General features: G+C 70.6%; 40 protein-coding genes and 1 tRNA gene. 25 read left to right on the top strand and 16 right to left on the bottom strand.

Going from position 1 to position 43,276, the window contains the following annotated elements; translation table 11 throughout:
- From VFH10_RS11665 to VFH10_RS11675, 3 genes are all read left to right on the top strand, one after another.
- Positions 1-457 (top strand): acyl-CoA dehydrogenase family protein (locus VFH10_RS11665; protein ID WP_325128671.1); only part of this gene is annotated, 457 nt, incomplete at its 5' end.
- Positions 454-1,680, top strand: coding sequence for an acyl-CoA dehydrogenase family protein (locus VFH10_RS11670; RefSeq protein WP_325128673.1), 1,227 nt, complete (start codon positions 454-456; stop codon positions 1,678-1,680). The genes VFH10_RS11665 and VFH10_RS11670, both read left to right, overlap by 4 nt.
- Positions 1,681-1,733: 53 nt before the next feature.
- Positions 1,734-1,934 carry a hypothetical protein gene (locus tag VFH10_RS11675; RefSeq protein WP_325128675.1) on the top strand — a complete coding sequence of 67 codons (201 nt, stop codon included), beginning with the start codon at positions 1,734-1,736 and terminating at the stop codon, positions 1,932-1,934.
- Between the two features lie 9 nt (positions 1,935-1,943).
- Here the strand turns inward: VFH10_RS11675 and VFH10_RS11680 are convergent, their stop codons facing one another.
- The gene (locus tag VFH10_RS11680; RefSeq protein ID WP_325128677.1) at positions 1,944-2,771 is read right to left on the bottom strand and encodes a DUF427 domain-containing protein; all 828 of its coding nucleotides are present in this window, start codon (positions 2,769-2,771) and stop codon (positions 1,944-1,946) included.
- Positions 2,772-2,826: 55 nt separating this feature from the next.
- On the opposite strand from VFH10_RS11680, the gene VFH10_RS11685 reads away from it, so the two are divergent.
- Both VFH10_RS11685 and VFH10_RS11690 read left to right on the top strand, forming a co-directional pair.
- The gene (locus VFH10_RS11685) at positions 2,827-3,435 is read left to right on the top strand and encodes a hypothetical protein (protein ID WP_325128678.1); all 609 of its coding nucleotides are present in this window, start codon (positions 2,827-2,829) and stop codon (positions 3,433-3,435) included.
- 10 nt (positions 3,436-3,445) lie between these two features.
- Positions 3,446-4,768, top strand: coding sequence for a DUF2252 domain-containing protein (locus VFH10_RS11690; RefSeq protein ID WP_325128680.1), 1,323 nt, complete (start codon positions 3,446-3,448; stop codon positions 4,766-4,768).
- Between the two features lie 18 nt (positions 4,769-4,786).
- Here VFH10_RS11690 and VFH10_RS11695 read toward each other — a convergent pair whose 3' ends face one another.
- Complete coding sequence (locus VFH10_RS11695) at positions 4,787-5,341, bottom strand: 2'-5' RNA ligase family protein (RefSeq protein WP_325128682.1); 555 nt, start codon at positions 5,339-5,341, stop codon at positions 4,787-4,789.
- Complete coding sequence (galK, locus tag VFH10_RS11700; RefSeq protein WP_325128684.1) at positions 5,338-6,525, bottom strand: galactokinase; 1,188 nt, start codon at positions 6,523-6,525, stop codon at positions 5,338-5,340. Before galK ends, VFH10_RS11695 begins: the two co-directional genes overlap by 4 nt.
- Positions 6,526-6,646: 121 nt before the next feature.
- Here galK and VFH10_RS11705 point away from each other — a divergent pair, with 121 nt between their 5' ends.
- The 4 genes from VFH10_RS11705 to VFH10_RS11720 all read left to right on the top strand — a co-directional run bounded on the left by VFH10_RS11705 (position 6,647) and on the right by VFH10_RS11720 (position 12,453).
- A complete protein-coding gene (locus VFH10_RS11705) occupies positions 6,647-8,128 on the top strand; it encodes a S8 family peptidase (RefSeq protein WP_325128686.1) in 1,482 nt (493 codons plus the stop codon).
- A 142-nt stretch (positions 8,129-8,270) separates the two neighbouring features.
- Positions 8,271-9,899 carry a sulfatase gene (locus VFH10_RS11710; RefSeq protein ID WP_325128688.1) on the top strand — a complete coding sequence of 543 codons (1,629 nt, stop codon included), beginning with the start codon at positions 8,271-8,273 and terminating at the stop codon, positions 9,897-9,899.
- Positions 9,900-9,921: 22 nt separating this feature from the next.
- Complete coding sequence (locus VFH10_RS11715; protein ID WP_325128690.1) at positions 9,922-11,361, top strand: GuaB1 family IMP dehydrogenase-related protein; 1,440 nt, start codon at positions 9,922-9,924, stop codon at positions 11,359-11,361.
- Between the two features lie 99 nt (positions 11,362-11,460).
- The gene (locus VFH10_RS11720) at positions 11,461-12,453 is read left to right on the top strand and encodes an Acg family FMN-binding oxidoreductase (protein WP_325128692.1); all 993 of its coding nucleotides are present in this window, start codon (positions 11,461-11,463) and stop codon (positions 12,451-12,453) included.
- A 19-nt stretch (positions 12,454-12,472) separates the two neighbouring features.
- On the opposite strand, the gene VFH10_RS11725 is transcribed toward VFH10_RS11720, so the two are convergent.
- Positions 12,473-13,744: an APC family permease gene (locus VFH10_RS11725; RefSeq protein WP_325128694.1), complete on the bottom strand. Its 1,272-nt coding sequence runs from the start codon at positions 13,742-13,744 to the stop codon at positions 12,473-12,475.
- 58 nt (positions 13,745-13,802) lie between these two features.
- Between VFH10_RS11725 and VFH10_RS11730 the strand changes: the two genes are divergently transcribed.
- Both VFH10_RS11730 and VFH10_RS11735 read left to right on the top strand, forming a co-directional pair.
- Positions 13,803-14,582, top strand: coding sequence for an ArsR family transcriptional regulator (locus tag VFH10_RS11730; RefSeq protein ID WP_325128696.1), 780 nt, complete (start codon positions 13,803-13,805; stop codon positions 14,580-14,582).
- The gene (locus tag VFH10_RS11735) at positions 14,579-14,968 is read left to right on the top strand and encodes a VOC family protein (RefSeq protein WP_325128698.1); all 390 of its coding nucleotides are present in this window, start codon (positions 14,579-14,581) and stop codon (positions 14,966-14,968) included. Before VFH10_RS11730 ends, VFH10_RS11735 begins: the two co-directional genes overlap by 4 nt.
- A gap of 63 nt (positions 14,969-15,031) precedes the next feature.
- Here the strand turns inward: VFH10_RS11735 and VFH10_RS11740 are convergent, their stop codons facing one another.
- From VFH10_RS11740 to VFH10_RS11750, 3 genes are all read right to left on the bottom strand, one after another.
- The gene (locus tag VFH10_RS11740) at positions 15,032-16,810 is read right to left on the bottom strand and encodes a BCCT family transporter (RefSeq protein ID WP_325128700.1); all 1,779 of its coding nucleotides are present in this window, start codon (positions 16,808-16,810) and stop codon (positions 15,032-15,034) included.
- A 176-nt stretch (positions 16,811-16,986) separates the two neighbouring features.
- On the bottom strand, positions 16,987-17,667 hold the full coding sequence (locus VFH10_RS11745; protein ID WP_325128702.1) for a LysR substrate-binding domain-containing protein: 681 nt from the start codon (positions 17,665-17,667) through the stop codon (positions 16,987-16,989).
- A gap of 33 nt (positions 17,668-17,700) precedes the next feature.
- On the bottom strand, positions 17,701-18,210 hold the full coding sequence (locus VFH10_RS11750; protein WP_325128704.1) for a mycothiol transferase: 510 nt from the start codon (positions 18,208-18,210) through the stop codon (positions 17,701-17,703).
- A 148-nt stretch (positions 18,211-18,358) separates the two neighbouring features.
- Between VFH10_RS11750 and VFH10_RS11755 the strand changes: the two genes are divergently transcribed.
- Positions 18,359-19,954, top strand: coding sequence for an MFS transporter (locus VFH10_RS11755; RefSeq protein WP_325128706.1), 1,596 nt, complete (start codon positions 18,359-18,361; stop codon positions 19,952-19,954).
- Positions 19,955-19,975: 21 nt separating this feature from the next.
- Here VFH10_RS11755 and VFH10_RS11760 read toward each other — a convergent pair whose 3' ends face one another.
- Together VFH10_RS11760 and VFH10_RS11765 are read right to left on the bottom strand one after the other, a co-directional pair.
- A complete protein-coding gene (locus VFH10_RS11760) occupies positions 19,976-20,290 on the bottom strand; it encodes an SHOCT domain-containing protein (RefSeq protein ID WP_325128708.1) in 315 nt (104 codons plus the stop codon).
- An 8-nt stretch (positions 20,291-20,298) separates the two neighbouring features.
- Positions 20,299-20,757: a DUF6325 family protein gene (locus VFH10_RS11765; RefSeq protein ID WP_325128710.1), complete on the bottom strand. Its 459-nt coding sequence runs from the start codon at positions 20,755-20,757 to the stop codon at positions 20,299-20,301.
- Positions 20,758-21,060: 303 nt separating this feature from the next.
- Here VFH10_RS11765 and VFH10_RS11770 point away from each other — a divergent pair, with 303 nt between their 5' ends.
- The 9 genes from VFH10_RS11770 to VFH10_RS11810 all read left to right on the top strand — a co-directional run bounded on the left by VFH10_RS11770 (position 21,061) and on the right by VFH10_RS11810 (position 31,772).
- Positions 21,061-23,838, top strand: a complete 2,778-nt coding sequence (locus tag VFH10_RS11770; protein ID WP_325128712.1) for a cation-transporting P-type ATPase — start codon at positions 21,061-21,063, stop codon at positions 23,836-23,838.
- Positions 23,839-23,872: 34 nt separating this feature from the next.
- Positions 23,873-24,874, top strand: coding sequence for an ornithine carbamoyltransferase (gene argF, locus VFH10_RS11775; RefSeq protein ID WP_325128714.1), 1,002 nt, complete (start codon positions 23,873-23,875; stop codon positions 24,872-24,874).
- Positions 24,875-24,885: 11 nt separating this feature from the next.
- Positions 24,886-25,800 carry a carbamate kinase gene (gene arcC, locus VFH10_RS11780; RefSeq protein WP_325128717.1) on the top strand — a complete coding sequence of 305 codons (915 nt, stop codon included), beginning with the start codon at positions 24,886-24,888 and terminating at the stop codon, positions 25,798-25,800.
- 28 nt (positions 25,801-25,828) lie between these two features.
- The gene (locus VFH10_RS11785; protein WP_325128719.1) at positions 25,829-27,091 is read left to right on the top strand and encodes an arginine deiminase; all 1,263 of its coding nucleotides are present in this window, start codon (positions 25,829-25,831) and stop codon (positions 27,089-27,091) included.
- A gap of 16 nt (positions 27,092-27,107) precedes the next feature.
- Positions 27,108-27,260, top strand: coding sequence for a hypothetical protein (locus VFH10_RS11790; RefSeq protein ID WP_325128721.1), 153 nt, complete (start codon positions 27,108-27,110; stop codon positions 27,258-27,260).
- A gap of 7 nt (positions 27,261-27,267) precedes the next feature.
- Positions 27,268-28,830 (top strand): Na+/H+ antiporter NhaC family protein, encoded by a 1,563-nt coding sequence (locus tag VFH10_RS11795; RefSeq protein WP_325128722.1) that lies wholly within the window; start codon positions 27,268-27,270, stop codon positions 28,828-28,830.
- Positions 28,827-30,335 (top strand): YfcC family protein, encoded by a 1,509-nt coding sequence (locus tag VFH10_RS11800; protein ID WP_325128724.1) that lies wholly within the window; start codon positions 28,827-28,829, stop codon positions 30,333-30,335. The genes VFH10_RS11795 and VFH10_RS11800 overlap by 4 nt, the downstream gene beginning before the upstream one ends.
- Before the next feature lie 103 nt (positions 30,336-30,438).
- On the top strand, positions 30,439-30,924 hold the full coding sequence (locus VFH10_RS11805; RefSeq protein WP_325128726.1) for a DUF1269 domain-containing protein: 486 nt from the start codon (positions 30,439-30,441) through the stop codon (positions 30,922-30,924).
- Entirely contained in the window at positions 30,921-31,772 is an 852-nt protein-coding gene (locus tag VFH10_RS11810) for a hypothetical protein (RefSeq protein ID WP_325128728.1), read from the top strand. Before VFH10_RS11805 ends, VFH10_RS11810 begins: the two co-directional genes overlap by 4 nt.
- On the opposite strand, the gene VFH10_RS11815 is transcribed toward VFH10_RS11810, so the two are convergent.
- The 3 genes from VFH10_RS11815 to VFH10_RS11825 form a co-directional block, all read right to left on the bottom strand.
- Entirely contained in the window at positions 31,754-32,797 is a 1,044-nt protein-coding gene (locus VFH10_RS11815; protein WP_325128730.1) for a lysylphosphatidylglycerol synthase transmembrane domain-containing protein, read from the bottom strand. The genes VFH10_RS11810 and VFH10_RS11815 overlap by 19 nt on opposite strands.
- 34 nt (positions 32,798-32,831) lie before the next feature.
- Complete coding sequence (locus tag VFH10_RS11820) at positions 32,832-33,320, bottom strand: DUF1269 domain-containing protein (RefSeq protein WP_325128732.1); 489 nt, start codon at positions 33,318-33,320, stop codon at positions 32,832-32,834.
- Between the two features lie 88 nt (positions 33,321-33,408).
- A complete protein-coding gene (locus VFH10_RS11825) occupies positions 33,409-33,609 on the bottom strand; it encodes a hypothetical protein (RefSeq protein WP_325128734.1) in 201 nt (66 codons plus the stop codon).
- A 281-nt stretch (positions 33,610-33,890) separates the two neighbouring features.
- Here VFH10_RS11825 and VFH10_RS11830 point away from each other — a divergent pair, with 281 nt between their 5' ends.
- Together VFH10_RS11830 and VFH10_RS11835 are read left to right on the top strand one after the other, a co-directional pair.
- The gene (locus VFH10_RS11830) at positions 33,891-34,424 is read left to right on the top strand and encodes a DUF1269 domain-containing protein (RefSeq protein ID WP_325128736.1); all 534 of its coding nucleotides are present in this window, start codon (positions 33,891-33,893) and stop codon (positions 34,422-34,424) included.
- 168 nt (positions 34,425-34,592) lie between these two features.
- Positions 34,593-37,319, top strand: a complete 2,727-nt coding sequence (locus VFH10_RS11835; RefSeq protein ID WP_325128738.1) for a LuxR C-terminal-related transcriptional regulator — start codon at positions 34,593-34,595, stop codon at positions 37,317-37,319.
- A 24-nt stretch (positions 37,320-37,343) separates the two neighbouring features.
- On the opposite strand, the gene VFH10_RS11840 is transcribed toward VFH10_RS11835, so the two are convergent.
- Positions 37,344-38,420 carry a hypothetical protein gene (locus VFH10_RS11840; RefSeq protein ID WP_325128740.1) on the bottom strand — a complete coding sequence of 359 codons (1,077 nt, stop codon included), beginning with the start codon at positions 38,418-38,420 and terminating at the stop codon, positions 37,344-37,346.
- Between the two features lie 116 nt (positions 38,421-38,536).
- A tRNA-Leu gene (locus VFH10_RS11845) sits at positions 38,537-38,622 on the bottom strand.
- A 122-nt stretch (positions 38,623-38,744) separates the two neighbouring features.
- On the opposite strand from VFH10_RS11845, the gene VFH10_RS11850 reads away from it, so the two are divergent.
- On the top strand, positions 38,745-40,088 hold the full coding sequence (locus VFH10_RS11850; RefSeq protein ID WP_325128742.1) for a M20/M25/M40 family metallo-hydrolase: 1,344 nt from the start codon (positions 38,745-38,747) through the stop codon (positions 40,086-40,088).
- Positions 40,089-40,322: 234 nt separating this feature from the next.
- On the top strand, positions 40,323-41,624 hold the full coding sequence (locus tag VFH10_RS11855) for an alpha/beta hydrolase (RefSeq protein ID WP_325128744.1): 1,302 nt from the start codon (positions 40,323-40,325) through the stop codon (positions 41,622-41,624).
- On the opposite strand, the gene VFH10_RS11860 is transcribed toward VFH10_RS11855, so the two are convergent.
- Together VFH10_RS11860 and VFH10_RS11865 are read right to left on the bottom strand one after the other, a co-directional pair.
- A complete protein-coding gene (locus VFH10_RS11860) occupies positions 41,611-42,333 on the bottom strand; it encodes a hypothetical protein (protein ID WP_325128746.1) in 723 nt (240 codons plus the stop codon). The two genes, VFH10_RS11855 and VFH10_RS11860, sit on opposite strands and share 14 nt — an antisense overlap.
- 337 nt (positions 42,334-42,670) lie before the next feature.
- Positions 42,671-43,276, bottom strand: a 606-nt coding sequence (locus VFH10_RS11865) for an HNH endonuclease signature motif containing protein (RefSeq protein WP_325128748.1), incomplete at its 5' end; no start/stop codon positions are given.

The raw sequence follows: 43,276 nt of genomic DNA on the forward strand, positions 1-43,276 counted from the left end.
GGACGTGCGCGTCCCGACCCACGCTGTGCTCGGGAGCGACGACGGCGCGACGTACGCCGAGTGCGTGCGGCTCTCACGCCTCGCCTGGTGTGCGCTGGCCGTCGGCACGGGTCAGGCGGTGCTCGACCACGTGACGCCGTACGTCAAGGAGCGCGAGGCGTTCGGCGAGCCAGTCGCTCACCGCCAGTCGGTGGCGTTCATGGTCGCCGACATGGCGATCGAGCTGCAGGCCATGCGGCTGCTCACGTACAAGGCCGCGGCGCGGGTCGCCGCCGGCAAGGACGCCTCCCGGGAGATCGGGCTGGCGCGCCACCTCTGCGCGAGCAAGGGCATGAAGATCGGCCTCGACGGGGTGCAGCTGCTCGGTGGCCACGGCTTCGTGAAGGAGCACCCGGTGGAGCGGTGGTACCGCGACCTCAGAGCGATCGGCGTGATGGAAGGCGGTGTCCTCGTATGACCATCAACCTGGACGACCCGAAGAAGCTCGTGCAGCTGCGCGACCAGGCCCACCAGGTCGCGATGAACATGCTGCGGCCGATCAGCCGCAAGTACGACGCCGCCGAGCACGAGTACCCCAAGGAGCTCGACATGCTCGCCGCGATGATCGACGGGCTGTCGGAGTCCGGCCAGGCGAGCGGCGCCGGCGCGTCGGGCGTACGACGCGACGAGAGCAGCTCGACCACGGAGGGCGATGGCTCGACCGTCAACGGCACCCACCTGGCGTCGGTCCTGTCGGTCATGGAGATGTGCTGGGGCGACGTCGGCCTGTTGCTGTCCATGCCCCGGCAGGGGCTCGGCAACTCCGCGATCGCCTCGGTGGCCGACGACGAGCAGGCCGAGAGGTTCAAGGGGGTGTGGGCGTCGATGGCGATCACCGAGCCGGGCACCGGCTCGGACTCCGCGAACATCTCGACGACCGCCCGGCTGGACGGCGACCACTACGTCCTCGACGGGGAGAAGATCTTCGTCACCTCGGGCGAGCGCTCGGACCACGTGGTGGTCTGGGCGACCCTCGACAAGGGTCTCGGCCGGGCCGCGATCAAGTCGTTCGTGGTGCCGAAGGGCACGCCCGGGATGACCGTGGAGCGGCTCGAGCACAAGCTCGGGATCCGCGCCTCCGACACCGCGACGATCCGGTTCGAGGGCTGCCGAGTGCCCAGGGAGAACCTCCTCGGCACTCCGGAGGTCGACGACAAGCAGGGCTTCGCGGGCGCGATGGCGACCTTCGACAACACCCGGCCCCTCGTCGCGGCGATGGCGGTCGGGTGCGCGCGAGCGTCGCTGGAGCTCACCCGTGAGCTGCTCGGGCAGGCCGGCGTCGACATCGACTACGACCGGCCGGCGCTGACCCAGTCGGCCGCCGCCGCGACGTACCTCCAGCTCGAGGCGGACTGGGAGGCGGCGTACCTGCTCACCCTCCAGGCTGCCTGGATGGCCGACAACCGCAAGCCCAACTCGCTCGAGGCGTCGATGGCGAAGGCCAAGGCCGGCCGGGCCGGCAACGAGATCACGCTGCGCTGCGTCGAGCTCGCCGGGAGCGTCGGCTACAGCGAGCACGACCTGCTGGAGAAGTGGGCCCGCGACTCCAAGATCCTCGACATCTTCGAGGGCACCCAGCAGATCCAGCAGCTGATCGTGGCCCGTCGCCTGCTCGGGAAGACGTCCGCGGAGCTGAAATAGGCGCGTGCGTTTGCGCCGGAGACCGGCGGGGAACGTCGCGGCAGGAGGTGCACATGCGCATCGGAGGCATCATCGTCGTCATCTGGCTCCTGATCGGGGCCGTGGCCGGGTACCAGCGCGGCTACTACTCCGGCGACCCGACCGACTGCGGCGAGGCGGGCACGATCGCGCTGACCGTTGTGGCGGGACCGCTCAACTACGTAGGGCTCAACCCGAAGGTCGAGGACTGCGAGACGCCGCAGCCGTCGGAGTAGGGCACCAGGTCAGAACCGCGCCTGGTCCTGCGGTGACGACCACGGTGTGACCGGGCGGGGGACCGTCTTACCGTCGAGGGTCAGGTCGGTGCGCTCGCTGTAGAAGCAGATCCGGTCCTTGACCCACAACGCGTCGTGCAGCGGGTCCCGGTAGGTCCAGGCGATGTCACGCCCGCCGCGCCGGCCGTCGGCAAGCGACCAGTACGACGCCTGCCCCTTGTAGGCGCACACCGTCGTCGTCGGTGAGGGGACGAGGTGCTCCATGCGCACGTCCGATGCGGACACGTACCACCGGACCGGGATGAGCGTCTCGTGCAGCGCGTAGGCGTCGCGGGTGTCGGCGAGCACCACCCCGTCGAGGGACACCACGACGTGTCGGCCGCTGGGCAGCACGTCGATCCGCTTGAAGGCGTCGTGTGGATGTCCCATCACCGGGTGGTCCTCCTCCGTCCACTCGAACGGGTGCCAGTCGAGCACGACCAGGCCGGCCAGGTCGGGGTCGTCGGGCCGGTACGCCGCGCCCTCGAGCACGGTGCTGCCCACCACCACGTCGAGGCTGGTGCCGGGGTCGAGGTGCAGCCCGAAGTTGACCGGTCCGAGGATCGGCGGGAGGTCGTCGGGCACGGGTGCAGGCTCGGTGGGCACGAGCCGCGCGACGACATCCACCTCCGGTACGGCGTACATGGGGACGACGCGCCGCGGCTCCCACACCAGCGCCGCGCCGGTGGTGTCGCACACCGTCACGCCGTCGAGATGGCAGCGGATCCGGCGCGTCACCGGCTCGTAGAGCATCCGGTCGTGCAGGGACATCAGGTGGGTGCCGAGCCGCAGGGCCATGCGCCCGATGGTGCTCCGACGCGTGATCCGCGGTCAACAGGGGACGATGCTGCCCATGAAGCTCTACGCGGACGCCCCCGGGCGACAGGCCCGGCAGGTGCTGGGCGACCTGCTCCTCGTGCTGTGGGCGGCACTCTGGGTGAAGCTGGCCCTGGTCGTGCGCGACGCGACCCTGGCGCTGGCGACGCCGGGGGAGCAGATCGAGGCGGCCGGCACCGGGCTGGCGGGCCGCCTGCGCGACGCGGGCAGCTCGGTCGGCGACCTGCCCCTGGTCGGCGACGAGGCGCGGGTGCCCTTCGACGGCGCCGGCGACGCCGCGGACCAGATCGCCGCCGCCGGCGCGGCCCAGGTCGAGGCGGTGCAGACCCTCGCCTTCTGGCTCGCCCTGTGCGTGGGGGCGGTGCCGATCCTGGTGGTGCTGGCGGTGTGGCTGCCGCTGCGCTGGCGGTTCGTCCGCGAGGCCACCGCTGGCAAGCGGTTCATCGACTCCACGGCCGATCTCGACCTGTTCGCGCTGCGGGCGATGAGCAACCAGCCCATGCACAGGCTCGCACGGATCAGCGACGACCCGGTGCGCGCGTGGCGCGACGGGGACGCGCCCGTCGTACGCGCACTTGCCGCCCTGGAGCTGAAGGACTCCGGTCTCGCGCTCCCGCGCGTCTAGATTTGCCGACATGGCTCGCCCCACCCGCAAGGCCCGACAGCAGCTGATCATCGACGTGCTCGAGGACGCCTTCGCCGCGCTGATGACGGCGGATCCCAAGGCGTTCCGCGGGAAGTTCCGCAAGATGGCCGCCGACCCGTTCGCGTTCTACCGGGGCTCGGCCTGCCTGTTCTACGCGGACATGACCGCGACGAAGGACGAGTGGGCCGACGAGCGCACCGGTGCCGTGTGGATCCACGGCGACCTGCACGCCGAGAACTTCGGCACCTACATGGACTCCGACGGCCGGCTGGTCTTCGACGTGAACGACTTCGACGAGGCCTACATCGGGCACTTCTCCTGGGACCTGCGCCGGTTCGTCGCGAGCCTGGCCCTGCTCGGCTGGCAGAAGGCCCTGCCGGAGGAGGCGATCCGGTCGCTGGTGGCGACATACCTGCGGGCGTACGTCGCCCAGGTGACTCACTACCTGGACCGCGAGCACGACGACGACTTCGCCCTGCACCTCGGCAACACAGAGGGACCGGTGCACGACATCCTCGTCGCGGCTCGGCTGTTCAGCAGGGTCGCTCTCCTCGACTCGGTGACACGCCTCGACGGGGCGGTGCGGGTCTTCCGCGAAGACGCCGGGGTACGACGCCTCGGCAAGGCGGAGCGCAAGAAGGTGGGTGCAGCCTTCGACTCCTACCTGGAGACCATCCCGGAGTCCAAGCGGATCGACCGTGAGCTGTTCTACGACGTGCGCGACGTGGTCGGCCGCACCGGGTTCGGGATCGGCAGCGCGGGACTCCCCGCCTACAACGTGCTGGTCGAGGGTTACACCCAGTCGCTCGACAACGATGTCGTGCTGTCGATGAAGCAGGCCAACGTGCCGGCCGTCAGCAGGTTCGTCGACAGCGCCGAGGTCGAGAAGTACTTCGAGCACGAGGGCCACCGCACGGTCGTCAGCCAGCGCGCGCTGCAGGTGCACACCGACCCGCTGCTCGGTTACACCAGCATCGACGGCGTCGGGTACGTCGTCGCCGAGATCTCGCCGTACGAGGCGGACCTCGACTGGGGTTCGCTCACAGAGCCCGACGAGATGACCGACGTGGTCAAGTCGCTCGGACGCGCCACCGCGAAGGTGCACTGCGCGAGCGACGAGGACAGCGACCAGGACCTCGTGACCTTCCAGACCGAGGAGGCGATCTGCGCCGTGCTGAAAGGTCGGCGCCGGGAGTTCGTCGCCGACCTCACCGACTTCGCGGTGGCCTACGCCGACCGGGTCCGCTCCGACCACGCGCTGTTCGTCGACGCCTTCCGCGAGGGCCGGATCGGCGGGGTCAGCGCCACCTGAGACGCCGCCCGGCCGACGTCAGGCCTCCGGTCCGAAGGGCAGCACGGCCACGGTGTGCCACGAGCCCGGTTCGTCGTTGCCGGCGATGAGCGTCGCGTGGTCGATCCGTGCGGTCAGCGGCAGCCTGCCGGTGAGCTCCGCCTCGGCAGCCCGGAGCTCTGCCGGCGATGCCGACGAGCGGTGCCCGACGGTCAGGTGCGGGACCACGTCCGGGTAGTCGCCGCCGTACGGCGGGTGGTCGGGGAAGGCGTCGACGAACGCGGCCGTCAGGTCTCGGAACGGCCGGTCGGGATCGGGCACCAGCCACAGGACGTCGTCGTCGAACCAGCCGCAGCGACCGAACGTGCAGTCGAACGCCGGGACGTCCCGGGTCAGGTCCGCGATCCGGCCGACCAGGGCGTCGTCGACCTGCCCCGGTCCGACGAACGGGTACAGCACGGTCACGTGCGCCGGCACTCCCCACGCGGCGGCGCGGTCGAGCCGCCGCCGCAGACCCGCAACGACCGGCTCGGTGGCCGGCACCGGGACGATCACCGCGGTCTCGGTGGGGCGGGCGCCCGCAGCTGCCGTCACGAGACGCGGGCGGCCGCCGCGGACGCGGGCGCCTCGAGGACGGCCGGCAGGTCCCAGCCGCGGTCCACGAACGCACGGCCCACGGCCTGCCCCACCAGCTCGACCCGGTCGGTCGGCACCAGCGCGATCGCGGAGCCGCCGAAGCCGCCGCCGGTCATCCGGGCCCCGAACGCGCCGGCGGACAGGGCGGTCTCAACGACCACGTCGAGCTCCTCGCAGGACACCTCGTAGTCGTCGCGCAGGGACACGTGCGAGGCGGTCAGCAGCGGCCCCACCGACGCGAGGTCGCCGGACTCGAGCGCCTCGACCATCGAACCCACCCGGACGTCCTCCGTGGCTACGTGCCTGGCCCGGCGGCGGAGCATCTCGTCGTCGAGCCGGTCGAGGGCGGCGTCCTCCAGGTCGATCAGGGACGGTACGCCGAGGGCACGAGCGGCGGCCTCGGACTCGCCGCGCCGGTCGCCGTACGCGCCGTCGGAGAGCGTGTGCTGGACGCGCGTGTCGATGACCAGCAGGGTCAGGTCGGCGGCGGCCGGATCCCACGGCACGTGCCGACGGCTGCCGGTGCCGAAGTCGATCAGCAGCGCGTGTCCGCGCCGGGCGAAGGCGGCGATCGCCTGGTCCATCCCGCCGGTGGGGGCGCCGACCACGTCGTTCTCGGCGCGCATGCACTCGGTGACGATCCGGTCGCGGAGCGTGTCGTCGAGGTCGAGGCCGGCGGCGTCGCAGGCTGCGATGGCCACCGCGACCTCCAGCGACGCCGAGCTGGACAGCCCGGCGCCGAGGGGCACGCGTCCGTCGACCACCAGGTCGAGACCGGGGACCGTGACGTGGTCGCCGTGCAGCGCCCACAGCACGCCCGCGACGTAGGCGGCGAAGCCCGACACCGACGAGGGCGTGACGTCCGCGACACGGCCCGCCCAGCCGTCCTCGGACTGCAGGCTGCGGACCGTGACGAGGTCGTCGGTGCGCCGTCCCGTCGCCACGAAGCAGGCGTGCGGGAGCGCGATCGGCAGGCACCGTCCGCCGTTGTAGTCGAGGTGCTCGCCGATCAGGTTGACCCGCCCGGGTGCGGCGTACACGCCGTCGGGCTGCCGGCCGTGCTCGTCGGCGAACGCGGCCGTCAAGGACTCGGCGATCTCGGCCGGGGATCCGGGTGGGACTTCGACGGGACGGGTCGGCACGCCGGCCACTCTAGGGCCTGACCGAGGCCCCGTCGGACGGCTCCCGCGTGACCAATCGGGCCCCCGGACGTTGTACCGGTCATGCCGGGCACCGACCCGGCCCGACCAGGAGGACCCCTGCATGCGCCGACTGTCGCGCACCGGTCTCGGGATCGGCCTCGCCGCCGCCCTCGCGACCGTTGTCTCGCTCCCCGCCACCGCCGCCCCCGCCCCCTCGGCCGGCCTGCTGGACGGCCTCGCGCCGGTGCAGGACTTCCTGCGCGGCGAGCTCTCCGACCTGACCCTCACCGAGCGGACCACCGTGCTGGTGCACGGCACCGACCTCGCGGCAGCCGAGCGGGCCGTCCGCGTCGCGGGGCTCACCCGCACCATGAGCTTCGACCGGATCGGTGTCGTGGTGGCGCGCGGCACCAAGGCACAGGTCGCCGCCGCCCGCGCCGTCCCCGGGGTCACCTACCTCGAGGGCAACCAGCCGATCGAGCTGGCCCAGACCACGTCCAACACCGCCACCCGCGGCGACGAGGCCTACCGCACCCTGACCGGCGCCGACGGCTCCGCGCTCAGCGGCCATGGCGTCTCCGTGGGCGTCATCGACTCCGGGGTCGACCCGACGCATCCCTACCTCACCGAGGCCGACGGCAGCTCCGCGGTCGTCTCCAACCAGAAGGTCCTCTGCGACCCGCTCGAGGCCGCCTGCCAGGTGCTCGACCTGCCGACCTCGGTCGACACCGACACGCTCGCCGTCGGCGGGCACGGCACCCACGTCGCCGGCATCGTGGCAGGCCGGCCGACCACGCTGTCCGACGGGTCGACGCTGCACGGGGCGGCGCCCGGCGCCAGGCTGGTGTCGCTCTCGACGGGCGCGGCACTGGTGATCCTCGGCGCCGACGCCGCCCTCAACTGGGTGCTGGAGAACCACGAGGCGCCGTGCGGCGATGGTGTCCCCACGGCCGAGTGCCCACCGATCAAGGTCACCAACAACTCCTACGGCCCGACCGGGGGCGGCGCCTTCGACCCGGAGTCGGCGACCGTCAAGCTGCAGCGCGCGCTGGCCGCCGAGGGCGTGGCCACCGTGTGGGCCAACGGCAACGACGGTGGCGACGGCACCGAGAGCTTCTCCAACCCGCCAGGGCAGGACCCGACCGGCGGCGTGATCTCGGTGGCGTCCTACAACGACCTCGAGTCCGGCACCCGGGACGGCGAGGTGTCCGAGTTCTCCTCGCGCGGCCGGGCCGGCGAACCGTCGACGTACCCCGACATCTCCGCTCCGGGCGACACGATCACCTCCTCGTGCCGGTTGTACCTGGCGATCTGCGCCACCGGGCTCGACCCCAGGAACGGACCCGAGGCGACCGACATCGGCACGTTCAACACGATCAGCGGTACGTCGATGGCCGCCCCGCACATCGCCGGCATCGTCGCCCAGCTCTTCCAGGACGAACCGACGGCCACGCCGGGCGAGGTCGAGGACGCGATCAAGTCGACGGCGCACAAGTACGCCTTCGGCGCGCCCTACGAGACGGCACCGCTCGGCACGACCTCGTTCGACAAGGGCTACGGCCTCGTCGACGTGGTGGCAGCCGCGGAGGCGCTCGGCGGCTGACCTCGGTCGGGGGGTGGACCCGAGGGGCCGGTCGCTTCGGCGGTCGGTCTCTCGGCGCTCTCGGTCGGGTCGGCCCCCGCCGACCGGCTTGTTGTAGTAAGTTGATCGACAATCATGTCGGTCGACCTGCTCGGGGGTAGTCATGCGTCGCGTCCTTCTCGTTCTCGCTGTCATCGGCGCCGCGCTCCTGACCCTCGGGACGACCGTCGTCAGCGAGGTCGATGCGGCCGCCTCCGGGGAGGCTGCGCCGGCGTCGCTGGCGGCGGGGCAACCCAACGTCGTCGTGATCACGCTCGACGACATGCGCGAGGACGACCTCCGGTTCATGCCGAGGACGCAGGCCCTGGTCGGTGGTCAGGGCGTGACGTTCGACAACGCGTTCTCGCCGTACCCGCTCTGCTGCCCGTCGCGGTCCTCGTTCCTCACCGGGCTCTACACCCACAACCACAAGGTGTGGTCGCACCAGGAGCCATGGGGCTTCCAGGCCCTGAGGGACCAGCAGACGCTGCCCGTGTGGCTGCAGGCGGCCGGCTACGACACGGTCTTCCTCGGGAAGTACCTCAACGGCTACGGGACGCAGCCCGCTCCCGACGGCAGCGCACCGGACTCGAAGACCTACGTCCCGCCGGGATGGACCGACTGGCGAGGGGCGATCGACGGCGGCCTCGAAGCCGGCCACCCGCAGGACGGCGGCACCTACCGGTTCTTCAACACCACGCTCAACGACGACGGGCAGTTCTACCTGGAGCCCGGCCGCTACCAGTCCGAGGTGTTCGGGGACCTCACCGCCGGGATCGTCGCCGAGCAGGCGGGCGACGACCGGCCGTTCTTCCTGTGGGCCAACTACGTGGCGCCGCACCACGGCAACCCCGACGAGCCCGACGACCCCAAGCCCATCACCCGGGACGACGGCAAGAAGACACGCTTCGTGACCACCGCGCGTCCGGCCCGGGTCAAGGGGATGTTCGACGCCCAGGTCACCGAGGCCCCCGGCGCGGCGGGCGAGGACGACGTCAGCGACAAGCCGTTCTTCGTGCGTGAGCTGCCGCCACTGAACGCTGCGGAGCTGGCCGGGCTGCTGGAGGTGACCCGGCAGCGTGCCGAGTCGCTGGCGGTGGTCGACGAGCAGGTCGAGAAGACGGTCGCCGCGCTCGCTGCGACCGGGGAGCTCGACGACACCCTGGTCATCGTCACGTCCGACAACGGCTACTTCCTCGGCGAACACCGGATCCGGCAGGGGAAGGTGCTGCCGTACGAGCCCGCCCTCGCGGTGCCACTCCTGGTCCGCGGGCCGGGGATCCCCGCCGGCGAGGTGCGAACCGACCCGTTCACGACCGTGGACGTCGCCCCCACGGTCCTCTCCGCGGCGGGCACGACCGTCGACTGGCCGCTCGACGGCAAGGACCTGCTCGGTGTCGCACGTTCGGGCGACCGGGGCTGGCGGCGGGCGGTCCTCACGGAGACCGGGCCGCGTGGCGTGGTCGCCGACCTCGACGAGTCCGGCCCGGAGCTGAAGCCGCGCGACCCCGGCCCGGACGCGAAGCGGTTCTCGCAGGGCATCCGCACGGCTCGTTACCTGTACGTCGAGCACGCCAGTGGCGAGACGGAGCTGTACGACATGGCCGTCGACCCCGACCAGCTCGACAGCGTGGCCGGCGACCCGGCGTACGCCGAGGACCAGGCAGCGCTGGCGCGGGTGCTCGACAAGATGCGCGGCTGCCGGGCGGGGGCGTGCTCCGCCCCGATGCCGAGGTCGCTGCGCGCCGGGTAGCCGCCTGTAGCATCTTGGACTCGTGCGCTTCGTCAACGAGTCCTCACCCGGTTACGACCTGACCTACAACGACGTCTTCATGGTGCCGCGCCGCTCCGCGGTCGCCTCGCGGTACGACGTCGACCTGTCGACGAGCGACGGCACCGGCACCACGCTGCCGCTCGTGGTGTCCAACATGACGGCGGTGAGCGGCCGGCGGATGGCCGAGACCGTCGCGCGCCGGGGCGCCGTCGCCGTGATCCCGCAGGACATCCCGTTCGAGGTGGTGCGCGAGGTGATCTCGTGGGTCAAGCGGCGGCACCTGGTCTTCGACACCGCGATCACCCTCGATCCACACATGACCGTCGGTGACGCGATGGCGCTGCTGCCCAAGCGCGCGCACCGGGCCGCCTTCGTGGTCTCCGAGGACGGCCGCCCCCTCGGCGTGGTCACCGAGGAGGACTGCACCGGCGTCGACCGGTTCACCCAGGTGGCCCAGGTGATGAGCGCCAACCCGTTGACACTGCCGGACACGGTCGACCCGCGTGCGGCGTTCGACCGGCTCGACGCGGCCCGTCGCCGCGTGGCACCGGTCGTCGACGGCGACGGCCGACTCGTCGGCGTGCTCACCAAGACCGCCGCGTTGCGGTCGACGCTCTACACGCCCGCGCTCGACGCCGACGGGCGGTTGCGCGTGGCCGCCGCGATCGGCGTCAACGGCGATGTCGCCGCCAAGGCCACCGACCTGCTCGCGGCCGGCGCGGACACCCTGGTCGTCGACACCGCGCACGGGCACCAGGACCGGATGGTCGAGGCGCTCCGGGCGGTCCGCTCGGTCGACCCCGCCGTGCCGGTGGTCGCCGGCAACGTCGTGTCGGCCGAGGGCGTCCGCCAGCTCGTCGAGGCCGGCGCCGACATCGTCAAGGTCGGGGTCGGTCCCGGCGCCATGTGCACCACGCGGATGATGACCGGGGTGGGCCGCCCGCAGTTCTCTGCGGTGCTGGAGTGCGCGGCAGCGGCCCGGTCGCTGGGCAAGCACGTGTGGGCCGACGGCGGCGTGCGCTACCCCCGCGACGTGGCGCTTGCGCTCGCCGCCGGCGCCTCCCAGGTGATGATCGGGTCCTGGTTCGCGGGGACCCACGAGTCGCCCGGCGACCTGCACGTCGACGCCGACGGTCGCGCCTACAAGGAGAGCTTCGGGATGGCCTCGGCGCGCGCGGTGGCCAACCGGACCAGCACGGACACCGCGTTCGACCGGGCCAGGAAGGGCTTGTACGAGGAGGGCATCTCCTCGAGCCGGATGTTCCTCGAGCGGGACCGGCCCGGCGTGGAGGACCTGATCGACCAGATCTGCGCCGGCGTCCGTTCGGCCTGCACCTACGCGGGCGCGCGCAGCCTCGAGGAGCTGCACGAGTACGCCGTGGTGGGCATCCAGTCGGCGGCCGGGTTCCACGAGGGTCGTCCGCTCCCCGGCGGCTGGTGACTACCTCCGGGTAGGGGTCGAACTCCTCGACGGCCCGGGCCGTTGGTCCCTGTCGTCGCGGTTCCGGCCTTGTCAGGGTCGGTCGCAGGAGGTCGTCCCATGAACATCACCACGCCGCCCACCCGCACCCTGCACCGGCTCGTCGAGCTCGCGTGCCGGGCCCCGTCCGTGCACAACAGCCAGCCCTGGCGATGGCGGGTCGAGGACGACCGGATCACGCTGCTCGCCGACCGGGCGCGGCAGCTGATGCGCATCGACCCCGACGGCCGCGACCTGTTGCTCAGCTGCGGCGCGGCGCTGCACCACCTGCGGGTGGCGGCCCTGGCCGAGGGGTACCGGTGCCGGGTGCGTCGTGACCCCTACGGCTCGTCGGACAACGTGCTCGCCATCGTCGAGCTCGTCGCCGCCGACGTCCCAACCGAGGCGGTCGCCGCCGCCGCCCTGATCGACCAGCGGCGCACCGACCGCCGCCGCTTCTCCTCCTGGGCGGTCCCGGAGCATCGGCTGGACGAGCTGGCCGACGCCGCTGCGGGGGAGGGGGTCCGGGCGGTGCCGGTCACCGGCCAGGGCATGCGCAGGCGGCTGGTGGAGATCCTGTCGCGGGCGTCGCGCGAGCAGCAGTTCGACTGGAGCGCCGTGGACGAGACGGCTGCCTGGACGGGTCCGCGCACCACGGACGGCGTACCGCCTGAGAACGTGCCGCGGCGCGTCGACGCGGAGCGGCACGCCGACCCGGTCGGCACCCGCTACCCGAGCGGAACGCTCGTGGACGACAGCGACGACCACGCGGACCCTGGGTACGACGCGAGCCGGTTGCTCGTGCTCTGCACGGACGGCGACGAGACGACCGAGCGGCTGCGGGCCGGGGAGGCGCTGAGCGCGGTGCTGCTCGCCGCGACCGGGCAGGGCCTCGCCACCGTGCCGCTGAGCCAGGCGACGGAGGTGCACGCCACCCGTGAGCTGCTGAAGCGCGAGATCCTGCTCGGCGTCGCCATCCCGCAGGTCGTGGTGCGCGTCGGGTGGCGGCCGGTGTCCTACGAGCCGGTGCCGGCCACGCCACGCCGACCACTGGTCGAGGTGCTCGAGGTCTGAGCGACGGGTGTCGCCCCGGTCATCGCGCAGCCCGGGCACTTCTCCTGGACCGGACCACCCGGTAGGCCACGCCCACCGCGAACACGGCGATGCCGCTGACGACCGATGACAGCGGGAGGGTGAGGACGAGGACCGCGCAGCCCGCGGCACCCAGCGTCTGCAGCAGCCGTGGGAAGCGGCGGTGGCCGGGGTCCTGGGTGCGCGCGGCGAGGTTCGCCACCAGGTAGTACACCAGCACCCCGAACGACGAGAACCCGATCGCGCCGCGAAGGTCCACGGTCAGCACCAGCAGGCACACGGCGCCGGCGAGGGCCGTCTCCGCGTGATGGGGCACCCGGAAACGCGGGTGCACAGCGGCCAGCCACCGGGGGAGGTCGCCGTGGCGGGCCATCGCCAGGCTGGTGCGACCGACGCCGGCGATCAGGGCCAGCAGCGCACCGAGCGCCGCCGCGGCGGCGCCTACACGCACCACCGGCCCGGCCCAGGACCAGGAACCCTCGAGCACCACGTCCAGCAACGGTGCGCCGCTGGCGGCGACCCCGTCGGCGCCCAGGACGGTGAGGATCGTGACCCCGATGACGGCGTACACGAAGACGGTGATGCCCAGCGCCAGCTGGATCGCCCGCGGGATCGTCCGTTCGGGCGTCTTGACCTCCTCGCCCATGGTGGCGATGCGCGCGTAGCCGGCGAACGCGAAGAACAGCAGGCCCGCCGACTGCAGCACGCCGTACCACCCGAGCCCGGGGTCGATAGCCGTGCCGAACCGGTCCGGGTCCGGCCCGGCACCGAGCAGGCCGACCGCCACGACGACGGCCAGGGACGCGAGCACGATGCTGACGATCACGCGCGTCAGGGCTGCCGTGCGGGTGACCCCGCGGTAGTTGACGGCGGCGAGCGCCACCACGGCCGCGACGGCGGTCGGCCGTTGCCAGTCCGCCGGTACGGCGTACGCGGCGAAGGTCAGCGCCATCGCGGCGCAGCTCGCGGTCTTGCCGACCACGAACCCCCAACCGGCCAGGAAGCCCCACCAGTCACCCAGACGCTCGCGCCCGTAGACGTAGGTCCCACCGGACGTGGGGTACTGCGCCGCCAGCTGTGCGGAGGAGGTGGCGTTGCAGTAGGCGACGACGGCGGCGATCGCGAGGCCGAGCAGCAAGGCGGCGCCGGCCGACCTGGCAGCCGGTCCGAAGGCGGCGAACACCCCGGCGCCGAGCATGGAGCCCAGACCGATCAGGACGGCATCGGTCGTGCCCAGCGTCCTCGCCAGAGCGGGCGGTCGAGCCTCGGACACGGGGGTCCTCCCTCCGCTCCATCGAGCCCATCAAACTGATTTGATGTATCATCTCGCCATGGGCCGGACCGGTCAACCAACGCCCCCGTCGTTCGTCGGGTTGGCAGCCCACCCCGTGCGCTGGCGGTTGATGACCGAGCTGGCCACCAGCGACCTGCGCGTCCGCGAGCTCGTCCAGCGGGTCGACCAACCGCAGAACCTGGTCTCGTACCACTTGCGCCTGCTGCGCACCGGGGGCCTCGTGACTGCCGGCCGCAGCAGCTTCGACGCGCGGGACAGCTACTACCACCTGGACCTCGACCGCTGCGCACAGGCGCTCACCGCAGCCGGGCTCGGGCTGCATCCCGCGCTGGGCTCCGGCGCCTCAGCGGTGCCCGTGCCCGAGCTGGACCGGCCGGCACCCTCCGTGCTCTTCGTGTGCACCGGCAACAGCTCCCGGTCCCCGATCGCCGAGGCGCTTCTGCGTCGCCGCACCGAAGGCCGCGTGGAGGTGATCAGCGCCGGCAGCAACCCGAAGCCCCACATCCACCCCGACGCGGTGCGGGTGCTGCGCGACGACTACGGCATCGACATCGCGGCGCAGCGCACGCGTCACCTCGATACGCTGGCCGGCCACAGGTTCGACCATGTGGTCACCCTGTGCGACAAGGCCCGGGAGGTCTGCCCAGAGTTCCCGGACCGGCCGCGCCTGGTCCACTGGAGCATTCCCGACCCGGCCACCGCGGAGGACGCCGGCGCGCCCGGCCGTCCGGCGTTCCGGCGTACGGCTGCCGAAATCGACGCCCGTGCCCGGCACCTGATTCCCGTCCTCGCCAGAGCTCAGGAGGCTCAGCCATGACGACGCCCGACCAGTACGCAAGCGTCAGATACGTCGTCGACGACGTGCAGGCCGCCGTCGACTTCTACACCGGTCACTTCGGTTTCGAGCTCCGGATGAGCGCCGCGCCGGCCTTCGCCGACGTGGTGCGCGGCCCGCTGAGGCTGCTGCTGTCCGGGCCTGCCAGCTCGGGCGCCCGCGCGACGCCGGAGGACGCTGCGACGGCCGGCCGCAACCGGGTGCACCTGGGCGTGGCCGACCTCGACACCGAGATCGAGAGGTTGCGTGCGGCCGGGGTGCCGTTCCGCAGCGACGTCGTGCAGGGTCCCGGCGGGCGACAGATCCTCGTCGCCGACCCGGCCGGCAACCTCATCGAGCTGTTCCAGCCCGCCGAGTCGCAGCACTGACGCGGGGCCGCGACCGCCCTTGCAGACGGCCTCGGCCCCGCATCATCGGGTGCGACGAGACGCTCAGCCTCTCGGGTGCGGCTCCGCGGTGTCCTCGCGTGTCGTTGCGCTGTCGGAGTACTCGGTGAGTAGCGGTTCGTCGGACTGCTCGATGGTGAGCGCGAAGTCGTCGCCGTGCCGCGTAGCTCCGGTCACGACCGCCTTCTCCACCGCTGCCGCGGCGTAGTGGCGGCGCACCATCAGCGGGTCGCTGCGCAGGTCCTTGACCAGGGCCGCGGCCAGCCCGACCATGACGATCGCGAACGGCAGGGCCGCCACGATCGTGAGGTTCTGCAACCCGGTCAGAGCCGAGTCTCCGCCGACGAGCAGCATCACCGCCGCCACTGCGCCGGTGACCACGCCCCAGAAGATGACGTTCATCCGGCTCGGCTCGAGGGTGCCGCGCTGGGAGAGGGTGGCCATCACGATCGACGCGGCATCGGCGCCGGAGACGAAGAAGATCGCCACGAGCAGCATGACCAGCACGGTGGTCGCCCCGGCCATCGGCATGGTGTCGAGGAGGCCGAACAGCTGGCCCTCCGTGGTGGCCGCGCCGGCGAGGTCGGCGCCGTTCTGCTCGGCCTTGATGGCGGCGCCACCGAAGATCGCGAACCAGACCAGGCTGACCAGTGAGGGCACCAGGAGCACCCCGGTGACGAACTGGCGGATCGTGCGACCGCGTGAGATGCGGGCGATGAACATGCCCACGAAAGGTGTCCAGGAGAGCCACCAGGCCCAGTAGAACACCGTCCAGCCGGAGAGCCAGGTGGCCATGCCCTCGCCGCCGGAGGCCTCGGTGCGGGCGGACATCATCGCCAGGTCCTGGAAGTAGCTGCCGACGGCGGTCGGGATCAGGTCGAGCATGAAGACCGTCGGGCCGACGACGAACACGAACAGCGCGAGTGTGATCGCCAGCACCATGTTGATGTTGGACAGCCACTGGATGCCCTTCGCCACCCCGGAGACCGCCGACAGGATGAAGGCCGCGGTGAGGATCGCGATGATCGCGACCAGCACACCGTTGCCGACCGTGCCGATGCCGCTGACGATCTCCACGCCGCTGCCGATCTGCAGAGCGCCAAGCCCCAGTGACGCGGCGGAGCCGAACAGCGTGGCGAAGATCGCGAGCATGTCGATGATCCGCCCGGCCGTGCCGGTGGCGCGCTTCTCGCCGATGAGCGGGATGAAGCCGGAGGAGATCAGCTGTGAACGGCCGCGCCGGAATACGCCGTACGCGATGGCGATGCCGACGACTGCGTAGATCGCCCACGGGTGCAGGGTCCAGTGGAAGAGCGTGGTCGCCATGGCCGTCTGGACGGCTTCGGGGTTGCCCGCGGGCCCGGTGCCGGGCGGGGGAGTCACGAAGTGGGTCAGCGGTTCGCTGACGCCGAAGAACATCAGGCCGATGCCCATGCCGGCGCTGAACATCATCGCGATCCAGGAGATCGTGCGGAACTCCGGCTCCTCGTCGTCGGCGCCGAGCGGGATGTTGCCGAACCGGCCCATCGCCAGCCAGATCACGAACACCACGAAGGCCGATGCCAGCACGACGAACAGCCAGCCCATGTTGTGCACGGTCCACTCGAGGGCCGAGCCGGACGCGCCACCGAGGCTTTCGGTGTCGAGGAAGCCCCAGGCGACGAAGGCCAGGGCGATCACGGCGGTGACGCCGAACACGACCCGGTCGACCTTCGATCCTCGGGCGTTCTCGTCCACGATGACCGGCGTGTCGAGCGCCGGGTGGACGACGGTCTGCGGGCGGGGGTCACCGGCAGTCTGTTCTGGTCGGGTGTCGATACTCACGCAGGTGTGCGCCGCAGCGGGCGACGCCCTCCTCATCCATCACGGTCGGGGACTGGTGGCCGCGGTCGAGGCAAGCAGACCTCTCAACACATTCTCAAGTCGAGGCTTCTGTCCGCGCCCCGGCGCGAGACCGTTCTCACAGGTGGCATACCCCGCGGTAACCCGTTCGACACACCTCAGCCCCGACGACGTCGACCACCACTTCGCCGTCCCGGCGTACGACGACGGTCGGAACGGGCGCGGTCGGCGTTGGCGCCGGCACCGGGGCGCTTCGGCGGCGGGTCCTCCACCGGCGGCTGGTCGCCACGCGAGCTGCGCTCGGTGCGACCGCGCACGATGCCGATGAGCATCTCGGTGAGGGGGTCCTCGTTGTCCCGCCGCCAGGCCAGCCCGACCTGTGACTCCGGCACCCCCGACACCGGGACGGCGACTACGTCCTTGCGGTGGTGCACCCGCGCCACGGACATCGGGAGGACCACGACGCCGGTGCCTGCGGCCACGGTCTCGACCTTCAGTCGCGTGGACAGCTCCGGGTCGTCGAGCACGAGCTCGTCTCGCAGGTCGTCGAGCGGGATCTCGTCGTACGCCGCGACCGGGTGCTCCTTGCCGACGACGACCACCGGCACCTCGCGGTAGAGCGGGATGTGGTGCAGGCCGTCCCGGTCCGCCTCGTCGAGGTCCCGGACGAAGCTCATCGCCGCGGTGCCGTCGCGGACCGCGTCCACCTGCCGCGCGTCCGTCACGAGCGTGAGGTCCAGGAGGGTCCCGGGCACCCGCTCGCGCCAGCGGCGGCGCCACTTGTCCAGGGTGACGCCGTCGACGAAGGTCACCGCGAAGCGGTCCGGGTCCGGTGTCACGCGACGAGCCTAGGGTCGTCGGTCGTTCGCGCGTCAGCGGCGCTCGAGGATGCCCCGCACGAACGCCGCCTGCCCGACGTGCTGGGCGCAGTCGTCGACGACGCTGACGAGGCGGACGGCCATGGTGACCGGCGGATCCCACCGCCGGTCGACGACCCGGGCGAGGTCGTCGTCGGTGAGCGACTCGACGTACTCCACGGCCCGCGCATGCACAGCGTCGTGGTACGCCGTGAGCAGGTCCCCGTCGACGACGACGGCGGCCACCTGTTCACGGCTGTGACCGAACCCGTGGTCGTTGCCGTCCAGGGGGAGGGCGAAGCGCCCGGCCCAGCCGTCGGCCTGCCAGAGCTGGTCGGTGCCGGCGACGCCGGCCACGTGGTCGTCCTCGACCCGGGTCAGGTGCCACACCAGCCAGGCGATCGAGTTGGCGTCGGGGTCCAGCCGCTCGGCCAGCTGGTCGCGGGAGAGGCCCTCGACCACGGCGTGCACGTTCTCCCGGACCCTGCCCAGCGCGTCGGTCAACACATCGGTTGCAGCAGTCATGACGTGACTATCGCACCCTCGGGACCATGCCGCCGATTTGTCGAGCTGGTCCCGGCCGGTGCCCACGCACCGTCGTACGTCACCCCTTATGGGCCAGGACCGCCCGGCGAGATCGTAGGAAACTCACGTGCCGACCCCGAGGAGCGCGATGACGGCGACAGAGAACGTGGGCTCCGAGGAGCCCGTGGCGCTGAACCGGCCACTTGCACTGCTGCTGGCGATGGCGATGTTTGTCCTGGTCGTGGACACGTCGCTGATGAACGTGTCGATATCCGCGGTGGTCCGGGACCTGGACACCACGGTCAGCGGGGTCCAGAGCGCGATCGCTCTCGAGGCGCTCGTGTCGGCGGCCTTCATCCTGATCGGAAGCAAGGTCGGTGACCTGTTCGGTCGCAAGCTCGCCTACATCCTGGGGCTCGTCGGCTACGGCGTGGGGGCGGTGGCGATGACCCTGGCCCAGAGCCTCACCGCGATCATCGTCTTCTGGGCGCTCGTGGGTGGACTCGGGGCGTCGCTCCTGCTGCCGGCAATGCAGTCGCTGGTGCACGGCAACTTCGAGGGCCCGGCCCAGCACCGTGTCTATGCGCTGGTGGGGGCGGCAGCCGCCATCGCGGCCGCGATCGGACCGCTGCTGGGCGGGTTCATCACGACCTATCTCTCCTGGCGCGTCGGATTCCTCCTGGAGGCGGTGATCATCGCGGCCGTGCTCTGCGGGATCGGCATGGTGCGCGACGCGCCGTACACGGGGCCCCGCGAGGTCGACCTGGTGGGCGCCGGCTTCTCGATCGTGGGCATGGGTGGTGTCGTCCTGGGCATCCTGGTCTGGCAGGAGGGTGGCGAGGCCGTCGGTCTGCTGATCGGGATCGGCGTGATCGGTCTGGTGCTGCTGGTGACCGGGCTGGTCCGCCGGAAGCGCCAGCACCGCCCCACGCTCATCGATCCCGACCTGTTCTCCTCCAAGCCGTTCAGGCTGGGGATCTCCTCCCAGCTGCTTCAGCAGATCGCTCTGGGCGGGACCATGATCGCGCTCCCGATCTACCTGCAGATGGTCCTCGAGTACAACGCCCTGCAGGCCGGTCTCGCCATCGCGCCCCTGTCGCTGAGCATGTTCGTGGTTGCACTCGTGGCCGGCAAGGCGGCGGGCGAACGCCGGCCCAGCAGCATCATCAGGACAGGGTTCCTTCTCGTCACGCTGGGGCTGGTCCTGATCCTCCCGGTGGTGCCCCGGGCGACCTCGGGGTGGTACCTGCTGGTCCCGCTCCTGGTCGCCGGCTCGGGTCTGGGGCTGCTGGTCTCCCAGCTCAACAACTACACCCTCGCGCCGATCTCGCAGGAGCGCGTGAGCGAGGCCGCCGGTGTCAACTCGGCCGCCGGGTCGTTCGGCCTGTCGTTCGGCCTCGCCTTCAGCGGCGCCTTGATGCTGGCGGCCTTGTCGGTGACCTTCACCGCGATGGCGGAGGACAGCACCGTCCTCTCCCCCGACGAGCAGGAGGTCGTCGCCCGCGCCCTCGAGGACGACGCCGAGGTCATGACGAACACGCGGCTCGAGGCACTTCTGGCCGAGCAGCCAGCACCCACTCGGGAGGAGATCGTCCGTATCAACACCGAGGCGCGACCACTCGCCCTCCAGGTGGCGTTGCTCGTCCCGATCCTCGCCAGCGGAATCGGGCTGGCGAACTCGTTGAGGATGAGACGAGTCCAGAGTCCGGTGCCTTCCGGCCCGGTCGAGGGCCTGGCGGGATAGCACCCGAGCGGCCCGAACCGCTCAGGAGCTCAGGATGCGCGCCTTCTCGGCGGCGAACTCCTCCTGGGTCAGCACCCCTTGGGACAGCAGACCACCGAGCCGTTCGAGCTGGACGAGCCGCTCCTCGGCGGACGGGCCCGGCGCCGCTGCCGGCGGCGGGGGAGCCGCCTGCGGATAGGCGGTCTCCTCCCGGTACGCGTCCTGGCGCACGGCGGCGGTGTGCGCGTCGCGCTCGGCGAAGCGCTCAGCCTGGCGTCGCTGTACGCGACCGTTCACGGCGCTCGCGGTGCCGGCCACAACGGCCGTGCGCGCCACTCCTCGCAGCAGTCCTGGCATGACGTCTCCTAGATCGGTTGCAGCGGCTCGGCGGCCTGCTCGAGCGCGTCGAGGGCGGCCATCACGTCGGCGGCGGGGATCCTGGCCGACGCGACCAGCTCGGCGCCGGACTCCCGGGCAGCCGCGATGAACGGGATCGCCCAGCTGTTCTCGTAGACGATGAGAGCCGCGAGGGTCCCGGGCTCCATCACCTGCGCGGCCTCGCGCACGTCGTCGTCGGCCAGCAGCCCCGACCGCGCGCCCGCGAAGGCGTTGAGCCCGAGCTGCTCGGCGAGCGCTTCTGCGGCCAGATCCACGGCGTAGATCTCGCCGTCCGCGGTCTTGCCGACGAAGGCGACGTCGAACAGACGGATGACACCGTCGTCGACGAGCCGCAGCAGCTCGTCGGCGGCTCTGCCGGTCAGTCGGTCCTCCCTGAACTCCAGAAGCACGAAGTCGACGGGTCCATGCACGTCTGCCTCGGTCATCGCGATGCTCTCTCGATCGGTGGTAGGCGGCCTGTTCCGACCGCTCACGGACCCTTCAAGGCTGGGTCCGTCGACCGGCTGCGGCATCCCCCGTTCTGGGGGAGAGGCCGGGGCGCGTATCCCGGACCGGAGCGGGGCTCTCGCAGTCACCTGATACGGGTGATCGCCGCGGGTGCTGCCGGGTCCACTTTGGCAGCGAGTGGATTCGGTTCTCAGGACGTATCGGCGGCGTGCGCGCACCTCCGGGCCTCGGGCCCATCAGTGCCCACCCCCGTGGAGGCGCGTCCAGGCGGGAGAAAGATCGTGACGATCAGTCGGGACACGGCACAGGAGCGCTCGGCGACCGGACCCGCGTCCTCGAGGTGGTACGACGAGGACGCGGAGCGGGTGGCCCAGGAGATGGGTGTCGTGCTCGCGCAGGGTCTCAGCGCCCAGGAGGCCCGCCAGCGCCTGGAGGCGCAGGGCCGGAACCGCCTGACCGGGACCAAGAAGGAGTCCGGTTTCCACGCGTTCGTGCGGCAGTACCAGGACTTCATGCAGGTCGTCCTGCTCGTCGCTGCCGCCGTGAACCTGATCGTCACACAGGACGTCGGCACGTCCGTCGTCCTGGCCGGCCTGACTGTGTTCAACGCCGTCATCGGGCTGCGCCAGGAGGCGAAGGCAGAGGAGAGTGTCAAGGCTCTCGCCCAGATGATGAAGACGGTCGCCCGGGTGCGGCGCGACGGCCAGGCAGTCGAGATCGACGCCGAGGAGGTCGTCCCGGGTGACGTCGTCCTGGTGGAGGCCGGCAACCGGATCCCGGCGGACGGCCGGATCTGCGTCGCCGCGACGCTAGAGATCGAGGAAGCTGCGCTCACGGGCGAGAGCCTGCCCGTCTCCAAGTCCGTCGAGCCGGTGCCCGGTGACGAGGTCCCGCTCGGCGACCGGCTCTGCATGGCCTACATGAACACCGCCGTGACACGGGGGCGTGGCGAGCTCGTCGTGACGGCGACGGGGATGGACACAGAGATCGGCCACATCGCGGAGCTGCTCTCGATGACCGAGGGGGACAAGACACCCCTGCAGAAGCAGCTGGACGGCCTGTCCAAGATCATCGCGTCGATCGCGGGAGTCGCCCTTGCCCTCGTCGTGATCCTCGGCCTGGTGCGCGGAGAGTCTTTCGAGACCCTGTTCATCACGGGTGTCGCGCTCGCGGTCGCGGCCATCCCGACCGGGTTGCCCGCCGTGGTCACGGCGCTGCTGTCCCTCGGCACACGCGAGATCGCTCGCCGCAACGCGATCGTGAAGCGGCTCCCGGCGGTGGAGACCCTCGGGTCGACATCGGTGATCTGCTCGGACAAGACCGGCACCCTGACCCTGAACAAGATGACGGCCCGCGAGCTGGCTATTCCGGGACACAACCGGTTCACCATCTCCGGGGAGGGTTACCGGACCGCGGGCGAGATCAAGCACGTCGGCGGTTCCCGCATCGACCTCGATCCGTACCTGCTGCCCATGGCCCTGTGCGCCGACGCCGTCCTCGACGGGGAGGACCTCATCGGCGACCCGACCGAGGGCGCGCTCATCGTGCTCGGCGCGAAGGGCGGCCTGGACCTCGACGAGACCCGACGGACCTACCCCCGAGTCGCCGAGGTCCCGTTCGACTCCGACTACAAGTTCATGGCGACGTTCCACGAGATGACCGGAGCCGGCGGTGAGCCGGTCGTCCGTTGTTACGTGAAGGGCGCCCCCGACGTCCTGATCGCCCGCTCCACCTCGTACCTGGAGCCGGACGGCCGGGTCGTGCCGATCACCGACGACAACATCCGGCTCGCGCTCGACGCCAACGACCGGATGGCCGAGGGCGGTGAGCGGGTGATGGTCGTCGCCCAGCGCGACTTCCCTGCAGCCGACTTCGTCGCCGGTGACGACCTCATCGAGCGCGTCGACGACCTGACGCTGCTGGCCATGGTGGGGATCGTGGACCCGCCACGACCCGAGGCGAAGGCAGCCATCGCCGAGTGCCGGACGGCCGGGATCCGGGTGCGGATGATCACCGGCGACCACGCCACCACGGCCGCCGCGATCGCGGGCGAGCTCGGCATCGAGGGGCGTGCGGTGACCGGGACGGCGTTCGCCGCCATGAGCGACGAGCAGCTCCTCGAGGAGCTGCCCGAGATCGGAGTCGTCGCCCGAGTCTCGCCCGAGGACAAGATCCGCCTGGTGCAGCTGCTCAAGCGCTCGGGAAACGTGGTGGCGATGACGGGCGACGGAGTGAACGACGCCCCCGCGCTCAAGGCCGCCGACATCGGCGTTGCGATGGGAATCACCGGCACGGAGGTCTCCAAGGAGGCCGCCGTGATGATCCTGACCGACGACAACTTCGCCACGATCGTGAACGCGGTCTCCTACGGGCGGGCGCTCTACGACAACCTGATCAAGTACCTGCGGTTCCAGATGTCCACGCTGGTGGCCTACATCGCCATCTTCCTCGGCGCCGGCATCTTCGGCATCGCCAGCGGCGCTCCGTTGACCCCGCTCCAGATCCTGTGGCTGAACATGGTCGTGGACATCCCCATCGCGATCGCCCTGGGCTTCGACAAGCCCACGGCCGGCCTGATGGGTCGACTCCCGCGCCCCACCGGGGCGCCGGTGCTCTCTGCTGCGGACTGGGTGCGGCTGTGCATCCAGGGCGCCGTCATGACCGTGGGCGCGCTGGTCGCCTACCAGATCGGCGCGGCCCAGGGCACGGCCCTGCTGGCCGGCACGATGCTGCTGACGACGTTGTCGCTGTTCCACCTCGTGGCCGGTCTGCTGTCCAGGGACCAGGAACACACGATCTTCGACCGCGAGTCCGTGCCGGGCGTCACCCAGCTGCGTCGCTACGGGGTTTCCCTCCTGGCGATCGTGGCGGTGACCGGCCTCGGCCTCCTGCAACGCATCTTCGACACGATCGCGCTCACCTTCGCGCAGTGGTCCATCTGTGTCGGGATCGCCCTGACCCTCCTCGTCGTGGAGGAGTCCATCAAGCTCTTCCTGCGCCTGCGCCTTCGCCGTACGCGGCCGGCGCCGGCCCTCGCCGCCGTCCCCGCCTCCGCCTAGCCATGTCGTCCCGCTCACACAAGGAGAACATCTGATGGCGTTCAACCTCCGGAACCGGAGCTACCTCAAGGAGCTGGACTTCACGCCGGCGGAGCTGAAGCACCTGTTGCGCCTGTCGGCAGAGCTGAAGGCCGCGAAGTACGGCGGCTACGAGGCACCCAGACTCTCCGGCAAGAACATCGCCCTGATCTTCGAGAAGACGTCGACGCGGACCCGGACCGCGTTCGAGGTGGCCGCCAAGGACCAGGCGGCCCACGTCACCTACCTCGAGCCGAGCGGGTCGCAGATCGGGCACAAGGAGTCGATGAAGGACACAGCCCGCGTGCTCGGGCGCACCTTCGACGGCATCGAGTACCGAGGTTTCTCGCAGGAGAAGGTGGAGATCCTCGCCGAGTACGCCGGTGTTCCCGTGTGGAACGGACTGACCGACGAGTTCCACCCGACGCAGATCCTCGCCGACATGCTCACCATGACCGAGCACAGTGACAAGCACCTGACGGAGATCGCCTACTGCTACCTCGGCGACGCCCGCAACAACATGGGCAACTCCCTGATGGTGGGGGGATGCAAGTTCGGCATGGACGTGCGGATCTGCGCGCCCGAGCATCTGTGGCCGAAGGAGGACCTGGTCAAGGAGTGCCAGTCGATCGCCGCCGACACCGGTGCGCGGCTCACCCTCACCGCGGACGTCGACGAAGGCGTCTCGGGTGTCGACTTCCTGTACACCGACGTCTGGGTATCGATGGGCGAGCCCGCGGAGGTGTGGGAGGAGCGCATCAAGCTCCTGATGCCCTACCAGGTCAACGCCGACGTGGTACGGCGCACCGGCAACCCCAAGGTCAAGTTCATGCACTGCCTGCCCGCGTTCCACAACCGCGACACGAAGGTCGGGGAGGACATCTACCAGCGTTACGGCGTCGACGCCCTCGAGGTCACCGATGAGGTGTTCGAGTCCGCTGCCTCGATCGTCTTCGACCAGGCGGAGAACCGGCTCCACACCATCAAGGCCGTCATGGTCGCCACGCTCGGCAGCTGATCGGAGCAGAAATGCGTGTTGTCATCGCCCTCGGCGGCAACGCTCTCCTCAAGCGGGGCGAGCCGATGACCGCCGAGGTGCAGCGCCTGAACGTACGGAAGGCGGCGCCGGCCCTGGCGACCGTCGCGACCGACCACGAGCTGGTGCTGTCGCACGGGAACGGCCCTCAGGTGGGGCTGCTGGCGCTTCAGGCCGCGGCGTACACGGACGTGGACCCCTACCCGCTCGACGTCCTGGGGGCCCAGACCGAGGGAATGATCGGCTACGTCCTCGAGCAGGAGCTCCGCAACGTGCTGCCCAGCTCCGAAGAGTTCGCGACCATCATGACGATGGTCGAGGTCGATCCCGACGACCCGGCGTTCGCGAACCCCACGAAGTTCGTCGGACCGATCTACACCGAGGGCGTGGCGCAGAAGCTGGCCGAGGAGAAGGGCTGGCCGTTCCGCAGGGACGGCGAGTCCTGGCGACGCGTCGTACCCTCACCGGCGCCACGGCACATCTTCCAGATCGACCCGATCAGACAGCTCCTCGACCGGGACGTGGTCGTGATCTGCGCCGGAGGCGGGGGCGTCCCGACGATGTTCACGCGCGGCGACCGCCCGCTGCTCACCGGCGTGGAGGCGGTCATCGACAAGGACCTCGCGAGTGAGCTGCTCGCCCGCGAGGTGGAGGCGGACCTGTTCGTGATGGCCACCGACGTGGACGGCGTCTACACGGGCTGGGGGACCCCGGACCAGGCACTCCTCGGCAAGGTCACCCCGGCGGAGCTGGAGGGACTCGACCTCCCTGCCGGATCGATGGGGCCCAAGGTGGCGGCCGCGGCGCACTTCGTCGAGAGCGGCGGACCGCGGGCGGCCATCGGCAGCCTCGAGCAGATCGAACAGGTCATCGCCGGTTCCGCCGGCACCCAAGTCGTCCCGAGCTGACCGGAAGAGCGCACAGAAGGAGACCGAGATGTCTGAATTCGGAGTTCACTCCGAGGTGGGACGGCTGAGGAAGGTGATGGTGCATCGACCCGAGCTCAGCCTGCAGAGGCTGACCCCCTCGAACCATGACGAGCTGCTCTTCGACGACGTCCTCTGGGTCGAGCGAGCCCAGTACGAGCACGACCAGTTCGTCGCCAGGATGCGCGAACGCGGTGTCGAGGTCTTCCTCCTGCAACAGCTGCTGGCGGAGGCGCTCGAGGCGAGCGACGAAGGGCGGCGGCGGCTCGTCGAGGTCACCGCCTCCGAGTACACCGTGGGGTTGTCCCTCGTCGACGACGTCCGTGCCCTGCTCTGGGAGATGAAGCCCGACCGGCTGGCGATGCATCTCCTCGGTGGTCTGACTGTGGAGGAGTCGGGGCTCGACGTCGAGGCCGCGCGCAAGTCATCCCTGCCGGCGGCCGCACTCGACGAGCCGAGCCGCTTCGTACTGCCCCCATTGCCCAACACCCTGTTCACCCGGGACTCGTCGTGCTGGATGTACGGCGGCGTCTCGATCAACCCCATGTTCTGGCCCGCACGCAGGCTGGAGGCCTACAACGTCGCCGCGATCTACCGCTACCACCCCATGTTCGCCGATGCGGACTTCGACTACTGGTACCCGGAGCTCGGCGACGAGGGCAGGTTCCACGTCCAGGACTTCGGCCGGGCCTCGCTCGAAGGCGGAGACGTCCAGCCCATCGGGAACGGCACGGTGCTGATCGGTCTCAGCGAGCGCACTCAGGCCCGGATGATCGAGCAGATCGCCAGGGCGCTGTTCGCGAAGGGCGCCGCGGAGCGAGTGATCGCCGTGGTGATGACGAAGGACCGCGCGCACATGCACCTCGACACTGTCTTCACGATGCTCGACCGGGACGCGGTGACCCTCTATCCCAAGGTCGTCGACAACGTCCGAGCGATCAGCCTGCGGCCCGGCCCGACGCCGAACCAGTTCCATGTCACGGAGGAGACGAGCTTCCTGTCAGCGGTCGCCGACGCCATGGGCGTGCCCGAGCTCCGGGTCGTGGAGACCGGTGGCGACGTCTACCAGCAGGAGCGCGAGCAGTGGGACGACGGCAACAACGTCGTCGCGCTCGAGCCGGGCGTGGTCGTCGCCTACGAGCGCAACACCTACACGATCGCGAAGATGCGCGCGGCCGGGATCGAGGTCGTCACGATCGAGGGCTACGAGCTGGGCAAGGGACGCGGCGGGGGCCACTGCATGACGTGCCCGCTGCTACGGGACCCGGTCTGACGGTCAGGAGGATGCCGTGAGCGTGCTCATCCGGTGGGTCATCGTCGTCGTAGCCGCACTGGTCGTCATCGGACTGATCGCGTTCGCGCGGGGACCTGACCACCAGCGCGGAGACGACGTCGGGGCCGCGGGCCTCGTTGCCAGCGCGCCAGTCTCCAGCACGGGCTGAGACGCTCGTGTCCAGGTTGTCGGCGCGGAACCGGGACCGGGAAGCACCCGCGCCCGAGCCGTCGCAGCGGGTTCCTCGTGCGCCGACCCTCCTCGACGCGCTCCTGCCGATCGTGGTGCTGATCGTCCTGCTCGTGCTGACGATCGTGCTGTTCGGCATCGACGCGACCAACGGGCCACTCCAGGTGGCCCTCCTGCTGAGTGCCGCGTTCGCGAGCCTGATGGCGTTCAAGAACGGCTTCACGGTGGCGGGGGTGGCCGATGCCGCCGTCGGCGGGGTGACCTCCGCGGTCGGCGCGATCTTCATCCTGCTCGCCGTCGGTGCGCTGATCGGGACGTGGAACATGGCCGGGACCATCCCGACCGTGGTCGACATAGGCATCCGGCTGCTGAGCCCTACATGGTTCTACCTGGCGACCGCGGTGATCTGCGCGCTGGTGGGCATGGTGACCGGCAGCTCCTGGACCACCGCCGGCACGCTCGGCGTCGCGTTCGTGGGCATGGCGCGCGTGATGGGTGTGTCGGAGGCGGCCGCCGCGGGCGCGGTGATCTGCGGCGCCTACTTCGGCGACAAGATGACCCCGCTTTCGGAGACCACGATTCTGGTGCCGAAGCTCGTGGGTGGGCGGCTCACTGTCGGCGAGCACGTCAAGAACATGTTCTGGACGGCGGGGCCGGCCTTGGGCATCAGCCTGGTCGCGTTCATGCTGCTGGGGCTGAACGCCGAGCCCGAGGCCACGATCAGCACGGATGCCGCGCGTCAGGCGCTCGCGGAGGCGTTCGATATCTCGGCGCTGAATCTCCTGCCGCTGCTCGTCCTCGTGCTCTTCGCGGTTCTGAAGTACCCGCCGTTCCTTTCCATCCTCGGGTCGGCCCTCTTCGCGGGGATCCTCGCGCCGTTCACCCAGTGGGAGGCGGTCCAGGCGTTCGTCGACGACCCCGACCTCGGGCCCGTGGCCACCTCCATCGAGGCGATCTTCTCCGCCATGGCCACCGGTTTCGTCAGCGACTCCGGAGTACCGCAGATCGACGAGCTGTTCTCCCGCGGCGGGATGGCCAGCCTGCTCACCACGATCTGGTTGGTCCTAGGGGCTCTGTCGTTCGCCGCGGTCATGGAGCACGCGGGCTTCCTCCAGCGTCTGCTGGCGCCGATCGTTACCCGCGCGCGCCGGCGGGGATCCCTGATCCTCGCCGTCAACGGCAGCGGCGTCGGGCTCAACGTGATCGCCGGCGACCAGTACGTCGCGGTCGTGCTGCCGGCCCGCATGTTCCGCGGCGAGTTCGCCAAGCGGGGTCTCGCCCCGCAGGCGCTCTCCCGAGCCGTCGAGGACTCCGGGACGGTCACCTCGGTGCTGGTCCCCTGGAACACCTGCGGCGCCTACATCTCCGGGGTGCTCGGCGTGTCCACGGCGGCGTATTTCCCGTTCTGCTTCTTCAACATCCTCAGCCCGCTGCTCGACGTCCTCTACGGCTACCTGGGGTTCAAGGTCCCCAAGGCGACCGAACCGTGGGAGGACACGTCCGAGGCCGTCGAGCAGCACCCCACGTCAATGGGCCAGGAGGCACCATGACCGACGACACCCGGACTCTGGACGAGCCCACCCCGGCCGAACCGAAGCGGCGCAAGTTCTCGTTGCCTTCGGCCTACACGATCCTGTTCGCGCTCATCGTCATCATGGCGATCGCGACGTGGATCGTGCCCGCGGGGACCTACCGCCTCGATGACGACGGCGCGCCCCTCCCGGGCACCTACCGCGAGGTCGACCCGAACCCGCAGCGGATCCTCATCGACTCCCTGACCGCCCCGATCAACGGCCTGTACGGCATCGAGGCATCGGACGGGAGCATCAGCTACTACAACGAGGGCGTCCTCTTCGGGGCGATCGACGTGGCGCTGTTCATCATCGTGATCGGCGGCTTCCTCGGGGTGACCATGCGCTCGGGCGCCATCCAGGCGGGCATCGGACGCCTGGTCAAGAGGCTCGAGGGCCGCGAACGCTGGATGATCCCCATTCTCATGTCGGTCTTCGCGCTCGGCGGTTCGACGTACGGGATGGCCGAGGAGAGCCTCGCCTTCTACGCCCTCGTGATCACGGTCATGATCGCGGCCGGCTACGACACCCTCACCGGCGCCGCGGTGCTCTTGCTGGGATGTGGGATCGGCACGCTCGGGTCGACGATCAACCCGTTCGCCACCGGGATCGCGTCGGGGTTCGCCGGTGTCTCGATCAGCGACGGCATCGTGCCCCGGCTCGTGATCCTCGTCGTCGGCCTCGCCATCGGGATCTTCTGGGTGCTCCGCTACGCCGACCGCGTCAAGCGCGACCCCACCACCTCGGTCGTGCACGACCTCCGCGGCGAGGCCGAGGCGACCTTCCGGGTCGGCGAGGAGGGCGGGGTCGCGACGATGACCGGGACCCACAAGACGATCCTCGCGATCTTCGGCCTTGCGTTCGGCGTGATGATGTACGGCGTCATCCCCTGGGAGGACCTCGGCATCGGGCTGCCCACCTTGTGGTGGTGGTTCCCGGAGATGACCGCGTCGTTCATCATGTTCTCGGTGATCATCGGGCTGGTCGCCCGCCTCAGCGAGACGGACCTCACCGAGTCGTTCGTCGCCGGCGCGCGTGACCTCCTCGGGGTCGCGCTGATCATCGGGATCGCGCGCGGCATCACCGTGATCATGAACAACGGTGAGATCACCGACACGGTGCTGCACTGGGCGGAGGTGGCCCTCGGGGACGTCGGGCAGGCGGCATTCGCGATCGTGATGTACCTGTTGTTCCTGCCGCTGTCGTTCCTGATCCCCTCGTCGTCCGGTCTGGCCACGGTGTCCATGCCGATCATGGCGCCCCTGGCGAACTTCGTCGATGTGCCCGCCGACCTGGTGGTCACCGCCTACCAGAGCGCATCAGGGCTGATGAACCTGTTCATCCCCACCTCTGCGGTGGTGATGGGTGGGCTCGCGATCGCCAGGGTCCCGTACGGCACCTACCTGCGGTGGGTCTGGCCGTTGTTGGCGATGCTGGCGGGCCTGACGGTCGTCGTCCTGGGTGTGAGCGCCCTGCTCGCCTGACAACGTCCGACCAAGCCAGACGATCACCCGCAACAGGTGAGCATCTCGCGCGCGGCGCCGGGACATCGTGAGGACTCGGCCCACGACGACTCCAGGAGGACGCATGGCCACGTTGACGGTATGGGAGTTCGACAGCCCGCACGGCGCCGAGAGCGCATCCAAGACGTTGCAGGACCTGTCCCGCCAGAACCTCATCGTCGTCCACGACGCCGCAGTCGTGCAGTGGGAGGAGGGCCAAAAGAAGCCCAAGACGCGCCAGATGCACAACCTCACCGGTGCGGGTGCGCTGGGCGGTGCGTTCTGGGGGATGCTCTTCGGCCTCATCTTCCTCGTGCCGCTGCTCGGCGCCGTCATCGGCGCCGCGAGCGGCGCCCTGTCAGGGTCACTGGCCGACGTCGGGATCGACGACAAGTTCATCGGCGAGGTCCGGGAGAAGGTCACTCCAGGGACCTCGGCACTGTTCGTGCTGAGCTCCGACGCTGTCCTCGACAAGGTCAGGGACGCCTTCGCCGCTGACAAGCCTCAGCTGATCTTCGCCAACCTGGACGAGTCCCAGGAGCGCGCCCTTCGGGAAGTCTTCGGGGAGTGACGAACCCGGACCCGGGCGCACGGGGTGTGGTCGTCGGGACGATCGGTGCCAGCGCCGACCGCCCGATGCCCGGCGCCGGCGTACGACGGCTCCACGACCTGTTGCCTGTCCTGATCCGCGCGCCCAGCGTCCGGCTGCGGTTCACGGTGCCCGATGCCGGCAGACGCCTCGCCGCCGACGCTCTCGGACTCGACGTGCTGAAGGCTCGGGTCCAGGAGATCTCCTTCCTCGACACCCCGACGCTCTACCTGAGCTCAAGAGGCGTACTGCTGCGCGCGCGCCGTCGAACGGGGGGAGGGGTGGACTCGTCGGTCTCCTGTCGCCATCTCGGACCGGGCGGCGTGCCGGCAGGCATCCGCGCGGACCCGGGCTTCCGCACCGACGTCACGGTCCTGCCGGAAGGATTCGTGTGCTCGGTGTCCGTGCGCGCGCCCGTCGACGGCTCTCGGGTGCGTGCTGCGCGCCAGGGTCACGCGTCTGCGCGAAAGCTGTTCAGCGAGAGCCAGCTCGCCTTCTACGACACGATCTGCCCCGGGGGTCCGCCGATGAAGGAGCTGGCGCTCCTGGGTTCGGTCCATGTCCTGCGGCAGAAGGTCAGGCTGCCCGAGCTCGACCGGCGGCTGGTCGCGGAGCATTGGTTCCTGCCCGACGGTGGGCGGATGCTCGAGCTGTCGACCCGATGCACACCGGTCGACGCCTTCACCGTCGCGGTGGCCGTCAAGGAATGCCTTGCGGGCCGCGGTCTCGAGCTCGTGGCGGACCAGCAGCGCCGTCGCGCGGTGGCTCACCTCTCGGGGGCCCTCGACCCGCCGAGGCCGTCGATCCTCGCCTACGGGTCCGGCACCTGAGCCGGGGACCGCCTCGCCGGCCCGATACGGCGGTGCGTGGTCCACACCGCCCACGCGAGCGCGCCCAGCGGTATGGGCATCCAGAAGGAGGCCAGCCGGTAGAGCAACGTCGCGACGACCGCCGTGTCGGCCCCGACACCAGCGAGCACGAGGGTGCCGGTCAGGCCGGTCTCGACGAAGCCGAGGCCGCCTGGCGTGAGCGGCACCATCGCGAGCGCGGCGGCGACGACATAGGCAAGCAGCACCATCGACGGCCTGGCCTGCCCACCCACCGCGACCACGGCCGCGACGAGCGCGGCGTAGTCCAGCATCCGATGGGCCGATGCGGCCATCACCGACCGCCACCAGTTCCCTCGGAAGGCGGCAGCAACTCGGGCGCGCTGCCGAGACAGCGCCAGGGCGGTGCCGGTGGCGGTGACCCTCCTGTGGACCTTGTGCACGAGCCCGCCGACGGCGAGCCCGATCCCGGCGAGGAGGCGCGGCAGGGTGAGGACGGTGACACCCAGGCCGACGATCACCACCGCCAGGAGGAGGGAGACGACCAGTCCGAGCTGCAGCTGCCGCGCCGGCGGCGGGCCGATGAGCACGGCCGGAACGGTCAGAACCGGGAGGGTGAGGAGGACTCCGGTGGTGAGCACGCCGACGGCCGCCAGGGCGCTGGTGACGAGAGCGGCCGGGTGGCCCCCGGCGAGGAGCATCCGCCCCTGCACCACGCTTCCGGTGGCAGCGCCACCAGGCAGGACCCGGCTGGCGGCGTTTCCGGCCAGCTGGGCGGACGCCACGTCGCGCCAGCGGGCCCGGGGCCGGGCAGGTTGGGTGAGCGCGATCCGCGTCAGCCACCAGAGGGCCACGAAGCTGGCGACCTCGAGTACGGCGAGGACCACGAACCAACGGGGCCGCACGTTCTCGAGCCGGGGCCATGCGTCGAGAAGACCGGCCAGGCTTGGGGCAACCACGTAGAGGCCGACACCGGTCACCACGACACCGCTCGCGCGCAGCCCCCATCGCCGTACGATCCTCAGCACCCTCTACTCCACATCGGAGCCTGCCGGAGCCGGGTCAGTCCTGGGCGAACGTCTCCAGGAGCGTCTCGCGCTCGGCGGGGGTGAGGTTCGTGTCGATGAGCCGGAAGTGGACGCCGCGGAACCGCTCGCCGAGCCGGTCGAGGTTGCCCTCCTCGGTGACTGCGAAGAGCGCGGACGTCCCTTCGGTGATCTCGTCTCGGATGCGCTCCAGCTGCTCCTCGGACACCCCGACGTGCTGGGTGACGCGGCTGAAGGTTCCGATCGCGGCGCCCGCGGCGGCGCCCAGCAACGGCACCGCCCACAGGGCCCCGAAGAGCAGGCCCCAGAAGCCGCCCCAGCCGGCGCCACGGATCTCGTCGTCGCGCCCGTGCTTCACCTTCGGCTTCTTCTCGCCGACCGGCCAGGTGACCACTGCGTGGTCGAGGATCTCGACGAGTCCGTCGTCCGCAGCGCGTTTCAAGAGGTCGGCGGCGTGCTCGGCGCCACCCGGGTCGTCGAACTTCCACACCGTGAACGCGGTCATCGCATCCTCCGAAGGGGGTTGAGTTGAACCGACGCTAGCCCGCACGCGCTCAGCGTCGCCTCGCCCGAAGTAGGGGAGGGGTGGTGCGTCACTCGGGGATCGTGACGACCTCGACCACCGTGAAACCCATCAGGCTCAGATAGTTCAGCACCCCCTGGAGCGCCTCCTGGTCCTCGATGTCGCCGCTCAACGTGGCCTGCGGCTGGTGGGTCCTCAGCTGGAGGAACGGGAACTTCTCGACGACCTCCGAGGACATCACTCCGTCGACGCGGATCATGGTCTTGGTCATCCTCGTTGAACCTCTCAGGCCGCGTGTCCAGGGGCGTCGGCCGAACGACTCGGTTTTGCCGGGCCGTGCTGACGGTGCCGGTTCTCCCTGTGCGAACTCTCCGAAGAGTAGTTGTCAGGTTCGACCATTCCGTCATGCGAATCGGGGGATGAGTGTGGTGGGCGGATCCGCGCGGTGGCAGACGGCATCGATGCTCGCGACCTCGGGCGGTCGCGTGCGTCCTGTCACGGTCACCCGCTACGGACGACCACGGCGACGCAGGTTTCGACCATGCTGACCCGATGACGGCGGCGACGTTTGACGACCAGATCACCCTCTCGGCGTGGACGTTCGGAACACGGGAGGGCGCATCCCTGGCGGCCGTCGCGCTGCGAGACATGACCGGGCGTGGTCTGGTGCAGGTCCTGGGGGCCGCCATCGTGCTGTGGGGCTCCACGTCGCGCTCTCCAAGGTTGATCCGCGCGCTCACCCCCGGGACCACGGAGATGTCACCGCGTCCGGAGTTCCTCGACCTGCTTTTCGGCATGACCTATGCCATGCCCCTTCTGGAAGCATCGGTCGTCGCGCGCCACAAGGAGCCCGTCGAGGCGCTGAGCGGCATCGGCGTCGACCAGACCTTCACGAACAGGTTGCGAGACCGCCTGGTGCCCGGCTCGTCCGCACTGCTGGTGCTGTCGGAGCGTGCGACCGTGAGCCGTTTGAGGGCCAGCCTCGACGAGCCCGAACGGCGGGAGGCCGAGTACGCCGACGCGGACATCCGTCTGGACGCGACGGATGTCCTCGACGGCTCCGAGCCGGACTGGCTGCTCGGGTAGCCACGCGCTTCCGGAACCGGCGGGGTTACATATTGCTAGTCGATGTGACCCGTTCGGGCCAGATTTGCGCCGACTTCCGCCGCAGGCGCGGTTCGCGCCTTCCGATGTTGTCGCTGCGGCTTTACCGTGAGGTTGGCGTCGTTGACGCTCCTACGAGCGGAGCACCACGTGGCACCAGCGGTCGGCAGGGACGGGACGGAGGCGACGGACGCCCCGACGACGGGTGCGCCCGCCCGCGGAGGCTCGGAGACGAGCACCGGCCCGGCATCGCCAGTGCCGCAGCAGGTACGCGCCAGGCTGCCCATGCTCCCGCGCAGCTTCGTGCCCCGGCAGGAGCTGTGGGATCGGCTGGACGCGGCCGCCCAGGGTGAGGTCACCCTGCTCGTCGCACCGGCCGGTGCCGGAAAGACGCTGGGGGTCGCCGGTTGGCTGCAGACACGTGGACTCGACGACTCGGTGCTCTGGGTCTCGGTCAACCAGGACCTGACCGCGGACGTCCTCGCCGGCCTGCTCGCCAGCGGTGCCGGGACAACGCCCCGGCTGCTCGTGCTGGACGACGCGCACCGGTTGCCGCACGACTCGGTGACGTACCTTGACCGACTGCTCAGCGAGGAGCCGGAGGGCCTGAAGCTGATCCTCCTCGCCCGCTGGGACCCACCGCTCACCCGGCTGATCCCAGAGCTGCTCGGCAACCTGACGGCGCTGAGGGGCGGCGTGCTGCGGCTGGACCGTGAAGAGATTGCGGCGCTGGTGCGGGCGCAGTCAGGGAAGGCATCCGCGGATGTCGTGACCGCCGTCGAGCGGCTCTCTCAGGGCTGGTGCGCCATCGCCGTGCTCGCCGCACGAGCCATAGGGGCCGACCGTGACCCTACGACGGCGGCAGCCCGCCTGTCGCAGGGGAGGTCGGGGTTCGCCGACCGCGTGCTGAGCGAGGTCTTCGCCTCGCTGTCCTCGCGTCAGCGCCATCTCCTTCTCTGTGTCGCCGGGGAAGCGCGGCTGACCGGGGAGCTGGCGCGGCATCTGTCCCAGGAGCCGACCGCCGACGAAACGCTCGAGGAGCTGGAGTCGACCGGCCTTCTCGTGACCCGGCACGAGGTCACGAGCCAGCTCCGGCTTCCCTCGTCCGTGGGGCCCGAGACCGTGTTCGACATCCATCCCCTGCTCCGCGAGGTCATCCAGCGACGGGTCAGGGCGGGAGGCGTGGACGTGGTGCGCGCCCGTGCCGCTGTGCGGCGAGCCGTCGAGGCCGACGTGGCCCAGGGCGAGGTCGCCGACGCGTTCGACCGGCTCCTGGCGATCAACGCCTCGACCGAGGTCGTAGGAATCCTCTCCTCCCACGGTGTCGAGCTCGCTGGCGACCGTCGGCTGCAAGGCCTGAGGGACTTCGTTCGCAGGGAGACGGGTCTTGTGGAGCGGCATCCGTCGTCCTGGTTGCCGATCGCACTCGAACGCTGGAACGCCGGTGACCGCCAGGCCGCAACGCCCTGGCTGAACAGAGTCATCGGCCACGCGGGGCCCGACCCGGGGAGCCCGGCCGGCGTGTCCAAGGACGCGGATCGACTCAATCTCGTCTGCGCGCGCCTGCTTCTGGCGTGGGTGGGGGACGGAGATCTCGCCGAGGCGGTCCTCCTCGCCGAGGCGGAGCTCTCGATGGCGCCGGGGCTGGGGACCAGGGCGGACGCGCTGGTCCAGACCGTCAGGTTCCACACCGGGATGGCCCAGATGCGCCTGGGCCATCTTCGAGGGGCGGAGCGCCACCTTGCCCCTCTCGTCGGGCTGAGTCGCGCCGGGCGGGTCTCGGGCCTGGCTCTCGCGGCGGCCGCCCAGCTCGCGATCGCACAGTTCCTGCTCGGCCGTGAACACGCCTGCCTGGATCTGGCCGAGTCGGCGGCGCGCGACCTGCGGGCCGTCCCGCGTCGTCGCGGGATGGACCAGGTCCGCCAGCAGGTCGATGTGGCGCGCGGGCTCGCGGTGGTGCAGCGGATCATCCTGTCGGAGCGGGCCGTAGCCGGGGACGAGGACCTGGAGGAGCGCGCCCGGGTCGGTGACGACCCCGTGGTCGCGGGCCTGTCACGGCTGCTGCATGCGCGAACGCTCCTGCTTCGCGGGGCCGTTGCGCGGGCGGAGCAGCTCATCACCGACGCCCCCCACCTGGAGGAGCTGCCGCAGCCGCTGATCCGGCTCGTCGCCTTCGAGAGGGCGCTGCAGGCCGTCCTCGCGTCCGACTGGCAGCGACTGGTGGAGCTCGAGGTGGTGCTGACCGGTTGCGGTGCGCTCGCCGAGGCAACGCTGGTCGCCGGTCTCCGGGCGGACGGGCTGGCCGACACACGAGCCGCGGATGACCTGTACGCACAGGCGGCCACCCAGGCCGGCAGCACCCAGCCTCCGACGGCAGCCATGGCCTGGACGTGCCGCGCGCAGATCCTCGACCACCGGGGACGGACGGACGAGGCCATCGACCATCTGGCGGATGCGGTCACGGCCACCCAGGCCAGGAGGAGCGCGCTGCCGTTCCTGGGGTGGAGCAGCCACGGCACGCCCGTGGCGGTGCTGTTCCAGCGCCATTCCGGGCGTCTGAACACGGACTGGGCGCGACAGCTGGCCACCGAGACCGCTGCTCGACCGGACGGCATCGTCTCAGCGGCAGCGCCGCTGACTGCGACCCCCAGGGAGCGCGCCCAGGTCCGGACCGGGGTCGTGCGCCCTTCGCTGAGCCCCCGGGAGCACGACGTCCTCCAGCAGCTCGCCCGCGGGGCGACGTACGCCGACATCGCCGCCGACCTGTTCGTCAGCGAGAACACGGTGAAGACGCATGTGTCCAGCCTCTACGCAAAGCTGGCGGTGAGCCGCCGCAGCGACGCGCTCGCGGTCGCCAGGACCCTCCGGCTGCTCTGATCCGGACGGAGGGCCGGCCGCCCGTCATAACCCGGTCGGCTCGGGCAGCAGGCGGACGTCGCCGCACACGGCGAGTGGCAGGGCGTCACCGAGGACCACAGCGGACGCTGCCCGCGGGTTCGTCACCGTCAGGGGCACGACGGCACGTTCTTCGTCGACCGGCAAGGGGTCGTTGCTCTCGAACGCGTCCGCCCACACCACGGAGGAGGCCGACGTCCGGGGCCAGGCGTCGTCGAGCTCCGAGCGCAGGTCGACCTCGTCCTGCTCCGGCACAGTCGCGTAGGCGAGGAGGGCGAACGCCGTACTCCCGCTCGTGAAGGCCATCGCGAACGCGTCGAAGTCCGCGAGACCGCGCACCTCTGCCTGGTCGAGCACGGCCTGCTGATCCTCCACGGTGGCATCGACGCCGAGGGTCTCCTCGAGCGGTATGCACGCGTCGTCACCCCCGCGGAGGTAGTAGGAGTCCGCCGGTTGCGCCGCGACCGCCGCTGCCCACGGTTCGTCCGCCCAGCTCTCGGCCGCGCTCGCAGCGATGTCTCCGGAGACGACGACGTGGTCGTCGGCGAGCACCGTCGCCTCCGTCAACGGCTCGATCCCAGCACCGATTGCTCCCTGGACCCGGTCCATGTCGAGGTCCGGGCGGAATCCGAGCGCGAACCCCGAACCGGTGTCGCCGGTGAAGGCCATCTCCCAGTCGACGTCGTCCTGGGTGAAGCCGAAGTCGAGCTCGAACGTCGAGTTCTCCTCGCGCAGACGGCCTTCCTGCAGCATGACTCCCGCGGCGGGCGCCCGCTCCCAGAACCGGAAGCGGTCGGTCATCGGGTCGTCGCTCGTCATGCCCGGCACGCCGAGACGGGCGCGGAACCGGTCGAAGTCGGTCACTGTCGCGACCTCGGCCCCATCCGGCACGAACCGCAGCACCTGACCCAGAGCCCCGTCGGGCTCTGCGTCCGCGGTTGCGGAATCGCTGCTCGCGGCGCCGGTGGGGGAGCCGGCCGCCTCGGGCGGGGTCGGTTCGTCGGTGCCCGGCTCCTGGTCGCCCCCGCACCCTCCTACGGTGATCGAGAGCGCCAGCAGGAAGCCGAGCGGCACGAGGCGCATGTCGTCGAGTCTCCCAGAGGTGTTGGCCATCCGGCTCCTGCACGCGGAGGCGGCGAGTGGGCGATCAGACGGCGAAGGGCCGGCATCGACGACGTCGATACCGGCCCTTCGATCGGTGTCCGAGGGGGGACTTGAACCCCCACGCCCTAATACGGGCACTAGCACCTCAAGCTAGCGCGTCTGCCTATTCCGCCACCCGGACAAGGTGTTGTTTCGTGCGCCCTCAACTCTAGGTCAAGCCCTCAGCGCGGCGGTAACTGTAGCAAAGGAGAAGGCTGATCCTCGCATCGGGCGGATCACCACCAAGGGTGTCAGGATGGTCAGATGAGCACCGACGACGGGAGCACGACGCAGGCCTACGACCCGGCCGCCGAGGCCGTCGAGATCTGCCGCGACCTGATCCGGATCGACACCACCAACTTCGGTGACGGCTCCGGGGCCGGAGAGCGGAAGGCGGCCGAGCACGTGGCGGCGCTGCTCGACGAGGTCGGGATCGGGTCCGAGCTGTTCGAGGGGAAGCCTGGACGCACCAACGTGGTCGCGCGCTGGGGTGGCGGCTCGAAGGGGCCGAGCGCCGGCCGGGAGGACCCGCTCCTGCTGCACGGCCATCTCGACGTCGTACCGGCCGAGGCCGATGACTGGCGGGTGCACCCGTTCTCGGGCGAGATCCAGGACGGGTACCTCTGGGGGAGGGGCGCCGTCGACATGAAGGACTTCGACGCCATGCTGCTCTCCGTCGTCAGAGCCAGGGCACGTGCCGGTGCCGAGCCGGCTCGACCGACGGTGCTGTGCTTCACCGCCGACGAGGAGGCGGGGGGGCACAACGGGGCGGAGCAGATCGTGCTCCAGAGGCCCGATCTCCTCGAGGGGTGCCGCGAGGGCATCGGCGAGGTCGGCGGGTTCAGTGCCACGGTCCGCGGACAGCGGTTCTACCTGATCGAGGCGGCCGAGAAGGGCATGGCCTGGATGCGGCTGACCGCGTCCGGCAACGCCGGCCACGGCTCGATGCGTCACCCCGACAACGCGGTCACCCGGCTCGCGGAGGCGGTCGCCCGCATCGGCACCTACGACTGGCCGGTCCGGCTGACCCCCTCGATGCAGGTCCTGCTCTCGGCAGTCGGCGAGGTGGCAGGCACCGAAGCCACACCGGAGAACGCCGAGGCGCTCGTCGAGGAGTTCGGTTCGGCGACTCGAATGCTCGGCGCCGTCATCCGCAACACCACCAACCCGACGATGCTCGAAGCGGGCTACAAGGTGAACGTCGTCCCCGGAGAGGCCACCGCGCACGTCGACGGCCGATTCCTACCGGGCCACGACGACGAGTTCTTCGCGACCCTGGCCGACCTCGTCGGCGAGGGCATCGACATCGACTTCGTCAGCAAGCAGGCAGGGCTGGAGACCACCTTCGACGGTGACCTCGTCGACGCGATGACCTCGTCCCTGCTGGCCGAGGACCCCGAGGCCCGGGTCGCGCCGTTCCTGATGTCCGGCGGCACCGACGCCAAGCACTGGGACAAGCTCGGGATCCGTTGCTTCGGGTTCACCCCGCTGCGGCTGCCGGCCGACCTGGACTTCACCGCGTTGTTCCACGGCGTCGACGAGCGGGTGCCGACCGATGCACTCGAGTTCGGGGCCAGGGTCTTCGACCGGTTCCTCGACCAGGTGTAGCTGCGTCTCAACCTTCGCGGCTGGATCCGCATGGGGACCCAGGGGGAAGCCGCTGGCCTTCCGGATGGCACTGCGGGGGCGTGGTCGGGCTATTCCGGGTCCGCGCCTCCGGACGCATGCTGGGAAAGCGGGTGCAGAACCCCTGGCAAGGCGAGGTGTTTCGTTGTGAGTGTGCGAACCGGGCTCGGGACGAACGCCGGCCAGGGTGCTGTCCCTGAGCCGCAGTCACGACCCATGCACCTCGGGACAGCGGTGGCGGTATCGCTGGCCGCGGGGTTCGCCGCGGCGGTGATCCTCCCGTTCCTCCCAGTCGGCACGGTGGATGTGAACTTCTCCACCGCGATGGTGCTGTTCGGCTTTGCGCTGGGGTGGGCGCTCCTGGCGCTACTGTCCAGCCGGTTCACCGACCAGCCGCAACGCTGGGCCGCAGCGCCCGCGATCTTCATGGCGGTGGCTGGGGTGACGGTGCTCGTCGCTCCCGACTCAGTGGTCGACGCGCTCGGCTGGGTCTGGCCGCCCGCTCTGCTGGTCCTGGTGGTCTGGGTCTGGATCCGCGCCAAGCGCGAGATGCACAGCCGGGCCAGGCTGTGGCTGCTGAACCCGGTGTTGGTCATCCTCGTGCTCGTCGCCGTCGGCGGCGCGTACGAGCGAATCGGGGAGACCACGGCGCCGGCGGTGGCGATGCGCGGAGAGCTCGTCGACGTTGGGCCGTACCGACTCCACCTGGAGTGCCAGGGTTCGGGCGGTCCCACCGTGATTCTCGAGCCCGGTGCGGGCGGCTCGGCGGCCTCGCTGGGTTTGATCGCGCCCGCGGTGGCCGCTGACAGTCGGGTGTGCGTGTACGACCGGGCCGGACGCGGGTGGAGCGATCCTGCTGCGAGTCCGCCCGATGGTGGGCAGATCGCCACAGATCTCCACGCGCTGCTCGAGCGTGCCCAGGTTCCGGGCCCGTACGTGCTGGCCGGGCACTCCTTCGGCGGGCTGTACGTGAGGACGTTTGCGGCGCAGTATCCCGAGGAGGTCGCCGGACTCGTCCTGGTCGACTCCACCGCCGCCGACAACGACCCCGTGTCCCCACCCACGACCGGTTCCTACAGCGTCCTGAGGCACGTGTCCTCGTTGCTCGCGACGACGTCTCGGCTGGGGGTGGGTCGGCTCCTCGCCGACACCAGCTTCGCGGAGCTACCGCCGCGATACCGGGACGATGCCCGCACCACCGCCGCCACCGCGAAGGAGATGGGCGGGGTCCTCGAGGAGTACGGCGTCGCGAGTCGCTCCGTGGCCGAGGCGGGGCGACTCCGCAGCCTCGATGCGAAGCCACTGATCGTCCTCACCGCCGAACGCGGGAACTCCGACGGGTGGATGGCCGACCAGAACGAGACGGTCACGCTGTCCACGAACAGCCTTCACCGCGTCGTACCAGGATCGACCCACGGTTCCTTCGTCGAGGACTCGGACCACGCCGCAGCGGTCGCCCGGGCCATCCACGAGGTCCTCGTCTCGATACGTACCGGGGCACCGCTTACCCAGCCCTGACATTCCTTCCCTGCCTCGGGGTCCGGTGTACGGATCGGGCGTGTCCGCCATCTGACGGGGGCTGCGGTGCGTCGCGTACCGCGTTGATCGCGATCCCCGTCATCGCGATGGTGAACAGCAAGACCTGCAGTACCTGCCCGATGTGGCCGGTCATGGACACGAACGGAAGGCAGGCGACGACGATGACGAGCAGAACCGGGACCCAGGTCGCCGTGCGCCGGGAGCGGACAAGCGCGACCGCCAGCAGCAGCAGCCCCACGTAGAACGCCGCGACCCACACGATGAGGGCGACGCCCAGACTCATGTCGTCCACCACCAGCGGGAAGTCTGCCGGGCGAACTACTGCCCTGGTGTGCAGTCCGCGGATGAACAGGAGCAGCAGCGCGTAGCCGGCGCTGCCCAGCACCCCGATCGAGTACACGGCGACCGCCAGTCGACCGAGCCCACGTGCCCGGCCGTTGCACGCGTACAGGAGCGTCGGCAGCCCGAGCAGCAGCGCGCCTGAGCCGAGGAAGAGCGCGGCGGCCATCGCCACGCAGCGGTCGTCCGGCTGCATGGACACCTGGAGGACCTCCGCCGCGTGCCCGCCGGTCGGAGTGGGGTTGAGCGCAGCAGCAAGACCCAGCGCCATCGCCCCGATCACCAGGCACGATGCGGACCACGCCCGCACGCCGCGCCCGCTTGGTCTCCCGGCGGTCTCCGATGCCATGGTCATGAATCTGACGAGGGGAGGAGGCGGCGGTCCAGCGATGTCCGGGTTGTGCCGGCCAACTCGTCCGCAAGCGTCCTGGAATGCGTCATGTGAGTGCCGCTCCTGCCAAGGGGCTGCTCCCCAGGTACCCACACGCGTGCCGGCCAACCATCTGTGCACGCAGGCGTCGCGAACCAGCCGCCTTCTTCGCGGAGCGGGCCCGACGTAGCTACCCGTGCCGCGCAGAAAGCGGTCGGCCACATCCCCGCGAGCTGGGGCACCGCCTCGGGCTAGCAACCGTGTGCGCCGCGCATCCCAGTGGGGCACGCCTAGCAGATCTCGATGCCAAGGGCCGTCACTCGCGCGATCTGGGTTCGCGAATCCAGTCGTCCGGTGCGTGCTCGTGTCCCGGTGAACGCGCCCCTCGAGACCTTGGTCGTCGGAACTCGGGTCGTCGGTCGATGGGGTTGAGCCGGGCCTGCCAGGGGGTGGCGTGGATGAGGGTGTGGTGGGCGCGGCAGAGCAGCACCAGGTTGTCCAGGGAGGTTTCGCCGCCGTCGGCCCAATGGTGGAGGTGGTGGGCGTCGCAGGCCAACGGCATCCGGCGGCAGCCGGGGAACCGGCAGTGACCGTCGCGGAGCACCAGCGCCTTCCAGATCGCGGCGGTGACCAGGCGTTGGCTGCGGCCGACGTCGAGCACCTCACCGACCGACCCGAGCATGGCGGGGATGATCTCGGCGTCGCAGGCCAGCCGCCGCACCGTTTCCGCGGACAGGACGTCGCCGGTGTCCAGGGTCGCGGCCCCGAGCCCGGCCCGGAGCTGGTCGAGGCTGAGGGTGACGGTGAGCCGGGGTTTGGCGCCGTGGTCCTCGGGCAGCAACCCGTCGACCTCCAGGGCCCTCTGGCAGGTCTCCACCAGCGCGTCCCAACACCGCGCCCCATGATCCCTGGTGTCCCGACC

Source organism: Nocardioides sp., assembly GCF_035697785.1.
Classification (GTDB): domain Bacteria; phylum Actinomycetota; class Actinomycetes; order Propionibacteriales; family Nocardioidaceae; genus Nocardioides_B.

Coding starts and splice junctions, on each gene's coding strand:
- VFH10_RS11800 (WP_325128724.1), top strand. CDS start 28,827: ATGACCGACGACACCCGGACTCTGGACGAGCCCACCCCGGCCGAACCG.
- VFH10_RS11705 (WP_325128686.1), top strand. CDS start 6,647: ATGCGCCGACTGTCGCGCACCGGTCTCGGGATCGGCCTCGCCGCCGCC.
- arcC (WP_325128717.1), top strand. CDS start 24,886: ATGCGTGTTGTCATCGCCCTCGGCGGCAACGCTCTCCTCAAGCGGGGC.
- VFH10_RS11825 (WP_325128734.1), bottom strand. CDS start 33,609: ATGACCAAGACCATGATCCGCGTCGACGGAGTGATGTCCTCGGAGGTC.
- VFH10_RS11805 (WP_325128726.1), top strand. CDS start 30,439: ATGGCCACGTTGACGGTATGGGAGTTCGACAGCCCGCACGGCGCCGAG.
- VFH10_RS11685 (WP_325128678.1), top strand. CDS start 2,827: ATGAAGCTCTACGCGGACGCCCCCGGGCGACAGGCCCGGCAGGTGCTG.
- VFH10_RS11760 (WP_325128708.1), bottom strand. CDS start 20,290: ATGCCAGGACTGCTGCGAGGAGTGGCGCGCACGGCCGTTGTGGCCGGC.
- VFH10_RS11735 (WP_325128698.1), top strand. CDS start 14,579: ATGACGACGCCCGACCAGTACGCAAGCGTCAGATACGTCGTCGACGAC.
- VFH10_RS11755 (WP_325128706.1), top strand. CDS start 18,359: ATGACGGCGACAGAGAACGTGGGCTCCGAGGAGCCCGTGGCGCTGAAC.
- VFH10_RS11720 (WP_325128692.1), top strand. CDS start 11,461: ATGAACATCACCACGCCGCCCACCCGCACCCTGCACCGGCTCGTCGAG.
- VFH10_RS11670 (WP_325128673.1), top strand. CDS start 454: ATGACCATCAACCTGGACGACCCGAAGAAGCTCGTGCAGCTGCGCGAC.
- VFH10_RS11830 (WP_325128736.1), top strand. CDS start 33,891: ATGACGGCGGCGACGTTTGACGACCAGATCACCCTCTCGGCGTGGACG.
- VFH10_RS11785 (WP_325128719.1), top strand. CDS start 25,829: ATGTCTGAATTCGGAGTTCACTCCGAGGTGGGACGGCTGAGGAAGGTG.
- VFH10_RS11820 (WP_325128732.1), bottom strand. CDS start 33,320: ATGACCGCGTTCACGGTGTGGAAGTTCGACGACCCGGGTGGCGCCGAG.
- VFH10_RS11675 (WP_325128675.1), top strand. CDS start 1,734: ATGCGCATCGGAGGCATCATCGTCGTCATCTGGCTCCTGATCGGGGCC.
- VFH10_RS11750 (WP_325128704.1), bottom strand. CDS start 18,210: ATGACTGCTGCAACCGATGTGTTGACCGACGCGCTGGGCAGGGTCCGG.
- VFH10_RS11850 (WP_325128742.1), top strand. CDS start 38,745: ATGAGCACCGACGACGGGAGCACGACGCAGGCCTACGACCCGGCCGCC.
- argF (WP_325128714.1), top strand. CDS start 23,873: ATGGCGTTCAACCTCCGGAACCGGAGCTACCTCAAGGAGCTGGACTTC.
- VFH10_RS11840 (WP_325128740.1), bottom strand. CDS start 38,420: ATGCGCCTCGTGCCGCTCGGCTTCCTGCTGGCGCTCTCGATCACCGTA.
- VFH10_RS11690 (WP_325128680.1), top strand. CDS start 3,446: ATGGCTCGCCCCACCCGCAAGGCCCGACAGCAGCTGATCATCGACGTG.
- VFH10_RS11680 (WP_325128677.1), bottom strand. CDS start 2,771: ATGGCCCTGCGGCTCGGCACCCACCTGATGTCCCTGCACGACCGGATG.
- VFH10_RS11765 (WP_325128710.1), bottom strand. CDS start 20,757: ATGACCGAGGCAGACGTGCATGGACCCGTCGACTTCGTGCTTCTGGAG.
- VFH10_RS11710 (WP_325128688.1), top strand. CDS start 8,271: ATGCGTCGCGTCCTTCTCGTTCTCGCTGTCATCGGCGCCGCGCTCCTG.
- VFH10_RS11730 (WP_325128696.1), top strand. CDS start 13,803: ATGGGCCGGACCGGTCAACCAACGCCCCCGTCGTTCGTCGGGTTGGCA.
- VFH10_RS11860 (WP_325128746.1), bottom strand. CDS start 42,333: ATGGCATCGGAGACCGCCGGGAGACCAAGCGGGCGCGGCGTGCGGGCG.
- VFH10_RS11855 (WP_325128744.1), top strand. CDS start 40,323: ATGCACCTCGGGACAGCGGTGGCGGTATCGCTGGCCGCGGGGTTCGCC.